The organism is Ruminococcus intestinalis, from assembly GCF_014288065.1.
Lineage (GTDB): Bacteria > Bacillota > Clostridia > Oscillospirales > Acutalibacteraceae > Ruminococcoides > Ruminococcoides intestinale_A.
This window is the reverse complement of sequence record NZ_JACOPS010000005.1, coordinates 1-57,671: the sequence shown is the minus strand read 5'-3', so window position 1 is coordinate 57,671 and position 57,671 is coordinate 1. Positions and strand designations below refer to the sequence as shown.

Here is a 57,671-nt window from a genome sequence, read left to right as displayed (position 1 = left end):
CTGTCATTTTACGGGTGAAATAGAATTTTTTAAGGACGGTAAATATTATGAAACCATATGCAAAGATCGGTTCATTGTTGCTTGCACTGATTATTGCTGTTGCAGCGGTTGGCTGCACTCCAATCAGCCTTAATGCAGAATGGGCTTACAGGACAGATAAAGTAGAATTGCCAATCGGCGTTTACAGCTACTCGCTTAAAACAGCTTACTCACAAGCTCAAAATTATGCGTCGAAACTTGCTTCATATGATGAGGCCTCCGATTCATGGCTTGACCTTGAGATTACAGACGATGACGGCGACAAGGCGATTGCAAGAGATTGGATCAAAAACGAGGCAGAAACAATGTGTCTTAATTACATTGTGACTGATAACCTCGTTGAGGAGCTCGGCATTGATATGAGCGGCGCTACCGCAGATTCGGCTAAAAAAACAGCCGAGGAATATTGGACAGTAGGTCCTTACGCTTCATACGGCTACTATATGCCTTATAAAGACCAGTACGAGCCTTACGGTGTTTCTTTTGAAAGCTTTGAATATTGCACAACACTTTATAACACAAAATACACAGCAGTATTTGAAAAGCTCTACGGTGAGGGCGGTTCAAAAGAGGTAAAGGATGACGAATTTATTTCATACTTTACAGAAAACTATACAGACTATAAGTACATAAAAGCAAATCTTTATGAGTCAACAACCGACGAGTCAAACAACAGCAAAGATGCAGCGCTTTCCGACGAAGACGCAAAGAAGATTACAGACGAGTTTGACGGTTACGCAAAGGAACTTAATAACGGTATTTCTTTTGACGATATTGTAAATAAGTACAAGACAGCTAACTCACTTACAGACGATCCGTCAACATCAGCTGTAGAAAACCTTAAAAGCAGTTCACTCGGCGATGAGCTTAAGACAGCACTCGGCGAAATGAAAGCGAACGAGGCTAAGACAGTTAAGGTAGGTTCAGGCAATACAGCAGTTTATTACCTTATCTATAAGGGTGACATCAACTCAGACATTGACAGCTATGTTTACGATTCAACACAGCGCAACAAATTGCTTGCAGATATGAAAAAAGACGAGTTTGCAAAGTATGTTGATGACCTTGCTCAAAAGACAGATTGCGAAAAGAACCAGTCTGTACTCGACCAGTACAAGCCTGAGCTTTACTTTGTAAAACCTGAAAGCTCATCAGCAAGCTCAAGTTCTTCAAGCTCAAGTTCTTCAAGTTCATCTTCTTCAAAGTAAAAGTTTAAAAATCAAAATGCCACACAGCCTTTGTGTGGCATTTAGTGCAGATATTTACAACCGATTAACAACCTTTTAAATATATGAAAGGAGTCAACAGTATGAAAAGAAAAATAATTGCTTTAATTTCCGTACTTGCACTCAGTTTTTCTGTATTTGCTTTTTCGGTAAGTGCGGTTGAAGGCGAAGAAAGCGGCGGAGAAATTATTGAAACCGAGCCTGCTCCCGAGCCGGAACCGACATATGAGCCGGAACCCGAGCCGGAGCCGACATACGAGCCGGAACCCGAACCGACATATGCTCCCGAGCCCGAACCGACATATGCTCCCGAGCCGGAACCGGAGCCTACAGAACCTTATTATGAAGAGCCTACTTACAGTTATGATGATAAGCCATACTACAGCGACGGCGACGATGTATATGTAGGCGGCGGTCAGTCAACATATACTGTGCCCGAAACCACAGCACCGCCTGCTCAGATGTACTCGGTAAGCAGAGATACTATTGACGATAAAACGCTTTCACAGAGCGATTGGAACGATATTTCCGCAAATCTCAAAAACGCATCTCTTACCGACAGCGACGGCGATGATTTCAACTTTATCAAGAAAAACACAAGTAAATCCGATAACGGACATTGGATGCTTTATGCAGGTATTGTGTGCTTGATTTTAAGTGTTGCAGGTATTGTTTACTTTATTATTGCTACAGTAAAGAGCCGTGGCAGATACAAATTTGCTCCTGCAACAGGTAAAGCAGGCAAAACCAAAAAGAGAAAATTTGACACCGCCGATGTAGAACTTCCAAAGCATGATGTATCAAAAGGCGGTACAAAATTTAAGCATTAATTAAAATTTTATCCCGATAAAGTGCGACTTTATCGGGATTTTTGCTTTAATTTGGGTAAAATAACAGTTGAGAGATAGACTTAAAAATTTAGGTCAAGCCTTTTTAAAGGCTTGCGGCTTTGGGCAACGCCCATAAAATTTTTCAATATAACAATTTCTCGGACGCAAACAGTTTGACTGTTTGCGTGCTGAAACTAAGTTTGTTAAAACAGGCGATAGCCTTTTAGAAAAGAATTTATTTATTAATTGTTTAATGAGTGGCTTTTTCTTATTGCTATCGCATTTAAAGGCTTTCGCCGTTGTGTTCAAGCCGCCAAACAGTGAGCTGTTCGGCTATCGTTAGATTGCATAAACGGAAAGTATTTGTGGGCTTTGCCCACACCAACGACCTTTGAAAAGGTCGACCAAATTTTTATAATTTTTAAATTTAATTTTCATCTCAACATAAAAAATAGAACTGTGAGCATAAAATACAAAAATCCGCAAAAAATATAACCACCCGGAAAGGTGGTTAATTTTATGAATAGAAAAGAAAGCAAACGCAACGAGCGGTATCCTATTGAACTGCCGTCACGCAACAACGGTTTTGAACATTCACCGATTGTAGATGTTACCGATAACGAAATTTATCCGTATGAACTCAATTCAAGGCGAAATGCGGTATATCAGCCCAATGAAAATATTTCAGAGGTTGTGGCTACCGAAATAGAACCTGATTCGGCAGTGCAAACCATTCACGGACGGCAAATGTAGGAATAAAAATGGGGAAAGTGTCGGCATTTACCGAGCCGACACTTCCGCTCAGTCCCTGTTGTTTTGTAATTATCTGCGCCCTCAACTGGTGAAAGCCGTCTGTAACTATAGCTTTGTTTTCGTTAAGTCCGTTTGCTTTAATTATTTCTTCGGAAAATGCAATATTTTCGCCTGTATTTACCGCTTTGTCTTCTATATAAAGCCTGTCCGGAGAAATCCCTGCCTCGACAATGCAGTTGTACATAGCCTGTGCCTCACTCATCGGTTCATTACTGCCCTGTCCGCCTGTAAGTACAGCTTTTGCATCAGGATTTTCCTGTAAATATCTAACGGCGCTGTTTATTCTGCCTGTAAGCATCATACTCGGGCCGTTCTCGGTAACTTGAGCGCCAAGTACGATTGCGGTTGCATTTTGTTTTGGCTGTTGTATGCAGGCAAATGTCATTAGACCCGTAACAATCAAACCGTAGCAAAGAAGTGCGGTAAAGCAAAAATTAATGCCGTACAGAACAATTTTGCCGAATATATTTTTCTTGAGTTTTTCTTTTAATGATTTATATTTATTACGTGTGCCGAATACAAAAATCAGCCACACACACAGCAATCCGCCTACAAGATTGCCGATGTTGACAATTCCCCACAGAGCGCCCGATACAAACAACAATAAAAATACAATGGCAATTAAGGTAATTATAACTCTGAATATTTTAAAAGCTTTGTTTTCTTTTTCCACAGCTTATCAGCTCTTTTCGTAAATAATTATAATTATTTTAGCATATAAAGCACAAAAAGGCAATAACTTTTAACTTTGCTTGCAAAATTTTATTGATACCGCAGTGAAAGCGTGATATAATAACTTATTATGCAAGGCGGTGACAATATGAAGTCTGTATTTGCGGGAAACAAAGCGAAGTTTGCTTATTTTTCCTTTATATTTATAATAATTTCAACGGCTATGTATACATTTTATGCCAAAGAACCGCATTGGTGGTATATTGTATGGAATGATATTCTTGCTGTAATTCCGCTGTTTGCGGCAATGCTGTGCGAACATTATTTCAGTAAGAAAAAAGCTGTTCCTGCTGTAATATTTGGATTTTTGTGGTTATTATTCTTTCCAAATTCGCCGTATATGATGACGGATTTAAAATATACAAGCTATTTTAAAGAGTCCGCTTATCTTGAATATGAAAAAATCGGAACGAATGTGACCGCTTGGCTTATTGTGCTGAACTTGACGGTTACGGTTATACTCGGGTTGCTGTTCGGAATGATGTCAATGCGAATTATTCATAAAATAATAAATAAGCGTTTCGGAAAGGCGACGGGTGTTGCTTTTTGTACAATTACGATTTTACTCAGTTCGTTTGCAATTTATATCGGCAGATATGCAAGAGTAAATTCGTGGGATATTGTTCGCCCGATTTTCTTAATTGAAAAATCGTTAAACTCACTGTCGGAATTTTCACCGATTTTTATAGCTGTATTCAGTATAGCCACGGCGATGCTGTATGTGCTTTATTATGCATTTGATAAATTTGTAATAAAACACGATTGATAAACGGTTTTTTGAGAATTTTTAAAAACTACGGTTAATTATATTTATTAAAATAACCGACAAAAACTGCTGTTTGAGTGACAAACCCAAACAGCAGTTTTTATGTTATGTTCTGAATATTTGATATATTGATAAATTGTGGTTTAGCGGAGTGTCGGTCAGACATTGAAATTTAGCTAACGCTAAATTATCCTCCAAAAAGCAAAAAAGTTTACTCAATTTTTTCAAAAATTGCGGGTTTGGGTAGCGCCCATAATTATCTTCCGATATAACAATTTATCAGGCGCAAACAGCCACGCTGTTTGCGTGCTAAAACTAAGTTTGTTAAAACAGGCGAAAGCCATTATAAACAGAAATGCTAAAAACATAGTCAACGCATTGCGTTGACTATGAAAATGATGTTTATTTCCTTTTGTTGCTCTCGCAAAGGCTTTCGCCTATTTGTTCAAGCCGCCAAACAGCGAGCTGTTTGGCTATCGTTAGATTGCATAAATGGAAAGTATTTGTGGGCTTTGCCCACACCCACGACCTTTGAAAAGGTCGACCAAACTTTTATAATTGCTTGCCTAAACTGTGAGTTAAACCATAATTTACCCAACTTTAAAATCATTCTTTATTTTTATGAGAAAACTCATTGTAGAGGTTTTCAAGTTCGGGCAAAATGTCTACATACGGAGATTCACAGGCGGTTTCAAATGGACTGCTCTTTTTACTCTTCAGATTTTCTGCGGCAGATTTTTCGGGTACATTTATTGTGCCTGCACCTGCCACACAGCCGCCCGGACAAGCCATACCCTCAAGCAAATAGCCGTTATACTTGCCGGCTTTTGCCATTCTTAACAATTTCATACACTCGTCAAGTCCCTGTGCGTTTGCAATTTTTACTTCACGCTCAGGGTTCATTCTGTGTATTGCATTTACAACCGCTTTTGCAACACCGCCGCTTACGGCAAAACCTCTGCCGTCCGCACTTGAGAAAGAAAGCGGTTTTTCATCGGGTTCAAGCGCCGCAAAATCTACCTCTTTGGCGGCAAACATTCCCGCCACTTCTTCAAAAGTGAGCACAAAATCAATGTCACTTCTTATACTTCTGCGGCTTGCCTCAAGTTTTTTAGCCGCACAAGGGCCGATAAATACTACTCTGCAACCCGGATGATCCTGTTTTGTAAGTCTGCCTGTAAGTACCATAGGGGTGAGAGCCATAGAAATGTAAGACGCAATGTCGGGAAATGTCTTTTTAGCCATAACGCTCCATGCGGGACAGCACGAAGTAGCCATAAACGGCTGTTTGGCAGGCACTTCTTCCATAAAGTCTTTTGCCTCTTCAACGGTGCAAAGATCGGCTCCCACGGCAACCTCTACAACATCTTCAAAGCCGAGTGCCTTGAACGCATTTCTTATTTTTGTTGCGGGAAGTCCTGCAAACTGACCAGCAACGGCGGGTGCAACTGCGGCATAAACGGGAGTATCACTCTGTAAAGCCTTTATTGTTTGGAAAATCTGGCTTTTGTCAACAATTGCGCTGAACGGACAGCTTACAAGGCACATTCCGCAGCTTACGCATTTGTTGTAGTCAATATCCGCTCTGCCGTATTCATCACTGTGAATTGCTTTCATACCGCAGGCAGCTGCGCAGGGGCGCTCCTGCTTTATAATTGCATTGTAAGGGCACGCACTTTGGCACTTGCCGCATTTAATGCATTTTTCTTCGTCAATAAAAGATTTGCCGTGCACGATTGAGATAGCGCCTTTCGGGCAAACCTCGGTACAAGGGTGTTCAAGACAACCTTGACAGCCGTTGCTTACGAACACACGCTTTTCGGGACAGCTGTGGCAAGCGAACTTAATAATATTAATCAGCGGCGGTTCATATACCTTTTCGTCAATCATACTTTCTTCAACGCCTGTCGAAATAGGCGCTTGTTCATCTGCCGACAACAGGTTAAGTCCCATGGCAAGGCGCAGTCTTTCACCTACAATGGCACGCTCAAGGAAAACGCTTTCTCTGTAAGTGGAAATCTCGCCCGGGATAATTTTGTAAGGCAGACTTTCAAATTTAGAATAATCACCGCCCTCGTACGCAAAACGAGCAACTTCGGTAAATATCTGCTGACGAATTTTAGTCTTTGAAGAATACAATCCTCTCATAATTAAAACTCCCGTTATTTCATATTTTTTCTGCTTAATGCAAAAATTCAATTATTTTGCAAGTTTATTCGATACATTTCAATAAAATTATACAACAGCGGCTAAAATATTTCAACAACAATTTTGTAAATTTAATAGCAAAATATTCTAAAAATGCATTGACTTTTGTTTATTTTTGATTTATTATAGCAGTGTATAAACATAAATATAGGAGGACTTTATTATGAAATGTCCAAACTGCGGATTTGATTGCGAGGGCAACTTTTGCACAATGTGCGGAGCTTCGCTTAAATCACAATCACCACAAACCGAAAATAAACAGAACCCGTATATAAATATTGAGAACAAACAACCCTTAAACAATTCTGCATCGGCAGTACAAAACCAAAATAATACAAATTATGCCAACACTGCACAGCAGAATAATTATCAAAATGTTCAGGCTCAACCGCAGCAAAGTAATTTTTCGGGTACACAGCCTCAACAGCAGACGAATTTTTCTTATATTCCACAGCAAAGACCAAACGGTTTTGTAAATGTTCCCGTACAGGGGCAGAACGGAGTTGCGCCTATTCCCACACAATCGCCTGTACCTAAAAAGGACAGCGGCAGAACAGGTAAAATTGTTGCCGCCTGCATACTCGGCGGAGTAATTTTGGCAGGTGTGGTAATTGTAATAGTGTCTGCTATAGTAAACAGTCTCGATTTACAACTGTCGGAACCCACAGATGTTGATAAAATTGACTCTACTCAATACAAAGTAGGAGAGAAAGCCGAAACATTGTTTGGCGGCATAACAATGACCGATATTCAAACAGGTTCTTTTTCGTTAGAGTCAATGACATCCTCATATGATGCTCCTAAAGAGTATAAGTTTGATTTTTATGTTGAAAATACCACCGACGATGATTTCACAATATCTTTTGATGATTTTAATGTTACCGTCAAGGACAGCAGTATGAATTATTCGTTTACAAATGTCAGCGTTGACGGAAATCCCGATAAACTCACAATAAAACCGCATACAAGCGACACATTTACCATATATCGCTGTGATTCAAATCGTAAAGAGGACGGCAGTTTGAAGATAAACTATAATTATGAGTGCGGCGATAGTAAAGGCAAGGTTGTTTTTACAAAGAACTGCGATAAAATTTACAGCAGTTTATTTGAAGAGGCAGATACCGATTTCGGTACTGTAAAAGTAACTGATGTAACAAAGCCGAGCACAAAATATATTTATGATACCTATATTAAGGGCAGTAACCTGCAAACGGGCGGCGCTACATTAGATGAAAGCGATTTTGACGACAGCGTTGCTTATGATACGGAAACCTTTGCGATATATGAATTTACCGTTAATGCCGATAATTTCAGTAACAGCGGCAAAAAAGTATATTTAAAGGAAATTTCAGCGTCTGAAGACACAGATGCGGACATAGTTCCTTATGACGGACTGTCTTCCGATTATATTATTCCGATTGCGGTTGTAAGCGACAATTATAAATATTTTATCAGTGATTATGATTCTCAAAGTTTGAATTTAATGATTGACAGTGATAAAACAACTACATTTAAATACATAGCGGCTATCAGAAAAGACAGCGATTATTATTTTAATATGAGCTTTAAGTTTGACAACGGAAACACCGTAATTACAGAAACAAGCGTTGACGAACTTGAAGAAAATATCAATAATTAATGCAAATTGAATAAAAAATAAATGACCGTAAATCCGATAAAGATTGCGGTCATTTTTTAATCGGGCAGAGTTTTTAACATTATATTATAATTATGTTAAAAACTCTGTGCCGAATTAAATGTAACTATATTGTAAAGTATAATTTGTACAATAATTCTTTTTTTAAGACATTGTAAGTATTATGTTTATAATATGCAAATTCTTTAACAGAAAAATTGCAGAAAAGCTCTCAAAATTCGTCACACGAAAAATACACAATACTTGAAATATTGACAGTATAATGATATAATTCAAGATAGGTTATTATGTGTCAGAATGAAATTTTATGATTTGGAAGTGAGTTATTAAAGATGAGCAGATTTTTTAAGGACATCAAAAAATTCTTTAACTACACGGTATTTTCTTCAAAGGCGGAACTTAAGTCCGAAGTAGCGGGCTCTTTCTTGAGTTGGCTGTGGTGGATTCTTGATCCGTTCTTCTTTATGCTTGTGTATTCGTTTATCGCAATCCTTGTATTTAAGAGCGGCGAGCCGTATTTCCCGGTATTCGTATTTATCGGTCTTAACTGTTGGCAGTTCTTCAGCAAGGTTGTTAAAAGCTGCGTAAAAGTCGTGCAGTCAAAAAAGATGATTGTCACGAAAGTTTATATACCTAAGCACATATTTATTCTTGAAAAAATCGGTGTTTACGGTTTTAAGATGCTCGTATCCTATGCTCTTACGGTTCTTTTGATGATTATTTACCAAGTGCCTTTGAGCTGGCGTATGTTCTGGGCACTGCCGATTATGGCCCTTTTGGTGGTAATCACATTTGCTTGCAGTACAATTATGCTCCACTTCGGTGTATTTGTTGAGGACTTGCTCAATGTAATTACCATTGTTTTGCAGCTTGGTTTCTACATTTCAGGTATTTTCTATTCAATCGAAAATAAACTTGACGGTATTTTGGGTGAGCTTTTGATTAAATGTAATCCGATAGCTCTTATTATCTGCGATTTAAGACGAGTGCTTATTTATAATCAGGATCCACACTGGGTGGCATTGCTTGCGTGGTTTGTTGTTGGCATCGTTATCAGTGTTATTGGCATCAGAACGATTTATAAGCACGAAAACAGCTATGTAAAGGTGATTTAATTATGGGAGAATCAGCAATTTCAGTCAGAAATGTTAAAATTAAATACAGATGTTTTAAAAAGGTTTCGCTTTTAAAGTCTATTTTTGCACCGAGAAAGAATAAGAAAATTGAGTATTTTGAGGCTGTAAAGGGTGTTTCTTTTGAGGTTGAAAAGGGTCAGATTTTGGGTATTGTCGGCAAAAACGGCAGCGGTAAATCTACACTTCTTAAGGCAATCGCAGGCATTTTTTCACCTGATGAGGGCGAAATCGACCTTCACGGTCATTCAATTTCCTTGCTTTCAATCGGCGTAGGTTTTCAGAATAAATTAAGCGGCAGGGAAAATATTTTCCTTTCGGGTATGCTTTTAGGCTTTGAAAGACCGCAGATTGAAGAAAAACTCGACGAAATCATTGAATTTTCCGAACTCGGTGACTTTATTGACCGCCCTGTAAAGACATATTCAAGCGGTATGTACTCTAAACTTGCGTTCTCAATTACGGCGATTCTCGAAACCGAGATTATGCTTATTGATGAGGTCTTGAGCGTTGGTGACGCAAAGTTTAAGAAGAAGAGCTACGAAAAAATGCGTAGCCTTATTATGAACAAAGACAGAACCGTTGTTATTGTATCTCATAGCTCAGACACACTCAGAAAGCTTTGCGACAACATTCTTTGGCTGCACGAGGGCAAAGTTAAAATGCAGGGTACTACCGAAGAGGTGCTTCCTTTGTACGAAGAATTTATGTCTTAATGGTGGGTTATGTCAAGATTTTTTGAAAAACTCAAAGATGTAAAGCCTAAGGATATACTTCATATTTTCCTGTTTATTTTTGCACTGCCTATTGCGCTTGTTTACAAGCGTTTCAGAAAAGATTTATGGCTTGTGTGCGATAACGGAGTGGAGGCAACGGACAACGGATTTTGCTTTTTTGAATATGTGTGCAAAAATCACCCCGAGCAGGACTGCGTTTATGCGGTGTATAAAAACAGCGTTGATTACGAAAATGTCAAAAAAACCGGCAAAACCGTAAAGTACGGCAGTTTTGCCCACTGGATTTTATATCTTACCGCAAAGGTAAACATCAGTTCTCAAAAGGGCGGAAAGCCGAACTATGCCGTATGCTATCTGCTTGAGGTTTACGGAATTTTGCGCAACAGCCGAGTTTTTTTACAGCATGGGGTAATTCTTACAAATATTGATTTTCTTTATTATAAAAACACAAAAATGAGTATGTTTGTCACCAGCACATACAGGGAATGGGAGTATGTAAACAATAATTACGGTTATCCCGAGGGCACTGTAAAATTACTTGGACTTCCCCGCTGGGACAAGCTTCACGATTTTAAAACAGTGCCGAATCAGATACTTATTATGCCTACATGGCGTGACTGGATCGGTACAGACGCACTTTCAAAAAGCATTGAAGATGATAAAAAGGCTTTTTGCGAGAGCGATTATTTTAAAAATTGGAGTAAAATAATCAACAGCAAACGACTTGAAGAAATTTGCGAAAAGTACGGCTGTACTGTTATGTTTTACCCGCACAGGGATATGCAGAGATTTATCGACTGCTTTTCAAAGAGTAATCCGTACCTTACAATCTGCAAATATCCCGAATATACCGTGCAGGAGCTTATGAAAAGCTCGGCATTTATGATTACCGATTACTCAAGCGTGCAGATTGACTTTGCTTATATGAAAAAGCCGCTTGCGTATTTTCAGTTTGATTATGAAAGATTTTCGGAGCAGCACTACGGTAAAGGTTATTTTGACTATGCCGAGGACGGATTTGGCCCTGTTTATAACGAAGAACAGGGACTTATGAACTATATAGAGCAGATGGCACAGCGTTCGTTTGCGAACACAGAGCTTTATTTAAACAGACACAAGGAATTTTTTGACTTGTACGATACGGAAAATTCAAAGAGAAATTACGAGGCTGTCAAAGAAAGATGGCCGTGAGGTATGTATGGAAGAGAAAAACACAAACCCGATTGATTTTGTAATAATTTGGGTTGACGGCAACGATAAGCAGTGGCAGGCGGAAAAAGCCAAGTATGACGGCAAAACGGTCACCAATGCCAACAGCGAAGTTCGTTTCAGAGATTGGGACAACTTGCAGTATTGGTTCAGAGGTGTGGAAAAGTTTGCCCCTTGGGTAAATAAAATTCACTTTGTCACATGGGGACATCTGCCGAAGTGGCTTGATACAACAAACCCAAAACTTAACATTGTAAATCATAAAGATTACATTCCGTCAAAGTATCTTCCTACCTTTAATTCACATACTATTGAGCTTAATTTGCACCGTATAAAGGGACTTTCGGAACAGTTTGTGTATTTTAATGACGATATGTTTATTACCGCACCGACTAAACCGGAGGACTTTTTCAAAGGCGGTATGCCTTGCGACACATTTGCGCTTGACTGCATTTGTTTTAATAAGGACAGCGCAGGTTTCTTTAACGGTGCGGATGTTTCTATCATTAACGACCATTTCGATAAGGAAAAAGTCTTTAAGCGTGACTGGAAAAAGTGGTATAGCGGTAAGAACGGAATGAAAAATCAGTTAAAAACGACGCTTTTGTTGCCGTGGCATTGGTTTCCGGGCTTTTACTATCAGCACACTCCGTCGAGTTTTATGAAAGCGACTTTTGAAGAAATTTGGGAAAAAGAATACGATGCGCTGGATTCTACCTGTATGGATAAATTCAGAAAAACAGGCAATGTAAACCAGTGGCTTATGAAGTTCTGGCAGTTGGCGGCAGGCAATTATACAGTCCGCAGGGACAGATTTGCATACTGCTATCATGTCAAGGAGTATAATTATCCCGATTTGTGCAGGGATATTCCTTCACAAAAGCATAATATGATTTGTATTAACGATACAGCCGAAACTACAGATTTTGAGGTGAAAAAGCAGGGCGTCATTGACGCATTTGAAAAACTTTTGCCTGAAAAATCAACTTTTGAGTTGTAATTTCAGTTTATTTAATTTGCATTTTGCGGTTTCGGTAAAATTACCGAGGCATAAACCATATACTAAAGGAGTAATTTGATGGGTAGAAATTTTATATGGCTGTTTGGCGAAAATCTTGCCGCAACCTCAAATAATAACTCATATTATTTTTGGAAACAGGTAGTACGCCGCAGGGACGGTATAGACAAGTACATTGTGCTTGAAAAAAATGCCGCCAATAAAGAAACCTACGCCTCTCTTTCTGACAAAGAAAAGAGTTTTGTTGTTTGGAAAAACACAGTAAAGCATTTTAAGATTTACTTAAATGCCGATATGTACTTTGTTTCTTTGAGTTACAAGGATATTACTCCTACAAAGCTCGGCTTTTTTAAGACAGACTTTTTCATAGAAAAGCCTCTTATTTACTTACAGCACGGCACGCTTGGCATTAAAGCTATTGAATATAAGGGCTATGGCTACAATAATAATATGTTCCGTTTTTTGTATTACAACAAGAACATTAAGCCCACTCTTATGGATTACAATAAATTCAAAGATTATCAGCTTTACTACGGAATTTATCCGCCACGCTACATTGAGCTTGTAAAGCGCCACAAGGCATACCATGCACAGCCGCACAACGGCAAGAATATACTTTGGTTTATGACATGGAGAGAGTACCTTGGCGACAACTATATGACACAGATGCTTATGCATCAGATTAAGGGTGTGCTTTCAAGCCAAAAACTTGCCGATTATCTTGATAAAACAAATTCCGTTTTTACGGTTTGTTTGCACCAATTTTTTGATGAAGAGAAAATCGAAGAATTCAAGGAATGTGCAAAGACAGACAGAATCAAGTTTATTCATTCGCACAAAACAGATGTGCTTGACGAACTTGCGAAAAATGATGTTCTCATTACTGACTATTCTTCGGTAGGCTTTGACTTTACGGTGCTCAATAAGCCTGTAATTTTGTATCAGCCTGATTTGAAGAATTACCTTGCAAAGCGTAACCTTTACTGCGAGGTAGAGGAGCTTGAGCAGTGCTCTTACACAAAAGCAAGACAGCTTGTTGACGCTATTGCCGACGAAACCTATACGATAAATCCGTTCTTTAAGTCAAGACTTCCGGAAGAGATTGACTATGACTTTATTGAGAGCGGCGCTCATATTGACAGAATGTATGAGGAATTTTCTTCAATTCAGAAGAATAAGGTAACATTCCTCGGTTATAACTTCTACGGTGTAGGCGGTACGGTTTTTGCTACCCGTTCGCTTGCGGAGGCTTTGCTTGAGAAAAACTATCTTGTAGAGCTTTTGTCGCTAAAGTGCACCGCAAAGCCAAAGGAAATGCCTTACGGATTGCAGCTTACAGCATTGTATAAGGCAAATTCACGCAGAAAGATTGAACTTTTAAAGCGTGGCTTCTTTAGATGGAAAGGACTTTACGGTCACCTTGACTGCGATTGCAGCAGACAGAATCTTTCTCCGTATGCAGGTATGGCAATGAGAAAGAAACTTGAGAATATAAACAGTAAGACTGTAATTTCAACAAGAGAATCTCTCCACCTTTTCCTTAATGACGCTACATCGGAGAAAATTGAGGAGAAAATCTATTTCTTCCATTGTACAGCCGCACTTGTAAATGAGCTTTTCCCCGACATTGTTAATAAAATGGAGAAAATCGACATCGGCAAGGCTGTATTTGTAAGTGAAGAAAACCGTCAGCTTTACCTTGATAAATTTAATTTTAAAAACTATAAGGATTATATCGTGCTCGGCAATACTCTTGAGTCAAGTCGAAGTGTGGCAAGAGAGGACATAGGAGCGGAAGAAGAGGACGATAATAAAAAGAAAGTTGATGTACCAGAGCGTGATTACTTCCTCGGTATGTATCTGTTGAGAATCAGCCATGAGCGTGAGGCTGACATTAACAATCTTATCGGCTTTGCCAAGTATCTTAAAGAGCAGAATGTTGATGACATTGTAATTGATGTTTACGGTACGGGCGACTATCTTAACGAATTTCTCGATAAGATTTTTGATAACGAGGTTGAAGATTATATTTGCTATTGCGGCGAAACCTCGAACCCTAAAAATCAGATGAAAACTCACGATGCGGTTGTAGATTTCACACTCAACCATTCATTCGGTATGCCGTATATTGAGGCTATCCTCAACGGAAAGATGGTTTATTGTACAGAGAACACAGGTTCAAGGGAAGTTCTTAACGGCATTGACGGCTGTATTTATACTTCGTATGCAGACTTGCTCGATAAGATTCGTAAGTTCCCACAGGTTACAGATGACCAACTCAGAAGTAACTATGATAAAATCAGTAAGGTATATTCAAGAGAGGTTCTCGGCGAGAAATTCGTTGATTTTCTTGAAAAATAATTAATAATTTAACGGCAGCACTTTGAAATTAAATTCACAAGTGCTGCCGTTTTTGATTGAAATAAGGTTCTTTATCAAAAGTTGGGGTAATTTATGGTTTAGCGGAATACTTCACAAGGCAATTATAAGAGTTTGGTCTACCTTTTCAAAGGTCGTGGGTGTGGGCAAAGCCCACAAATACTTTCCGTTTATGCAATCTAACGATAGTCAAACAGCTCGCTGTTTTCGGCTTGAACACAACGGCGAAAGGCTTTGCGATAGCAACTAAAGAAAATATACTTTATTTCATAGTCAGCGCAATGCGTTGACTGTTTTTGTTTATATGGCTGCCGCCTGTTTTGTTAAACTTTGTTTCACGCACACTGACAGCAAGCAGTCAGTGCATAATAATTTGTTATAACATAAGACATTATGGGCTCTGCCCAAACCCGCAAGCCTTTAAAAAGGCTTGACCTAAATTTTAAAATTATTTAGCTTCAACAGTGCGATAAACCATAATTTGAAATATAAAATTAACATAATAAAAAAAAGGAACCTTGTACAAGATTCCTTTTAGTGTATTGTTTATTCTGACGGAGCATCAATGGTTACGGTCATATAATCGTCATCTTCTTTGTATGAAAGATATACATTATAGCCGTCTTTATCATCTGCGGAATAATAGCCCTCATAACTGCTTTCGTCAACGGTAAAGCCGAGTTGCTTGCATTTGTCAACATATTCGTTAAATTGGTCTAAAGATAAACCGTAAGCCTCAAATCCAAAAGAATCTTCATTATCTATGCATTTCTTTACCACCTTTACATCAGGCTTAGGAATTTTTGTGCCGAGTTCCGATGTGGTCCAATAATATGCCTCTTCGGTATTTTCATCTTCTGAATATTTTTTAGTGCTGAAATCATAATATGAAGTGTAGATTTTATTGTCATTAATGTATTTTATGGTAGCAACATCGGGTTCAACCAAATTAAAGTGATTCATGTCTTTTAAATAATAAATACCGCTGTAATAATAGCAGTTTATATTTTTTGCGGATTCTCCGGGTTCAACAATTTTTTCGGTTTCTGCGTGCATAGAAATATCCCTTTGTTTTAATTCGGAAATATCATCATCACTCATTGAAAATTTATCTTTAATCTCGTTGTAGAAATTTTCCTTGTCCTCTTCCGTTACCGAGCCTTTTTCTTTAAATGTCATTTCAAAATCCGTAACTGTATATTTTGAATTGTTTGTATAGTCTAAAAGAACATATTTTTCACCGTCAACAATTCCTTGATCCACATTCCATGCAATATCATCAATTTTAATTGTTTCTCTCTTCTTTGCCGGTTGTTTTGTCTGTGATACAGCAGATGCATCATCGCTTGTTTGACTTGCAACGCCCTCACTGCCTGTCGAAGCCTGCGGTGCTCCATTGTCGGAGCATCCGGCAAAAACTATTGTAGCAGACGCCGCAACAATAACAGCTATAAATGTACATAAATTTTTCTTAACGGTATTTTTCATAATTATGACCATTCCTTTCCGCCTTGCTACAAGGCGCAAAAATAAATGAAAGCAACTTGTAGTAAAGCTATGTAAAAATTGTTAGAATGTACTTGAGAAAGCAAACACACTACAGAGCACGAAGAGGTGAGTAGGTTCAGCGTATACTGAACTGAATATTTATGTGTGTCTGATGCTCTTTCAAGCACAAATAATTAGGGCATTGAACCCTGTAAACTTATCTTTGGAGAGATATACTACTCAATCTTTCAGTGAGCATCCAGTCCCTGTTTGTTTTCTCAAAATATTAATTTTGAGGGATGTGTTATGCTAAAAATTGTTTATCCTGTTTGCTGTGGAATAGATGTCCACAAAACCTTTATCTATTGTTGCATTGCAACTACCGACAACAAGGGTATTACCACCTACAAAAGCAATCGTTTTTCGACTTTTACTAATCAACTGAAACGATGTGCAACTTGGCTCAAAGAGAAAGATTGTAAGGATGTTTGTATGGAATCCACGGGCAAATATTGGATTACTGTTTACAACATTCTTGAATTGTCCTGCAATATTGTTTTGACTCACCCAAAATATGTTAAAGCAATTAAGGGAAAGAAAACTGACAAAAGGGATGCCAAATGGATTGCTGACCTTTTTAAGCATGATTTAATTAACGGTAGCTTTATTCCTCCGGCTGATATTCATCAGTTAAGGGATTTAACCCGTTATCGAAACAAGTTAACCAATTTTATTGTCGGTGAGAAAAACCGTGCGCAAAATTGCCTGACTGTTTCCAATATCAAATTAGATGATGTTTTCATTTTATGGCTTGACTTTTATTTGCAGGACTCCTTAATGTAAATCCGTTGACATTATTATATAAAAATAAAAATAAAAAAGTGTATGCTGTCAGCATACACTAAGAAAATAAAAAAACTTATTTGATTGATAAAACTTAAATCTTTGGATTATGGTTTAGCACACGATTTAAGCCAAATAATTAAAAAATTTAGGTCAAGCCTTTGAAAAGGTTGACCAAACTTTTATAATTGCTTTGTTTAAATATTTTGTTAAACAATAATTTATTACATTTACATTAAATATAAAAATTAACATAATTACAATAAAATGTTTAAAAAGCTGTCGCCAAATCTTTCGGTTTGCGACAGCTTTTGTTTATAAAAATTAATTGGTTGTATCTTTCAATTCTAAAATGTAGTCGGCAGAAACCTTGTACAGCTTTGCAAGAGATATTAAAACCTCCGAGGGAATATCCCTGCTTCCGCTTTCGTATCGGAAATACTGCGGTTGTTTCATTTGCAAATAATCGGCTACATCTTTTTGCGTTAAATCGTGATCTTCCCTTAATTCTCTCAATCTTTTATAGTAATGCATTCTATCACCCTTTTTATTATTTACTATTGACAGAATAACATTAATTGTGATAAAATCTTTATATAATAACCATATGGTTATAAAGCATTGAAATAAACGATATATGAGGAGGCAATAAAATGAAAAAATCATTAAGTATAGTTTCTGTTTTGACAATGGTGCTATTGATGCTTTCTGGCTGCGGACATACTCACAAATTTGCAGATGCAACCTGTATCGAACCAAAGACTTGTATGGTGTGCGGAGAAACCGAGGGCAAGCCACTTGGTCATGATTGGCAGGAAGCAGATTGCGTAAATCCGAAAATCTGTAAAGTGTGCGGAGAAACTGAGGGTGAGTCACTCGGTCATGATTGGCGAGAGGCGGATTGTGTAAATCCGAAAACCTGTAAAGTGTGTGGACAAACTGAGGGCACTTCAAAAGGTCATTTGGTTGATATCGGTAGATGTAGTGAGTGCGGTGAATTAGTGAATGAAGGGGTAGCCAAAGATATTTCAAACGATATAACTACCGGTGCATCGTTCATTACATCAGCCACAGATACAATAACATCGGTAAGCAGTAATGCTATTTCAGCACAGTATCTATATAATGAGTTTACACAGGCACAAAATGATTTGAATGTCGCTAAATCTTATTTTCAGTCGGCAAAAAATTTGTGTAACGCTTACCCAAATGGAACGGAAAATATTTACGAAAAACTTACTGATGTAATAGATAAAATACCGTCAAATGTATATGGAAGCTCATATGATGATCTTATAAACTATGCGAATGATTGTGCAGATATGCTTCGTTCGTGTCAGAATTTATATGATACTATGTCAAGTTTTGCATCATCTATGGCTTAAAGTGAGGGTTACGAATGAACGATAAATATAAAGTAGCAAGAAAAGTTTTAATAGCATTTGCCTGTATTGTAGGAATGTCGGTAGGAGTATATATTATAGCTTATCCGTATGTAACTAATCCTATTTATTGGAACGAATATAGTTATCATTACAACGCAAAATTCGGTGCAGACTTTTATACTTACATATATGAGTTAACAGAATCAATTTTAAAACAAGTCCGTGATATAAACAGTAATATGCTTGACCTTTTAAGAGTAATAACTACATCAATCGGGTTGGCAGATATAGCGTATTTTTTTTATAAATTCATTGTATGTGTTACTGAACCAATCACAAAAGAGCAAGGTGTGATTAAAAATTCAGATACAAGTGATAATAATCTTGATGCCGCTGACAGTTGCAAAATAAATGAACAAAAGACAGATGTCATTTTCAAGGATGAAATAAAATGAAAAGATTGCTAAGTTTAAATTTAATGGTGTTTATGGTGTTGTTGATGCTTTCGGGTTGTGGACATACTCACGAATTTGAAGATGCAACCTGCACAGAGCCAAAGATATGTAAGATTTGCGGAGAAATTGATGGCAAGGCGCTTGGTCACGATTGGCAGGAAGCAAATTGTGAAAATCCGAAAACATGTAAAAGATGTGGGGAAACCGAGGGGGAGGCACTTGGACATTCTATTGATATAGGATTATGCAATAAATGCGGAAAGATTGTAAATAAAAATTCATTAAAAGCAATTTCAGATTTTATAATGGAAGCGGATTCATATATTACATCAGCAACCAATGAAATGAAATCTGCTGACTTAAATTCATCTGTTGACATGTATAATAAATATATAACGGCACAGGAGTATCTGACAAAAGGAAAAGTGTATTTTAAATCGGCAAGTACATTGTGCGATATTTATCCAAACGGTACTAAAAGTTTCTCAAAAAAATTGGAAAATGTTATTGCTAAAATACCGTCAAATGTTTACGGAAGTTCATATAATGACCTTATGAATTATATGAATGATTGCGCCGATATGCTTCGTGCATGTCGTGATTTATATGATGAAATGTCAAGTTTTACATCGTTTATTGCAAAAGGAGAATAGTTTGCTATATCTATTTGCAAAAATCCCCTCAGATTTAATATCTGAGGGGATTTTAACTTCGGTATCAATTATAAAAATTACATACTCTCCGGGCAAGAGATGTTGAACATTGTAAGAACATTCTTGATTACAACCTTTACGCTTTCGCAAAGTGCAAGTCTTGCCTGTGTGAGTGCCTCGTCTTCGCCCTTAACACGGCAGGCATTGTAGAACTTGTGGAAAAGTGTTGCAAGCTGTGTTACATAGCGGGTAATCTTGGTTGGGTCATAGTCCTTAGCCGCACTCTCAATCTCATTTGTATATGATGCGAGGTGGTGGATAAGCTCCTTTTCTTCGGGCGCTGTGAGAAGTGCAAGCTCCGCATCTGTACATTTGCGTGGGTTAATGCCGTCTTTTGCAAGCGCCTTAATGATACTGCAAATTCTTGCGTGCGCATACTGAACATAATATACAGGGTTCTGGTTGTCCTGTGCAACCGCAAGGTCAAGGTCAAAGTCCATCTGTGTATTTGCCTCACGGGTGTTGAATAAGAATCTTGCGCTGTCAACAGGTACTTCCTCAAGGAGGTCGCCAAGCTGAATTGCTTTACCTGTACGCTTGCTCATTCTTACTATTTCGCCGTTCTTAACGAGCTTTACAAGCTGCATAAGCACAACATTGAGTTTGTCGCCGTCATAGCCGATAGCGTCCATTGCGCCTTTCATACGCATTACATGACCGTGGTGGTCTGCGCCCCATATATCAATAAGAGTTGTAAAACCTCTGTCAAATTTATTTTTGTGATAAGCAATGTCGGCTGTAAAGTAGGTAGGGTTGCCGTTCTGACGGATAAGTACATCGTCTTTTAATTCAAGATTGTCAATGTATTTTTGAGTTTTGCCCTGCTTTAAAAGTTTTTCTGTAAGTACCTGCTTGTTCTTGTACCATACAGCGCCGTCCTGCTCATATGTAAGTCCTTTTTCCGTGAGTGTGTCAACAACCGCCTTTACAGCGCCGCTCTTATGAAGTTCACTCTCAAAGAACCACTTGTCATAAGTGATGTTGTACTTTGCCATATCGCTCTGCATTTTGCTTATATTCTTAGGAAGTGCAAAATCTACAAGAGCTTTTTTGCGCTCTTCGGAAGATACATTTACAAGGCTGTCGCCGTGAATGTCGGCATATTCCTGTGCGAGTTCTGTTATGTCAACGCCCTGATAACCGTCCTCGGGGAATACGATTTCGTCACCCTTAAAAATCTGGAGATAACGGGCCTCGAGTGAGCAGCCGAACTTTTCAATCTGATTGCCGGCGTCGTTTACATAAAATTCACGCCATACATTGTAGCCTGCCTTATCAAGAACAGCGGCAAGACAGTCGCCGAGTGCGCCGCCTCTTGCGTTACCCATATGCATAGGGCCTGTAGGGTTTGCGGATACGAACTCTACCATTACCTTTTCGCCCTTGCCAAAATCCGAATTGCCGTAGGTTTCCGGATTTTCAAGTACGCTGTTTACTACTGCAGAATAAAATTTTGAACCGAGGAAAAAGTTGATGAATCCCGGACCTGCGGTTTCAAATCTTTCGCACATTGTACCCTCAAGGTCGAGGTGTGATGTGATAGCCTGTGCAATTTTGAAAGGAGGCATACGGAAAGCCTTTGCGCCGGCCATAGCGGCATTTGTTGCAAAGTCGCCGTGTGATCTGTCGGCAGGTGTTTCTATAATAAAATCGGGTAATTCTGCCTGTGGCAGGTCACCCTCTGAAATTGCCTTTTCAATGGCAGAATTAATTGCAAGTTTAAGCTTGCCGACTGCTTCAGCATAAATGTTCATTGTTTTCTACCTCTTTCTTCTTTTCAATGTCTATTTTAAATCGGTTTTCACTCACAAGGTCCGAGTTGAAGTCAAGAGTGTAGATAACCTCAAGTGAACCACCGTTTTCGTTAAGATTGTTGTTCAGCGTTTTTGTAAACACACCGATTGAAAGCGTGCCCGCAATGGTTTGGTACATACACTGATGTCTTTTGCCTTTTTCAAGTATAAGTTGATAACTTAACGGTCCTTTGCGTGAAATCGTAACGGTTTCGTTTTCAACCTTAACCAGGTTGTTGAGAAACTTATCGGGCAAATCTTCGTCATATTCCTTGTAGTTTATAAGGAAATGACCGTTTTTCATCATATATTTACCCTCGGTAATTACTTCAATGCGGTCGTCTTGTCCTTCAACTTTCTGCTCACCGACAATCGAAATCATATAAGGATTCTTTTCTTTTTCCATAAATTCCTCCGATTATCAGTATTTTTCAATATCTATCTGCGTTACCGTGTGCTCCATATTTTTGCCAAGGAATAACTCCGCAACACTTTCAAAGCCCTCGGGAGTGTCGCTTACAAAGAATGATGAAGCGCCTTGCTCGGTGCTGTTGTTGAGGAGATTATTTTCTCCGAGCACCTTTTTGGTGTATAAAGCGGTTTCGTAGCCGGAGTCAATAAGCTCAATGCTGTTGCCGATTACGCTTGAAATCGCATCTGCAAGCAACGGATAATGAGTACAGCCCAAAATGAGTGTGTCAATATCATTTTCCACAAGCTCCGTAAGGTAATGCTTTATTGTGAGGCGAACAATCTGATCGTCTTTATGTATAAATCCGTTTTCCACAAGCGGAACAAAGAGAGGGCAAGCCTTTTCAAATACCTTAAATTCGGGATTTAACTTTTCAAGACGAGCCTTGTAGTTATGTGTGCTTATTGTAGCGGCTGTGGCTATAACGCCGATTCTGCCTGTTTTTGTCTTTTTTGCAGTAGCAAAGGCAGTCGGATTTATAACGCCTGTGTAAGGAACAGGCAGGTCGCTTTCGAGCTTTTTGCCTGCAACAGAACTTACCGTACCGCAGGCTGCAACAATCATTTTTACATTATTCTCAAGCAAAAAATTTGTATCCTGAAAAGCATATTTTGTAATGATTTCTCGGCTTCGGTTTCCGTAGGGAACTCTGCCCGTATCGCCGAAGTATATTATATTTTCATTTGGAAGAATGTGCAGAAATTCTCTTACCGCACTCAATCCTCCAAGCCCGGAGTCAAACACACCGATGGCATTAGCTGAAGACATATTAAAACCTTCTTTTCGTTATTGCATAAAATTATACCTCTTAATAATAACATATAAAGGCATCGGTTTCAAGTTAAAACAAAAAAATAATGCGTGCCGTTGCCCTTTTCTGTAATTGACAAGTGCACATATTAACTGTATAATATATTGGTGAATACATTTAGAAAGGATGTATGACTTTGGAAATAAAAAATGCTTTTGAATATATTGCAGGTAAGGTTGAGGCTCAGCTTGCTCCTGCCGGATATACAAGACAAAAGGTAGCGGCCGATGACAAGCAGGAAATTGTAGCGCTTTTTACAAGCGAAAATGTTGCTTATTCGGTAGTTTATTACAAAGAAAAAACTCATATGGTACTGCGCACCTGTACTATGACAGAGGAAGGCCCTGACAACGAGTGGAAAACTCTTGCCACATGGATGCTTGACGAAGAAAGCACACAGAAAGATGTCGAGAGTATTTCAAACGACTTTATTGAGGGCGTTTCGGGCGCTGTTGCCGTTAAGCGTGCAAAGCAGATTAAGCAGAAAAAGAAAAAGGACGATGACGGCAATGCGGATCCAAAGTTCCTTGCAAAGCGCTTTGTAGCTGTTTTCCCTGAACTTAAAGAGGAAATCAAGTACGAAGAGGACGGATATTTTCCGTTCAGAGGCGCAACTTTCGCAAAAGAAAAGATTGCTCCGAAGATTGTTGATTATGTAAAATCCGCAACAAAGCCGCAGCTTGAAAAACTCGTTGGTATCTTTAATCTTCAGTACAACAACGGCGATGTTGACACACGCGCAATTATCACCATAGTATTGCTCAATGCACTTGATGATGAGCAGTTCAACACAGTGTTTGAGTATTTAAGCGATGACCTGAAAAAGGCCGCAAAAGCCGCAAGAAAATACAAGGGCAAAAAGGTTAAGCCCGAAAAGCCGAAGAAAAAGAATGTTTCTAAAGCATCGACACTTAATGATTAATCTTATATAAAAGCAGAAATACTGCGATTTTTTGCGAAAAAACACTTGACTTAGTGTTTTGTATATGATAGAATAGTTATACCTCTGAAAGGGGCTTTATTTTTCTGCCCTATTGAGGGAGGCTAAAATATTCCGAAAAAACCGGGAGGTGCCGTTATGAGAGTTAAAATCACATTGGCCTGCACAGAGTGCAAACAGCGTAATTACAACACAATGAAAAACAAGAAAAACAGTCCCGACAGACTTGAAATGAACAAGTACTGCCGTTTCTGTAAGAAACACACTCCGCACAAGGAAACAAAATAATGGAGGTTTAAAATGGCTGACAAAAAGGTTGAAGCTAAAAAGGCTGACGCTAAGAAAGCGGATGCCAAGAAACCTGCTAAGAAAAACAAACAGAATGTTTTTCAAAAGCTTTTTAAGTACCTCAGTGCGTGCAAGGGTGAACTCAAGAAAATTACTTGGCCTTCACCAAAGCAGACTACAAAGAACTTCGGTATTGTTATCGGCGTAATTGTAGTTGTGGGACTGTTCATTTTCGGCCTTGACAGAGGACTTTTCGCTCTGCTCGGCTTAGTTATGAACACTTCAGCTTAATCTCTGTTATTACTAACTTACGAAAGGAAGAAAGTAAATGGCAGATCAAGAAGCAAAATGGTATGTAGTGCATACTTATTCCGGCTACGAAAATAAGGTAGCAGCTGACTTAATGACAACTGCAGAGAACAGAAATCTTCAGGATATGATTGTTGATGTTAAAGTACCTACAGAAATCGTAACCGAAACCGTCGGCGACAAAACAAAAGAGGTTGAAAATAAAATTTATCCTTGCTATGTATTTGTTAAGATGGTTTACACTGATGAAACGTGGTATGTAGTACGAAATATCAGAGGATGCACAGGATTTGTAGGACCGGGATCTAAACCTGTTCCACTTACAGATGCTGAGGTTTACAGAATGGGCGTTGAAACCCGCTCTGTAAAGGTGAACTACTCGGTGGGCGATTCAGTTCGTATTATCGATGGTCCCCTTGATGATTTTGTCGGTGTGGTTGAGGAAATCGACGCTGACAAAAACTATGTCCGTGTCATTGTTTCAATGTTCGGACGAGAAACTCCGGTTGAGCTTGAGTTAGGTCAGGCTGAACTGCTTGAGGATTAATCACAGATAATTTGCCTTACGGCTTATTATTGGGAACAAAATGTTCCCTGTGGGAGGGAACCTACATAGTGGTGTCCCGCAATTTACCACGAATTTTGGAGGTGCAAACACAATGGCTCAGAAGGTAGTTGGCTTAATTAAGTTACAGATACCTGCCGGAAAGGCTACTCCGGCTCCGCCTGTTGGACCTGCTCTTGGTCAGCACGGCGTAAATATCGTTGCGTTCACAAAGGATTTTAACGAGCGCACAAAGAATGACATAGGTCTTATTATCCCTGTTGTTATCACAGTTTATGCAGACCGTTCATTCACTTTCGTTACTAAAACTCCACCGGCAGCAGTTCTTCTTAAGAAGGCTTGCGGCATTGAGAGTGGTTCTGGCGTACCAAACAAGACAAAGGTAGCTCAGATTACTCGTGAGCAGATCACAAAGATTGCAGAGCAGAAAATGCCGGACCTTAACGCAGGTTCTCTTGAAGCTGCAATCAGCATGGTTGCAGGTACTGCAAGAAGCATGGGTATTACAGTAGTTGACTAATTATCCGGGTGGGAGGGAATTCCCGATTGACCACCTATCAATGGAGGAAAACTGATGAAACACGGTAAAAAATATGTTGACGCAGCTAAGCTCGTTGACAAATCAAAATTATACGAACCAGGCGAGGCTCTTGAAACTGTTATCAAGACAAGCACCGCTAAGTTTGATGAAACCGTTGAGCTTCATGTAAAGCTCGGTGTTGACAGCCGTCACGCTGACCAGCAGGTTAGAGGCGCTGTTGTACTCCCTAACGGTACAGGTAAAAATGTTAGAGTTCTTGCAATTTGTAAGGGCGCTAATGAGGAGCTTGCAAAGGAAGCAGGTGCTGACTTTGTAGGTGCTGAGGATATGACTCAGAAGATTCAGCAGGAAAACTGGATGGACTTTGATGTTCTTATCACAACTCCTGACTGCATGGGTCTTGTAGGTCGTTTAGGTAGAATCCTTGGTCCTCGTGGTCTTATGCCAAACCCAAAGGCAGGTACTGTTACTCCTGACATTGCTAAGGCTGTTAAAGAAGCTAAAGCAGGTAAGATTGAGTACCGTCTTGACAAAACAAACATCATTCACTGCCCAATCGGTAAGGTAAGCTTTGGCGCAGAAAAGCTCGGCGAGAACTTCGATACACTTATGGAAGCTATCGTAAAGGCTAAGCCAGCTGCTGCAAAGGGTCAGTACATTCGTTCAGTTGCCATTGTATCAACAATGGGACCAAGCGTTCGTATTTCACCTGCTAAGTTTGGTGTTTGATTATAATTACTTTAATGTTTACACCTTTGGTGTGAATATAAATTCGCTGTTCTAAAGACAGCAGGTGCAATATGCATAAAGGTTATACCGCCTGCCGAGGAAGATGCAATTTTACATTATTTTTGTATTTTTGCGGCAGTCCGAGGTCTAATCGGACTGCCTTGTTTTTTAAGAACTTTAGATACTGCGTTTAAAAAATTTTGGAGGTGAAATAATTGCCAAGTCAAAGTGTTTTAGAGCAGAAGAAAGTCATCGTTGAAGAACTTACAGCAAGACTTAAGAACTCTGTTACAGGTTTAGTTGTTTCATACGAGGGTATCAATACTGAGGACGATACAAAGCTTAGAAAAGAACTTCGTGAAAACAATGTACACTATTCAGTAGTTAAGAACACACTTTTATCTCGTGCTTGTGATGAAGTAGGTCTTGAGGGCATTAAGCCTGTTCTTGAGGGTACAACAGCTCTCGCTACAAGCGACAGCGAATACGCTGCTGCTGCAAGAATCCTCTGCAACTATGCTAAGGATCACGATAACTTTAAGGTTAAGTCAGGTTACCTTGACGGCGCTGTTATTGATATGGATACAATCACAGCTCTTTCAAAACTTCCTACAAGAGATGTACTTCTCGCAAATGTACTTGGTGCATTCCAGGCACCGATTGCTTCTTTCGCAAGAGCTATTCAGGCTGTTGTTGATAAGGGCGGTGTTGAGGCTTGTTTAGCAGCCGCAACAGAAGAGGCTCCTGCTGAGGAACCTGCTGCAGAATAATCTGCAATATTAACTTAAATTTTACAACTTATTATATCGGAGGTAAATTAAAATGGCATCAGAGAAAATTACTGCTATTATTGAAGAATTAAAAGGCCTCACAGTTCTCGAGCTTTCAGAGCTTGTACACGCTGTAGAGGATGAGTTTGGTGTATCAGCTGCTGCTGCAGTTGCTGTTGCAGGTCCTGCAGAGGCTGCTTCTGCTGCTGCTGAGCAGACAGAGTTTGATGTAGTTCTTAAGAGTGCTGGCGGCAACAAGATTGCTGTTATCAAGGCTGTTCGTGAGATCACAGGTCTTGGTCTTAAGGAAGCTAAGGCTCTCGTTGACGGCGCACCTAAGACTCTTAAAGAGGCTGTATCTAAGGACGAGGCTGATGAGATCAAATCTAAGCTCGAAGCAGCTGGCGCTGAAGTTGAAGTTAAGTAATTTAATTTCCAAAGTTTTTTATCCCGACGGATTTGTCCGTCGGGATTTTTTGTTTGGCTTTTTATTAAGATTTCTTTATCAAAAATTGGGTAATTATGGTTTAGCTTAATTTACTGCAATGTTAAAATACATAACTAAAAGGTTTGATCGACCTTTTTAAAGGTCGTGGGTGTGGGCAAAGCCCACAAATATTTTCTGCTTACGCAAACTAACGATAGCCAAACAGCTTGCTGTTTGGCGGTTTGAACACAACGGCGAAAGCCTTTGCGAGAGCAATAAAAGAAAATACACTTCATTTTCATAGTCAACGCAATGCTTTGACTATGCTTTTAGCGTTTCTGCTTATAATGGCTGTCGCCTGTTTTGCCAAACTTAAGTGCAAGCACGCAAACAGCGTGGCTGTTTGCGCCCGATAAATTATAATATCGGAAGATATTATGGGCGCTGCCCAAACCCGCAAGCCTTTAAAAAGGCTTGACCTAAATTTTTAATTATTTCACTTAACTTGCGCGATGAACTACCACACCCACAACCTTTGAAAAGATTGACCAAACTTTTATAATTATTTTGCTAAGCGTTCTATAAAAACCTTATAAAATTAACGATAAAATAAAAGCTCCCCAACAAAGAGGAGCTTTTGATATGCTTATAAAACTATAAATTAATCAAAGAACTTAGCGTGGATAGCTCTAACAGCCTTATCTGCATCGTTCTCATTAATAAGAACAGAAACCTTGATTTCGCTTGTGCTGATCATCTGGATGTTTACCTGTGCATCGTAAAGAGCCTCAAACATCTTTGTTGCAACGCCTGCGTGGCTTTCCATACCTGCGCCGACAATTGAAATCTTAGCTACGCTCTCGTCAACGAGGATTTCTGTACCGTCAAAGTTCTCAATGTAATCTTTGAGAGCCTCGGCAGCTTCGGCACCTCTTGACTTAGGAACTGTAAAGCTGATGTCTTTCTTGCCGTCGTGACCGATTGACTGAAGAATAATATCTACATTGATATCCTTAGCAGAAAGTTTTGAGAAGATTTTAAAAGCAAGACCTGGCTCGTTAGGAATACCTGTTACAGAAATTCTTGCAACATCTGTATCTTTAGCAACGCCGCTGATTAACATTTTTTCCATTTTTGTTTTCTCCTTTACTATTGTACCCGAAGCTCTTGTCATACTTGAGAGGACTTCAAGCTCGATGTTATATTTTTTAGCCATTTCAACTGAACGGTTGTTGAGTACCTGTGCGCCGAGTGTAGCAAGCTCAAGCATTTCGTCATAAGAAATTTCTTTGAGCTTTCTTGCGTTTTCAACTTTTCTTGGGTCGGCTGTATAAACGCCTTCTACATCTGTGTAAATCTGACAAAGGTCAGCGTGCATTGCAGCTGCAATAGCTACGGCGCTTGTATCGGAACCGCCTCTGCCGAGAGTTGTAATATCGTCTGTTTTAGCAAGACCCTGGAAACCGGCAACAACAACAATTCTCTTTTTGTCAAGTTCATGACGGATACGGCTTGGGTCAACCTTTTTGATTCTTGCGCTTGTGTGAATGTTGGTTGTTTCAAAACCTGCCTGCCAACCAAGAAGTGATACAGCAGGGTAACCAAGCTTTTCGATAGCCATTGCAAGAAGTGAAATAGAAATCTGTTCACCTGCTGCAAGAAGCATATCTTTTTCTCTCTTTGAACCATTTGGATTAATTTCTTCGGCTTTTGCGATAAGATCGTCTGTGGTGTCGCCCTGTGCAGAAACAACAACTACAACATCGTTGCCCTTAGCGTATGTTTCTGTTACGATTTTAGCCACATTCATTACACGCTCAGCATTTGCTACGGAGCTACCGCCGAATTTCTGAACTATCAAACTCATGTCCTTTTACTCCTCTTTCAATTATAAATCACCTATGCGGATTTTTGAAATAACCTTTGCACCTCTGCTTTCGAGTGCTGCGATTTTTTCAATAATTTCACCATAGGGTAATTGCGCTGTTACAAAGGCAATCTCGCCCTCGGGGCTGTCAGCCTTTTCAATTTTATCTATACAGCCGAATACTTCCTGAGCAAGCTCGAATGTTGTGTTTGCTCTGATGTACATTGCTGTTACCGACTCCTCATAAGGAAGAATATTGTCGCCGTTGCCGTCTGCCCAGAACAAGAACTTTCTTGTCTTTAAGTGTTTGCAGCAGTCAACTACATCGGCTACAACTGCACTTGCTGTTGGGAGCTTACCTGCGCCCTTGCCGTAGAATACTACATCGCCTGTGCAGTCGCCTCTTACCATAATGCCGTTGAACTCGTAGTCAATGTTTGCGAGCTGGCTCTTGTTTGGTACAAACATAGGAGCAACAATAATATCAATCTTGCCGTCGTCGAGACGCTTAACTCTGCCGATAAGTTTAATAACGCAGTTGTAAGCCTCTGCATATTTTACATCTTCAAGAGTAATCTCGGTGATGCCCTCTGTATGTACAAAGTTCGGATAAACATGCTTACCGAAAGCAAGGGAAGCAAGAATACAGATTTTACGGCAAGCGTCGTGACCTTCAATATCTGCGGCAGGGTTTCTTTCGGCAAAGCCGAGATCCTGTGCAAGTTTGAGGGCAGCGTCAAACTGCATACCGTCCTCAATCATCTTTGTGAGGATGAAGTTTGTTGTGCCGTTTAAAATACCTGCAATTTCATCAACAATATTTGCTACAAGGCACTGACTGATTGGGCGAATAATCGGAATACCGCCGCCAACCGATGCCTCAAATAAGAAGTTTACATTTTCGTCTTTTGCAATCTGTAAAAGCTCTGCACCGTGAGCCGCAACTAACTCTTTGTTTGATGTTACTACGCTCTTGCCGGACTTAAGGCACTTCTTTACAAAGTCATATGCAGGGTTAAGACCGCCCATAACCTCAACAACAACTCTTACTTCTCTGTCGTTTAAGATGTCGTTAAAGTCCTTTGTAAATCTGTCGGCCAAAGGGCTGTCGGGAAATTCACGCAGGTCAAGAATGTGCTTTACATAAATTTCTTCTCCGATGCTTGCAAAAAGCTTCTGTTTGTGTGTTGTAAGAATTTCGGCTACGCCTGAGCCTACAACGCCGTGGCCCATTATTGCTACTGAAATCATATTCTAAATCCTTTCCTTTCAGTTTGGAATTTATAACTTCCTTATGTATTTAATGAAGAACTGCCTGTAAGCAGACAGTTCTTCAAGATAAACTGACTTAAGCTCCCGGAGCAGATACATTTCCTCCGCTTTCTTCAGGCTTAGGCTCTTCGCCGCCCTGGCTTTCGGCAGATGAGGTATCTCCGCCGCTTTCTTCAGGCTTAGGCTCTTCACCGCCTTGGCTTTCGGCAGAAGAAGTATCTCCGTCGCCACCGCCTGAGTGACTTTCGTCACCGGAATAAGAGCTGTCTGAATAATTAGATGATGAATCGTAATTATAATCATCGTAATTATCGGAATCGCTTGAGTCGTAGTAACCGTCCCAACCGCCGTTTGAAGGCATATTGTCTTCTGTGTAATAACCGACATATTTGCCAGAAACATTTTCGGTTGACACAATAAGACCCGAATAAGGGTTGTACTGTGCTTCAATAAGGTTAGACGGGAATTTGAAGTCCTTGTGCTCCATACCGCTTAAGTACGAGCTCATAACCTTGTTAAAGGTGTTTGTTGCAACATTTGTATTTGAAATTGTGTGTGGGTAGTCAAAACCTGTCCAAATAGCAAGTGTAGCGTATGGTGACATACCGCAGAACCATGAGTCCTTGTCGGCATCGGTTGTACCTGTTTTACCGATAATATCCCAACCGCTGATTCTTGCAGAGCCTGCGGCGGTATTCACTGAGTTTGTTACATTGTAGTGGAGAAGTCTGTTCATAATAGCGGCTGTTGTTGGTGAGTAAGCCTGCTTTGGAACAGCGTTTCTGTTATCAATAATAATGTTGTCCTCTGAGTCTGTAATGTAGTAGTAGGTGTAAGGATTGTAGTAAAGACCGCCGTTGCCCATATAGTTGTAAGCAGCAGCCATTTCACGAACTGTTACACCGCCTGTAAGACCACCGATTGAAAGTCCGCCCGAGTTGTAAGCGTCCTGCTCGTCAAGGTGAGAAAATCCCATTTTTGTTACTACCTGCTCGTAAGCCACGCTCGGACCGCCAATCATTTTCATAGCCTGAGCGGCTGTACCGTTTGAAGAAATTTCGATAGCGTCAGGCAAAAGCATTGTGCCCTTGTAGCCTTCGTACCAGTTCTTAGGGCCTGAAACAAGCTCGCCGTACTCGTTAGTTTCGTACTTTTCGAGCGGTGCGTCCTCAATCTGAGATGAGAAGTAGAGCATTTTGTTGTCGATTGCGTATGGATAAACAACAACAGGCTTGATTGAAGAACCCGGCTGGAGAGATGACTCTGTCGCTCTGTCCCAGCTTAAAGCCCCTGTCTTTTTGTCTGAGCTGCCGACAGTAGCAATTACTCTGCCGTCAAACCCCATAAGCGTCATAGCTATCTGTAATTCGGGGTCGCTGCTTTTGTCAATGTTCTGAGCGGCATTTTCTATCATTTCCTGCGCTCTTACATCCATTGCGCAGTAGATTTTAAGACCCTCTGTGTAAAGTTTATCAGATGCTGCGTCCTCGCTGATGTTGTAGTACTGAGCAAGGTCTTTCTGAGCGTCATAGAAAAGCTCGTCAATGTACCAGTTCTGAACATAACCGTCATCGTTGTCATCTTCATCGTCACGATCGCTTGTGTAGCCTACAAAAGTCATATTTGCAGACTCTTTCATAGCGGCATCATATTCGTCCTTGGTGATTTTGCCCTGGTCATACATTTCGTTTATGATGATTTCTCGTCTGATTTTATTGTTTTCCGGATAAGCAAGAGGATTCCATTTTGACGGGTTTTGAGTAATGCCTGCGATAGCCGCACATTCTGCGATAGAGCAGTTTTCAATGCTCTTGTCAAAATAAAGCTGTGCTGCCGACTCAACGCCCTGACAGTTGTTGCCGAAGTTTACAACATTTAGGTAAGCCTCAAGAATTTCGTCCTTTGTATATTCGTTCTCAAGCTTGAGCGCTTTGCAGATTTCACGCATTTTTCTTGTGAGAGAAACTTCGTTGTCATCTGTTATATTCTTGATAAGCTGTTGGGTAATTGTAGAACCGCCGTAAGAATCTGTGCCCGAGGCAAGACTTACTACGGCAGAGAGGGTTCTTGTCCAGTCAACTCCGTGGTGGTCGAAGAAACGCTTGTCCTCAATGGAAACAACGGCGTCTTTCATAGCCTGCGGAATCTTTTGGTTGTCAACCCAAATTCTGTTTTCTGTGCTGTAAAGAGTTTGATACTGTTCAAACTTGCCGTCTGAATTTTGTACCATAATAAAACTTGTCTGGTTAAGCGATTTTGCTCTGAGGTCAATGCCTGTCGGTTCGGACGCAAGGCTCGCAATGTAAATTCCGAGCGAAATAGTTGCGATAAGACCCGCAACAACGCATACCGAGAAAATCGTAAAAATAAATTTACCGAGCGCCTTGAAAAATCTTTTTATCGGATTTACCTTGCGAACGGCAGGGTTAATCTCCGGCTGAATATCTTTATATTGACTGATGTCTGTTTCACGCTTGTTACGCATAATTTCTCCTTCTTTGACAAAAACAAAGTTAATCTCTTAAATTTTATCCAAAAACAAAAAATATCAGTTAATGATTATTATACCACTTGAGAATAAAAAAATAAATATAAAAAGCCAAATTTTTCTTAAAAAATAAGCCTTTTACAAAGAAAAATTTTATATAATATAATGTAATATATGTATAATAATACAAATAAGCGGAAATATATAGTTAAAACAGTTAAAAATAAAGCTGAATTTATTGCCGAGAAAGTATTGAATTTAGCAAATTACAGGGAGTTTTTGATGTGAAAAAGCTTATTTGCGCAACAGGAATCATATTAATAGCTTGTGCGGTAACAGGAAATTTATTTACCGCAGGTACAGATGCGTCGGCTCAAACCGTACAGCAGAGTAATACCGAGGATAAGTGTGAGGAAGATGTTTTTATCCTGAAAATAGAGGACGGCTATCTGAATGTTTATTATAAAGAAAGCGGTAATATTTACCTGAAAACGGGAACTATGTCCTCAAATTTGCCGAAAAGCGATGTAATGCAACTTGAAAAAGGTGTTGAAATTACAGGGAAGGAAGCGCTTAGAAGAGCAGTGGAGGACTATTGCAGTTAAAGATTTTTAAAAGTTATTAATAAACTATGTGGATTGCCAATAAAAATAGAAAAGATTAAAATTGCTTGTTGATGTAAACTACACTATTTTGCATTATGTGTATTGACAATTTATGTAATTTGCGGTAGTATTTAAACAATAGTGTAAAACTGCAATTATGAACAAATGTTGTTTTGCGTTATGCTCAAAAACACAAAGCAGACGCAGAAATACAAAAAAGGAGAATGTACATATGATTTCTACCGTTATTGATAAATCACTCGGTCTTGAATTTCCTATTTTTCAGGGCGGTATGGCTTGGGTAGCAGACGCTTATCTTGCAGCCGGTGTTTCAAACGCAGGCGGTCTCGGCCTTATTGCCGCAATGAATTCAAACGGAGAACAGCTCCGTGCCGAAATTAAAAAGTGTAAAGAACTTACAGACAAGCCTTTTGGTGTAAATATTATGCTTATGAGTCCGTTTGTCGAAGAGGCGGTTCAGGTTGTTATCGAAGAGGGCATAAAGGTTATTACAACAGGCGCAGGCAACCCCGGTAAGTATATGCAGAGGTGGCTTGATGCAGGTATTAAAGTTATCCCTGTAGTTCCGAGCGTTGCTCTTGCAAGAAAGATGGAAAAGTTAGGTGCATTCGCAGTTATTGCAGAGGGCGGTGAGTCAGGCGGCCATGTAGGCGACCTTACCACAATGGCTCTTGTTCCGCAGGTAGTTGACGCTGTAAACATTCCTGTAATTGCAGCAGGCGGTATTGCAGACGGCAGACAGATTGCTGCGGCATTTATGCTCGGCGCTGTAGGTGTACAAGTAGGTACAAGATTTTTGGTTGCCACAGAATGTACAATCGCACAGGAGTACAAGGACAAAATCATAAAGGCAAAGGATATTGATACAGTTGTAACAGGTAAAAGACTCGGTCATCCTGTTCGTGCTATCCGTAATTCCTTTACCCGTGAATATACAAAGGCAGAATACAACTCATCGGAAGTAAGTGACGAAGAACTTGAAAAGATGGGTGTCGGCAGATTAAGACTTGCTGTAAGAGAGGGCGATGTTTCGCACGGTACGGTTCTTGCAGGTCAGGTTGCCGCAATGGTAAAAAAAGAACAGCCTGCAAGAGAAATCATTACAGAAATGTTTGCTCAGGCTGAAGAAGTATTGAATGGAGCTACAAAATGGGTAAAATAGCATTTGTTTTTTCAGGCCAGGGCGCACAGTACAGCGGAATGGGAAAGGAACTTTACAATTCCTCTGCCGCAGCCAAAAGCGTATATGATATGGCAGACGGTATCCGCAAAGGTACATCTGCACAGTGTTTTGAGGGTACAACAGAAGAACTCTGCAAAACAGTAAACACACAGCCTTGTGTATTTACGGCAGACCTTGCTGCTGCGAGATTCCTTGAAGAAAAGGGTGTTAAGGCTGACTGCGTTGCAGGCTTTTCACTCGGCGAAATTGCGGCTCTTGCTTTTTCGGGTATTCTTTCGGACGAAGAAGCTTTCAAACTCGTTTGCAAGAGAGGCGAGCTTATGGATAAGGCGGCGACCGAAAATCCGGGTGCGATGGCTGCCGTAATGAAAATTACTCCCGAAAAAGTTGAAGAAGTTTGCAAGGACTTTGACAAGACATATCCTGTAAACTATAACTCGCCTGCACAGACAGTTGTTGCTACAACAAGCGAAAATGCAGAGGCTTTCTGCGAGGCTGTCAAAGCAGCGGGCGGCAGAGCAAAATTGCTTGCGGTAAGCGGTGCTTTCCATTCACCGTTTATGGCAGATGCGGCAAAGGGCCTTGCGGAGTATATGCAGGACATTGAGTTTGCACATCCTAAAGTAACAATTTACTCAGACTATACAGCAAAGCCGTACGAGGGTGACTACAAGGAACTTGTAAGAGCACAAGTAGAAAATCCCGTAAGATGGCAGACAATTGTTGAAAATATGATTAAAGACGGTGTTGACACATTTATTGAAATCGGTGTCGGCAAGACTTTAACAGGACTTATCAAGAGAATTGACAACAGCGTTAAGGCTTTCAAGGTGGAAACACCTGCTGATTTTGAAGCACTTGACCTTTGATTTTGGAGGATATTATGAAATTTGAAAACAAGACAGCCGTTATTACAGGCGGTTCAAGAGGTATCGGTCTTGCAATAGCTAAAAAACTTGCAAGTCAGGGCGCAAACATTGCTATTCTTTATGTTGGCGATGAGAGCGAGGGCATTGCCGCAAAAGAGGCTCTTGCAGAGTACAACACAAAGGTTGAGCAGTATTTCTGCGATGTTTCCGATTTTAACGCATCAAAAGAGGTTGTTGACAAGGTAATCGAGGAATTCGGCGGAATTGATATTCTTGTAAATAACGCAGGTATCACCCGTGACAAGCTCGTTCTCAATATGGACGAAAAAGACTTTGACGCAGTAATCGGCGTAAACCTCAAGGGTACATTCAATATGATTAAGCATACCTACAAGCACTTTATGAAAAAACGCTACGGCAGAATTGTAAGCACATCTTCTGTTGTAGGTATTATGGGTAATGCGGGTCAGGCTAACTATTCGGCATCTAAGGCAGGCATTATCGGTATGACAAAGTCTGTTGCCAAAGAGCTTGCAGGCAGAGGCGTTACTGTTAATGCCGTTGCTCCGGGTTACATTGGCACAGATATGACAAACGCACTTTCAGACAAGGTAAAAGACGCTATGAAAGCACAGATTCCTGCAAAGCGTATCGGTACACCTGAAGATGTTGCAAATGTAGTTGCGTTCCTCTGCTCTGATGATGCCGCCTATGTAACAGGCGAAGTTATCAAAGTTGACGGCGGACTTGCAATGTAATCGGAGGTGCTTTAATGAGAAGAGTAGTAGTAACAGGTATGGGTGCAATAACCCCTGTAGGTAACGATATAGATACAATGTGGGCAAATATGCTCGCAGGTGTAAACGGTGTTGAAAAAATCACATCATTTGATACTTCTGACCTCAAGGTTCACCTTGCAGGTACTGTAAAGAACTTTGAGCCGGAAAAATATATTGAAAAAAGAGAGTTAAGAAAGCTCGATATTTACTGTCAGTACGCTATTGCGGCAGCACAGCAGGCTGTAGACGACAGCGGAATCCTCGGTAATATTAACGAGGAGCGTTTCGGTGTGTATATCGGCGCAGGTATCGGCGGACTTCACTCATTTGTAAACAATGTAACTGCACTCAACGAGGGCGGCCCGAGAAAGGTATCTCCTTTCTTTATTCCGATGATGATCGGTAACATTGCCACAGGTAATGTAGCTATCCGCTTTAAAGCAAAGGGTGTTTCACTTTCGGTTATGAGCGCTTGTGCAACAGGTACACACTCAATCGGCGAGGCTTTCCACGCAATTAAGGACGGTTATGCAGACGCAATCATTGCAGGCGGTACAGAGGCGGTTATCGCTCCTCTTACAATTGCAGGCTTCCAGAATATGAAGGCTCTTTCCACAAACGAAGATCCCGAAACAGCATCACGCCCGTTTGATAAAAATCGTGACGGTTTCGTAATGGGCGAGGGCGCAGGTATGCTCGTACTTGAAGAATATGAGCACGCAAAGGCAAGAGGCGCTAAGATTTATGCTGAATTTGCAGGTTACGGCAATACTTGTGACGCTCACCATGTTACAGCTCCCGACCCTGAGGGTGCAGGACTTGCAAGAGCAATCAAAATTGCTATGGCAGAGGCCGGCACAACCGATGACGATCAGCTTTATATCAATGCTCACGGTACTTCAACCCACTTAAACGACCTTACCGAAACAATGGCGTTCAAGTCGGCTCTCGGCGAAAAGGCTTACGATGCAAATATCAGCTCAACAAAGTCAATGACAGGTCATATGCTCGGCGCAACAGGCGCAATCGAAGCTATTGTTTCTGTTCTTGCTCTCCGTGACGGTATGATTCCGCCGACAATTCACTTAAATGAGCAGGACGAAGAACTTGACCTTAACTACACACCGAACAAGGCAGTTAAGCGTGATGTAACAGTTGCCGCATCTACAAACCTCGGTTTTGGCGGTCATGACGCTTGCGTAGTATTTAAGAAAATCTGATTCGGAGGGCTGTATTTATGTATTCTAAAAACGATGTTAAAGAATTTATCGAAATGCTTGAAGGCTCATCGCTTTCGGTACTTGAAATAAAAAACGGTGACGGTTCGGCTATCCGTCTTGAAAAGGCAATTTCTGCCGCTCCTGCCGTTGTAATGCAGGCAAATGCTCCTGCATCGGTTAACGAATCGGCTCCTGTGGCTGCTCCTGCAGCACCTGCCGCTCCGTCGGCTCCTGTTGCCGAGGGCAAAACAATCAATTCTCCTATTGTCGGCGTATTTTATGCCGCTCCGTCACCTGACAGCAATCCTTATGTTTCTGTGGGACAGAAAATTTCAAAGGGTGACACAATCTGCATAGTTGAAGCTATGAAGTGTATGAATGAAATCCAGTCAGAGCTTGACGGCGAGGTTACAGAAGTTCTTGTTAAGGACGGCGACCTTGTTGAGTACGGTCAGCCTCTGTTCAGAGTTAAATAAGGAGTTACAATGAATCAGGAAGAAATCAAAAAGATATTACCGCATCGTGACAATATGCTGCTTGTTGAAGAGGCAGAAAAAATCGACGATGTTACCTCAAAGGGAAGATATACAATCAAGGGCGACGAGTTCTTTTTACAGGGACATTTTCCGGGCAATCCTGTTGTTCCGGGTGTTATTCTCTGTGAAATGATGGGACAGTCGGCTTGCTGCCTGCTTGCGGGCAAGGTTGAGGGATGCACACCTTTCTTTACAAAAATGAACAATGTAAAGTTTAAAAATCAGGTAAAACCCGGCGATACACTTGAAAGTGTATGTACTCTTACAAAGAGCAAGGGTGTGTTCTATTTTATTGATGCAAAAGGTTATGTTGACGGCAAGCTTTGCGTAAGTGCCGAGCTTTCTTTTGCTCTTATTCCAAATAATAAGTAACTTATTGCAAATTTTCTTTTGGAAGTGATAAAATGTTTTCAAAAATACTTATAGCCAACCGAGGAGAAATTGCAGTAAGAATTATTCGTGCTTGCCGAGAAATGGGTATCAGTACAGTTGCAATATATTCTGAGGCGGACAAAAACGCAATGCATGTTCAGCTTGCTGACGAAAGCTATTGTGTTGGCGGCAGCAGAGTTGCCGACAGCTATCTTAATATGCCTGCTATACTTACCGTTGCCATTGAAAGCGGCGCACAAGCCATTCACCCCGGCTATGGTTTGCTCTCGGAGAATGCAAAATTCGTTTCTCTTTGTGAGCAATGTAACATAAACTTTATCGGCCCTACATCAGAGATGATAAAATTACTCGGCGATAAGGACAATGCAAGAAAAACAATGCGTGCGGCAGGTGTTCCCGTAACACCCGGCTGCGATATTATAGAAGACCCCGTAAAAGCAAGGGAAGAAGCCGAAAAAATTGGTTTTCCGCTGCTTATAAAGGCTCGTTCGGGCGGCGGCGGAAAGGGTATCCGCAGAGTAGACTGCATTGAGCAGTTTGACGAGGCTTTTGCGGCGGCGTCTTCGGAGGCACAATCTGCTTTTGGTGACGGCGCATGTTATATGGAAAAGTTCATTCACCCCGTAAAGCATATAGAGATGCAGCTTTTGAGCGACAAATACGGTAATACTATCTGTCTGGGTGAAAGAGAATGTTCAGTCCAGCGTAAAAATCAGAAGATGATTGAGGAAAGCCCAAGTCCTGCACTTGATGACAGAACCCGTAAGGAAATGATGAAAGCGGCTGTAAAGGCGGCAAAGGCTGTAAATTATGTCAATGCAGGTACGGTGGAGTTTTTGCTCGATATGGACAATAACTTCTACTTTATGGAGATGAATACCCGTCTTCAGGTTGAACACGGTGTTACCGAGATGGTAACAGGTCTTGATATTGTACAGTGGCAGATAAGAATTGCGGCAGGCGGAAAACTTACAAGAACCCAGGACAGCATTTTTACACACGGTAATGTTATTGAGTGCCGTATTAATGCAGAAGACCCGGAGCACGGTTTCAGACCGAGCTGCGGAAGAATTAAGCGTTTGCATATACCGGGCGGTTCTTTTGTCCGTTTTGATACAGCTGTATTTCAGGATTATTTTATTCCGCCTTACTATGATTCTATGATAGGCAAGCTCATTGTTCAGGCAAGAAGCCGTGAGCTTGCGATAAGAAAGATGAAAATGGCTCTTTCGGAGCTTACCATTGACGGAATTGACATCAACCGTGACTTGCTTGCCGAGATTTTGTCGGACGAGCAGTTTGTCAGCGGAGAATATACTACTGACTTTATGCTTGATTTTGAAAAAAAGCATAAGGACGGAAAGAAGTAATAGGCTATGGATTTATTTGCTTTTGTAAAACCGAAAAATGAGCTTGAAAGCAGACCCGAGGAGCAGACCAATGTACCGTTTGTTCCCGAGGAAATGTGGACAAAATGCCCTAAGTGCGGCACTATGCTCCTTACAACAGATATGGAAGAAAATTTCCGTGTCTGCACAAAGTGCGGTCATCATTTCAGAATGAATGCAAAACAGCGTGTGGCACTTCTTGCCGATGACGGCAGTTTTTGCGAGCATGACGCCAATATGGCAAGCAAAAATATTCTCGATTTTCCAGGCTATGACCAAAAGCTTGAAAAAGCAAGAGCCACAGGTTCAAAAGAATCCGTAATGTGCGGTGAATGTAAAATCGGCGGTATTGACGCAGTGCTTTGCGCAATGGATTCCGATTTTATGATGGGCAGTATGGGTACGGTAACAGGTGAAAAAATCACCCGTGCTTTTGAATATGCTACCGAAAACGCACTTCCGGTTATAGTTTGCACTGTATCGGGCGGCGCTCGTATGCAGGAGGGTATTCTTTCCCTTATGCAGATGGCGAAAACTTCCGGTGCGGTTAAGCGCCACAGCGACAGCGGACTTTTATACATAACAGTTCTTACCGACCCTACAACAGGTGGTGTTACTGCGTCTTTTGCTATGGAGGGCGATATTATCCTTGCCGAGCCCGATACTCTTGTAGCTTTTGCGGGCCCGAGAGTAATTGAGCAGACTCTCCGTCAGAAACTCCCAAAGGATTTCCAGACATCGGAGTTTGTAATGCAGAAAGGTTTTGTTGACGCTGTTGTAAGCAGAAACAACCTGAAAGCTACACTTGTAAAATTGCTTAAGATGCACGGATACGGGGAGGTGTCGGAATAATGTCTGCTTATGATAAAGTTATGGCGGCGAGAGATGCCAATAAAATTACAACTGTTGATTACATAAATCATATGTTCGGCGACAGCTTTTTTGAACTGCACGGCGACAGGAGATATTCCGACGATAAGGCAGTTGTGGCAGGCCTTGCTATGTTGCACGATATGCCTGTAACCGTAATCGGAATTGAAAAGGGCAGAAATACAAAAGAGCGTATGGAGCGCAATTTCGGACAGGCTCATCCGGAGGGCTACAGAAAAGCTCTAAGACTTATGAAACAGGCTGAAAAGTTCCACCGCCCTGTTCTTTGCTTTGTAGATACCAGCGGTGCTTACCCGGGAATCGGAGCGGAAGAAAGAGGTCAGGGACAGGCTATTGCCGAAAACCTTATGGAGATGATGACTTTAAAAACACCCGTGCTTACAATTGTTGTAGGTGAGGGCGGCAGCGGCGGTGCGCTTGCACTTGCTGTTGCAGATGAAGTATGGATGATGGAAAATTCTGTTTATTCCGCAATTTCTCCGGAGGGTTGTGCGTCTATCCTTTGGAAAGACAGTTCCAAAGCTCCGCAGGCCGCAGAGGCACTCAAACTTACTGCGCAGGATTTATTTGACTTGCATGTAATTGAGCGTATTATCAGAGAGCCGAGGGCAGAGGATGCCGCTATGTTTGAGAGTCTAAAACTCTTGATTCAGAGAACTTTTGAAAAAAATCTTGCACTTACCGACGAAGAACTTACTAATGCCCGTTATGAAAGATTCAGAAGAATAGGTGCCGATTTATAATTCTAAGTATAACCGTCTGCTTTGCAGGCGGTTTTTTTGTGGAAATTTTGAGAAGTTGTTTGAATGTAGGGGTGTGGATTAACTTATTTTCGGTCGGGTAACAGAGGCAGAAAAGAGCAATGTTTCTGTCACGAATATAAAAGTTTGGTCAACCTTTTCAAAGGTTGTGGGTGTGGGCAACGCCCATAAAACTTTAATCTATTGCAAATTTTAATAGCCAAACGGCAAGCCTTTTGGCGGCTTGAACATAATGGAGAAAGCCTTTTAATTGCGTAAGCAAAAATATGGCAGAAAGATTATTTTATAAGTTTGTTGCCTGTAAACTACTTATGCACTATAATAAAATGCCTACCATTCCGCTTTTCTTTTGCGTGAAAAGAAAAGCTCCAAAAGAAAGCACGCTTAAAGGGAAAGGGATTTCGAGTCCCTTTCCCCTTAAGTATCCCTTTTCCTTAGACGACCAAGGTCAGTGACCTTGGAACCTCTAACTTTTATTTTCCTAATAAAATTTGTACTTGGCAAAATAAGTCTTTTAATTATTTCCCTTTCAAAATTATCACTTTTTTTAAACTAAACTTTATAACCTACAATGTACATTAATGGCTTATATACCGACAATTTTTTGCTTGTACCAATTTTATACGATTTTATTCGTCAATTATTTTTATAATTACTTTATCGAAAAAAGAAAAAATGCTTTTGTGGTATTATTAAAATAATATGATTTTTACGGGAGGACGAGCTTCTATGTCAGGCGTAATCAGAATTTTTGTAGAAAAAAGAGATGGCTTTAATGTTCTTGCAAAGCAGACTTTGTGGGACATTCGCCACAACCTTGGTATGAGAAATGTTACCGACCTTCGATACATTATGAGATATGATATTGAGGGACTTTCACTCGACGAGTACAACGCAGCAAAAGGTACTATTCTTTCAGAGCCTAATGCGGATGTTATTTATGAGGAAACACTTCCTGTTGAGGACGGCTGGAAGGTATTTGCAATGGAATATCTCCCGGGTCAGTATGACCAGCGTGGCGACTCTGCCGAGCAGTGCGTACAGCTTCTTACACAGGGCGAGCGCTGTAAGGTGCTTACAGCAAGAGTTGTTGCCGTAACAGGTGATATTTCGGATGATGACCTTAAAAAGATTGAGGATTACCTCATCAACCCTGTAGAGAGCCGTCTTGCCTCTCTTGAAAAGCCGCAGACACTTGACATTGCAACTCCTGTTCCTGCCGATGTTAAGCGTGTAGAAGGCTTTATAAAATTTAACGACGAAGAAATGGAAAAGTATTACGGCTCAATGGGCTTTGCTATGACATTGTCAGACCTTAAGTTCTGCCGTGACTATTTCAGAGATACAGAAAAGCGTGACCCGAGTGTAACAGAGCTTCGTGTTATTGACACATATTGGTCTGACCACTGCCGTCACACAACTTTCCTTACAAAACTTGAGAAAATCGAAGTTGAAAAGGCAGCTCTCGGTTCGGTAATCGAGGACGCTCTCAATGAGTATTATGCTACCCGTGACGAGGTTTACGGAAAAGATACAAAGAGAATCGTATCTCTTATGGATATGGCTCTTATCGGTATGAAGTCACTTAAGAAAAAAGGTCTTATTCCTGACCTTGACGAGAGCGAAGAGATTAACGCTTGCTCAATCGAAGTTCCCGTAACTATTGACGGTAAAACAGAGCAGTGGCTCGTTCAGTTTAAGAATGAAACCCATAACCACCCGACAGAAATCGAGCCTTTCGGCGGCGCAGCTACTTGTCTTGGCGGTGCTATCCGTGACCCGCTTTCAGGTCGTTCATATGTATATCAGGCAATGCGTGTTACAGGTTCGGGAGATCCGACTATTCCTGTAAAGGACACAATGCCCGGTAAGCTCCCATCAAGAAAAATTACAACAGGTGCGGCTAACGGTTACAGCTCATACGGCAACCAGATCGGTCTTGCAACAGGTCAGGTTACAGAGCTTTATGACAGCGGCTATGTAGCAAAAAGACTTGAAATCGGTGCAGTTATCGGCGCATCACCAAAGGAAAATGTAATTCGTGAAGTTCCGCTCCCTGATGATATTATCGTACTCTTAGGCGGCAGAACAGGTCGTGACGGATGCGGCGGTGCAACAGGTTCTTCAAAGGCTCATACAGAAAGCTCTATTGAAACCTGCGGTGCGGAAGTTCAGAAGGGTAACCCGCCTACAGAGCGTAAGATTCAGCGTTTGTTCCGTAACCCTAAGGTTGCTAAACTTATTAAGAGATGCAACGACTTCGGTGCAGGCGGTGTATGCGTAGCTATCGGTGAGCTTGCCGACGGTCTTGCAGTTGACCTTGACAAGGTAACTAAGAAGTATGACGGTCTTGACGGTACAGAGCTTGCTATTTCAGAGAGCCAGGAGAGAATGGCTGTTGTGCTCGACAAAAAGGATGTAGAAACCTTTATTGCAGAGGCAGAGAAAGAGAACCTTGAGGCTACAGCAGTCGCAATTGTTACAGAAAGCCCAAGACTTACAATGACATGGAGAGGCGACAAGATTGTTGATCTCAGCAGAGAATTTTTGAATACAAACGGTGTTACACAGCTTTCATCAGCTTATATCACAGCACCAAAGGCAGAGGATTGCTACCGTAAGGCGTGTCCTGCTGTATTAAAGGATATGCCTGCCGACAAGGCACTTGAAGAAAATATGGCTCGTCTTGAGGTTTGCTCACAGATCGGTCTTTCAGAGCGTTTTGACGCATCTATCGGTGCCGCAACAGTAATTATGCCGTTCGGCGGTAAGAACCAGCTTACTCCGCAGGAGGCTATGGCTGCCAAGATTCCGCTTGAAAAAGGCGAAACAGATGACGCCACAGCAATGAGCTACGGCTTTATTCCGGGTGTTTCACGCTGGAGTCCGTTCCATGGCTCAGCATATGCGGTAGTTGAGTCACTTTCAAAGCTCCTTGCTATCGGTGCAAATCCACTTACAGCCCGCCTTACATTCCAGGAATATTTTGAAAGATTAAAAGATGTACCGGAGCGTTGGGGTAAACCTGCCGCTGCACTTCTCGGTGCAATGGAAGCACAGCTTAAACTCGGTATTCCGTCAATCGGCGGTAAGGACAGTATGTCGGGTACATTTGAAACTATTGATGTTCCGCCTACACTCGTAAGTTTTGCGGTTGCTATGACAAAGGCAAGCAAGACAGTATCAGCCGAGTTCAAAAATGTAGGTTCAAAGGTTATTTATGTACCTGTTCCTGAAAATAAAGAAACTCTTATGCCTGATTGGGACAAGCTTATCGCTATGTACAAGGCTGTTTACAAACTCTTTGACGAGGGCAAGGTGCTTTCTGCATCTGTTGTTAAAGAGGGCGGTGCTGCCGCAAGCGTATGTAAGGCTTGTTTCGGTAATGGCTATGGATTTAAATTTACAAATAAACTCACAAATGACGAGCTTTTTGCTCCGCTTTCAGGTTCACTTGTTATTGAGCTTGCAGACGGTGCGGAACTTGACAACAGTGTAGTAAGCTATGACCTCGGTACAGTTACAGACGACGGCAAGGTTACAGTAAACGGTGTTGCTGTTGATGTAAATACACTTATCGAAAAGTGGACTGCTCCGCTTGAAAAGGTATTCCCGACAAAGGCAGAGTGCCCTGAAATTGCGGTTGATATTCCGCTCTTTACACAGAGAAACACAAGCTCACCTGCAATTAAGACAGCAAAGCCAACAGTATTTATCCCTGTATTCCCGGGTACAAACTGCGAGGTTGACTCTGCAAGAGCTTTTGAAAAAGCGGGCGCAAATGTTGAACTTCTTATCGTAAAGAACCTTACATCCGCTCATATCGAAGAAACAATCAAGGCTATGGAGAAAATCATTTCTAAGTCACAGATGATTATGTTCCCGGGCGGTTTCTCAGGCGGTGACGAGCCTGACGGTTCGGGTAAGTTTATTGCTACTACTTTCCGTAATCCAAGAATTGCGAACGCTGTAAATGAGATGCTCAAGAACCGTGACGGTCTTATGCTCGGTATTTGCAACGGTTTCCAGGCACTTATCAAACTCGGTCTTGTACCTTACGGCGAAATCAGAGAACTTAAGCCGACAGACCCGACACTTACATTCAACACAATCGGCAGACATATCTCTCATATGGCTTACACAAGAGTTACTTCCGTTAAGTCACCTTGGTTTGCAAGTGTAAATGCAGGCGATGTATTTGCTATTCCTGTGTCGCACGGTGAGGGCAGATTTATGGCTGACGAGGCAACAGTTAAGATGCTTGCCGAAAACGGTCAGATTGCTACACAGTATGTTGACCTTAACGGCAACCCAAGTGCAGACATTACATATAATGTAAACGGTTCCGTATGCGCTATCGAGGGTATTACTTCACCTGACGGCAGAATCTTAGGAAAAATGGGCCACAGCGAAAGAAAGGGCGACAGCCTTTACAAGAATGTTCCGTTTGCTAAGGACCAGCTTATCTTTGAAAGCGGCGTTAAGTATTTTAAGTAATTAATGCTTATTCTTAAAGCAATATAGATAAAATGGCGGCTAAACACATATTTATGTTTAGTTGCCATTTTTAATATTTGCTTGACATATTTTGCGATATATTATATCATAGATAATGTTAATTTTAATAATTAATGAGGTATTTAAAGAAAAAGGAGTAAAAACAATGGCTTTTTGTAAAAATTGCGGCAATAACATTCCGGACGGAGCAACATTCTGCTCACATTGCGGAACACCCGTTTATGACACAACTTCGCAGGCGCAGACTCAACAGCACCAGTACGGCACACAGCAGAATAACTTTTTGAACAGTGATGATGTTACAGCAGAGTTTGATCCTATGGATATCAAAGAAAACAAGGTTATGGCAGTGCTTGCTTATATCGGTTTGCTTGTACTTGTACCTATTTTTGCGGCAAAGGATTCAAAGTACGCAAGATTTCATGCAACACAGGGTTTGAATATTACTGTTTTATCTGTTGCACAGGCTATTATTTACTATATTTTAGCCACAATTATAAGCATCATATTCCGTGGAAGTATTATTTTTGGAGTAGGCGGAGTTTTGCTTACAATACTCGGTTTTATAAACACAATTTTGTCAATTGCTTTTATTGTTCTTGCAATTTACGGTATTGTAAACGCAGTACAGGGTAAATGCAAAAAGCTCCCTATTATCGGAAAATTCGATATTCTCGGTAAATTTGTGAAATAATAACAGAATTTATTAAATGCCTGACTATGGTTATACGCCATAGTCGGGTATTTTGTTTTGTTATCAAAAATCGGGGTGAATTATTGTCTGCCAAACTTTTATAATTACCTGACGAAGTATTCCGCTAAACAGTAATGTATTATTGTTGCTACAATATATTAAGACAGAACCTTTTTAATTAATTTAACATAGCTTTGTATTATAATTGATATTATAAATTAAATTTTGCTGATATTAAGAACTTGTTTGTGAAAATGAACAAAAAATAACGGTTAAATTTTATTCCTCTTAAGATAAACATTCGTATTTACCATTATATAAGGGGAAAAATAATTATTATAATAAATAGTAAACATTGTTATTATGCCTTGTTTTTGGAGGTGATTTTTGTTAAGCAGGCAATTATTTAGAAACTTTTTGTAATTTTATGGTTTTTAGGTTTTGAAATTAACATTTTACGGGAGGAAAAAGCGTGAAAAAGAATAAAAGAATAATCAGTGCGGCTCTTGCGGCAAGTATGTTGTTGCCTTGTTTTGCAACAGCTGCGGTGTCGGCAAATGCGGCAGTTGTATCAGATGAAAATTCGGTTTCTGTCGGCGATTACGATTTAATGGACAACATTCAGGACGGTGTAATTTTGCACTGCTTTAACTGGAAGTACAATGATATTAAGGCAGAATTAAATAATATTGCCGAGGCAGGTTTTACAACAATTCAAACTTCACCTGCACAGCCCGGCAGCGGAACCGGTACATGGTGGTGGTTGTATCAGCCGTTGGGATTTTATATAGGTACTAGCGAACTCGGTACAAAGGCAGAGTTGGAATCACTATGTAAAGAAGCCGAGAATTATGGTATCAAGGTAATAGTTGATGTTGTAGCAAATCATCTTGCAGGCGACCATTCAAGAATAGAAGATGATTTAAAGCCATCAAAGTATTGGCATACTTTTGGAGGCGGTATTGACTGGAAAAACAGATGGCAGGTAACACACGGAGAAATCGGTATGCCTGATATCGCAACTGAAAATTCATATGTTCAGCAAAAAGTAGGAAAATATATGCAGGAATTAAAGTCAGTCGGTGTTGACGGTATTCGCTGGGACGCAGCAAAACATATTGGCGTTCCGAGCGAGGGCGATAATTTCTGGAGTTCGGTAACAAAGTATGGTTTATATAACTATGGCGAAATTCTTACCGGTCCTGATGACAGAGAAACCGGAAATGAAGATATAATGAAAGAATATACAGACTATATTACGGTAACCGACAGCAATTACGGTAAAACTCTGCGTGATTCATTTAATTCCGGTGATGCACCTGATTCGTCTGGAAACTGGTGTGATCGTGGTATTTCCTGCGATAAACTCATTTATTGGGCCGAAAGCCATGACACATGGTCAAATAACAAAGATTGGGGCTATTCAAATGATATGAGCCAAAATGTTATTGACCGTGCATATGCTGTTGCGGCAAGCCAAAATGAAGTAACTGCTCTTTATTTTTCTCGTCCGTCATCAAAAATTAAAGATAATATAAAAATCGGTGAAAAAGGCAGCACTCACTTTATAAGCAGTGAGGTTGCGGAAGTTAATAAATTCCACAATGCCATGAACGGAAAAGCCGATTGTTATAAAAAATCAAACGACTGCAGCGTAATTACCCGTAAAGACGGCGGTGCTGTTATTGTAAAAGGCAGCGGCAGCGGTAATGTTTCTGTTGAAAACGGCGGAGGCTATGCAAAACCGGGTACATATGTTGACAAAATTTCCGGCAACACATTTACGGTTACTTCATCGTCAATCAGCGGTAAGGTCGGCTCAAGCGGTATTGCCGTTATTTATGAAGAAGAAAATCCTAAGCCAAAGGTAAGTGTAACTCCGGGTTCTTCTACATACGAAACAGAAACTTACACACTTACATTAAATACCAAGAACGCTGAAAACTCGCAGTATTCCGTTGACGGCGGTAAATATCAGTCATTCACTGACGGTACGAAAATTACAATCGGCGCAGGTCTTGCGTACGGTACAAAGACAACAATCAATGTAAAGGCAAGCAACGCCAACGGTTCAGCCGATAAAACCTACATTTACACAAAGGTTGACCCGACATTAACGCAAAAAATTTACTTTGACAATTCATCTTATAACTGGTCAAATATATATGCTTATATTTATTCAGATGCAGTTTCTAATGCAAAATGGCCTGGCGAAAAAATGACTTTGGATTCTTCTACAGGTTATTATGTAATTGAAGTTTCAGATTCACTTGCAAACGGTGCGGTTATTTTCAGTGACGGCACAAACTCTGCAAGCAAGCGTTATCCTGCAGATGCAAAGCCGGGATTAAATCTCAACGGCGCTACAAAGATATTCAAAGCAAATCACACTTTTGAAGATTATAATACGCCTGTACCAACCCAGAGTACAACAGCACAACCTACTACGGCAAAGCCTACAACAGCACAACCTACTACGGCAAAGCCTACAACAGCACAACCTACTACGGCAAAGCCTACAACAGCACAGCCTACTACATCTCCTGCTGAAAAAGTACTTATCGGTGATACAAATCAGGACGGTAAAATTACAATCAGCGATGTAACTGAAATTCAGCTTTACATCAATGAAATGATTACATTTAATCAGAAACAAAAGATTGCAGCCGATGTTGACGAAGACGGTTCTGTTGATATCAGAGATGCTACATACATTATGCTGTACATTGTAAATCAGCCAAGCAGTGAGGCCAAGGTAGGTCAATACAAAGGCGGAATCGCTCCGACACAGCCGACAACGGTTAAACCTACAACACAGCCTACTACAGCGCCGACACCGACAACCCAACCTACAACTTCATCTGTATCTGACAAATATACTATGACATTTACAGATAACTACAACTGGGGTAATGTGAATTGCTACTATTGGTCTGACAGCAATACAAAAATGACATCATGGCCGGGAAAATCAATGACAAAGTCAACAACAAATGAATTAGGTCAGAGTGTTTATACCATTGATATTCCAAGCGATGCTACATATGTAATATTCAACAATGGCAGCAGTCAGACTGTTGATATTCCTGTTACAGGCAGTGCCAAGTTTTATATTTCGGGCAGTTCAAACGGAAAATATACCGTTAATAACTGATGATTTTAAAAATTGCGTTGAAATAAAAAATAAGAGTGATATAATAAAGCTGTCAGGTTTTATCAATCTGACAGCTTAAGTATATATTTTGTAATCAGGAGTATTGTTTATATTTATGGAGAATCAAATCGAAAAAAATATCGAGCATTTAAGAAATTCTCAACTTTTTCGTGGATTTACCGATGATGAAATAGAGAAATTTCTATATAATACTAAATTTAAGATTTTTGAACTTAATCGTGGCGCAATACTTAATGTTGAACTTGATAAATCAATTTTTGTTTTATACGGTTCAATAGCTTCTTATGAAACAAATATAGACGGTGTGAAAACATTTATAAATCATTTTGAACCCGACGGAAACGAATTGATAGCTATAAGCCTGGATACTCCGTATCCGACGGTATCGGTAGAGGCAAGGAAAAAATCGGTTGTTTTGTCACTTGAAACAAATTCGTTTTTAATAACCGATCCGTCAATTATTTTTTTACAAAACAGAGTTCAGCAAAATATTATCAGTATTTTTTACAGAATGACAGAAAATGTTATGCAGCGCATAATTGCTAATGCGGAATCTCTTTCGAAAAATAAAATTATTAAGTATTTGCGACAATTAAAAAGCGAGCAAAAAAGTGACAAATTACAAATTCCTTTTACAAGACAGGAGCTCGCAGACCATTTACAAATGGATATAAGCACATTGATGAGAGAATTAAAGAGTTTGCAAGAAAGCAATGTGCTTACATATGAAGGAAAAATAATTACGATTTTGAATATCTGACACTACTATACTTCTCAAAAGGGCAGTCCAAATAATGGACTGTCCTTTAAATATGGATTATAATTTATTTTATTGCAGAGAAATTTAATTAAGCGGGGAAAAATGCACCGGCTGTAATGTCAAGGTAGTTAAGTCCGGAGTAATTCGGATATTCTGACTTTACTTTTTCCTTAAATTCTTCGGCATTGGCTGACTTGTTTGCAATAGACTTAATATTCTTTACATAGTCAATCTTAGTCTTTACATCGTTTGTATCTTCCGGGTCATAGTGCGATGTGAGGATAAGGTCATAATTTTTGTTAATATAGCCCTCGAGTTCGGCAATCATTGCGTCGGCATGTGCTACACCGCCGATAATGGAGTGACAATCGTGACCGAGCATATGAGTGTAAATAACATTGATTTCAGGGAAAACAATATCAAAAGCATCAGCAGTTTCTACAATGTTAAGTTTTGTATCTGCGATTTTTAATGTTTCGCCTGGAATAATATTTGTAACCGAGTGAATTGATGAATCAAAGATATTGCCGAAAGCCTTTGTGAAATTTTCTACTAAAGCTTTACCGCCACCGACAGTGCCGTAAGTATTTGCCTTTTTAGTAGCATATTTCTTTACATTCGGCAAGAATGTGCCGCCGCCCATATGATAAGCGAGTACAACACCCTCAACTTGAGTACCTGTATCTTTAATAAACTGCTCAAGCTCTGCAATGTTGTCATTAAAGCAAGGCGATTCGATAACAACTGTTTTGTTGTTTTTTACAAGCATAATTGCTTCATCGTCAATAAAGTCATTTGTACGGTAAACCAATAACTTTACTTCACCGAATGAATATTCAAAGATAGTACCTTTTTCTAATTTGATTTCTTTGTAATCTGTCTTTTTCATAATAAAACCTCCGTAAAAATATTTATGTGTTGAATTTGTTGTAACCTTAATTATTACAACGATATATTATCACAAACTTGTTGTAATGTCAACGGTTACAACGATAAAAATAAAAAAAGATTTTAAGAATTTTCAAAAAGGAGAAAAATACTTAAAATCTTATTATTAATCAAATTATTTTATTGTTGTGATTTTATTATATTTTGCGTATCGTCCAAAACATCTTTTAATGTAACAGACGCAAGCTCTTTTTCCATTGCCTGCTGTACTTTTATGAGCCTGTCGTCAAGAACGGCGTGAATGTTTCGTCCGACGGGGCAGAGCGGGTTAGGATTTTCGTGGAAATGGAAAAGCTCGCCGTCACCCACGCAATCTACCGCTTTATAAATATCAAGAAATGTTATGTCATTTTCAGGCTTTGCCAGAACAGCACCGCCCGAACCCCGTGCTACTTCCACTATACCCGCTTTTTTTAACTGCCCGAGAATTTTACGGACAATTACAGGATTAACATTGGTGCTTGCAGCCAAAAACTCGCTCGTAATCTTGTTACTGTCACCGAAAGTTTTTATGCAGGTAAGGATATGAACGGCAAGAGTAAATCTGCTTGAAATCTGCATATATGTTCACCTCATTATAAAAAAGGATTACAGTAAGAAAAAACACGCTGACCGAGCGGTTAGCGTGTAATGGTCGGGATGACAAGATTTGAACTTGCGACACCACGCCCCCCAGACGTGTGCGCTACCAAGCTGCGCTACATCCCGTTGCAACATAATCTATTGTACCAAATGAATGTAAAAAAGTCAAGAGATAAGAGTTAATCTTCTAAGTATTCGTGCAAAACAGGCTTATAATTTTTAAATTTGTATTTATCGGCTAAGTTTAAATCAGCCTTATTTTGTATGTTAAGCAAATTTTTCAAAACTTTGCAATCGTCATATAAATAGGTATCATATTTGCTCCATACTAATTCTTCCGTTTGCCCATTCTTCTGACAATTGTTTTGCAATTTCAGATAAATGGACACCTTTAATTTTCAATAAATTTTCTAAGTTTATCAAGGTGTTTTCTTAAATCTGACTCACCTTGTTTGTATATTTTTTCTATTATTTCGGGGTTGCTTTCAGTTCTGCCTATGCCAAGACTTTGATTTGGCGCAATTACATAAATAAGTCCCTGTTCTTCAAGCATTTTTATATCTTCAAGCTGTTTGTTATACATTTGCGGTCTGTTTAAAAGTGCCTTTGCAAATTCAGGTTTCTTTCTGTAGCGCTTTGCGGAAAATTCGAGCGTTTTGTCGGCTTTTTTGCGGTAATCCCTTGCCTGCGTAAGTATAACTATGCATTTGTCACAGCCGTCATCAAAAGCGTGTTTAAACGGAATGCTGTCGGTAATTCCGCCATCAAGATATTCGTTTCCGTTTATTATAATCGGCTGAAAAAGCAGCGGTAATGCGCAGGTCGCTCTTAGTATTTCAAATTTTCTGTCATAGCGTGAAACAGGCACATACTCGGTTTTGCCTGTGTTTATATTTGTAAGAGTTGCGATTACATCACCTTTAAATTTTGCAAAAGTATCGTAGTCAAAGGGAACAAGTTTATTTGGAATTTCGTCCATAATAAAATCAAGGTTAAAGTAGCAGCGCTTTTTAGGATTGAGCAAATACTTTGTTCCCATATATCTTTTATCGTTTAAATATTTTGTTCCTATTATATAGTTTCTGCCGATTTGTTTTGAAACATAGGACACAGCATTGGAAATACCTGCCGAAGTTCCTATTACATAATCGGCGTAAATATTTTCTTTCAACATTTCGTCCATAACGCCGCAGGAGTAGTAGGTGCGTGCTGCACCGCCCTCAACTATAAGACCTATTTTCATATTATCACATCCTATAAAGATATTTTACTACAAAATCGGTAAATTTCAATACACATATATTGACAAAATAAAATTAATGTTTTTATAAATCTGTAAATACTTGCTCAACAAAACAAACAAATAATTTGCGTAAATATTTGCTTATTTTAAGATTAAATATATAAAATATTAGCAAAAGCAAACTGCAAGCAGCTTTAATTTAGCAAAATAATCAAAAACATTTTGCGCTTATTGTGCAATAATCAGGTTGCCAATTTAATACATTTTTGTCATGATAAAAGCGCTAAAATGTATTTTATACGCAAATAAGAGGTTTTTGCTTATTTTGTCGTATGTGTAATTTTATTACGGTGTTATTCTCCATTGCTTTGACTGGAAATACACCGACATTAAAGCAGAACTTAAGAATATTGCGGAGGCAGGATTTACTTCAATCCAGACTTCTCCTGTTCAGGGAAACAATAACCACGATTCATGGTCTGCATACAGTGCATAATCGCATTATAGTTTTATAGACAAACAGAATTTAACCCCCTCGCAATTGAGGGGGTTATTTTTATACTTAATTTTTAGCAGCCGCAGCCACAACCGTTAGAAGACTCGTTACCGCCACAACAAGCAAGGATAACTATAAGAAGAATAATCCATGAGCAGCAGTTGTTGCCATTACCGAAAAAGTTACACATAAGCGTTTGCCTCCTTTCTGTTTACACTACATAATATTGCAAAATACAGAAAGTGTGACTGTATAAATAAAGATGTTAAAAGACTAATTGCAATAGTTGCGAAAGTTAATGCGACAGCAACAAAGGAAAAGCCACGCTAATAAAACTACTAATTTGCCACTTTTTAAGGGCAAATCAGCCACACACGCAAACCTCTTTGTGTTCTTTAGAATATCGTTTCTCTAAGATTGCTAAAGTGCGACTTTCTTACTTTCTGCCACTCATTAGTCTTAACTTTTATTTTATCTTAAAATCTTTAATAATCTAAAGTTTAGTTATTATATTGTGCAATTACAGCTTAATATTTTATATTTAAAATCAGTGCATTTTTATTGTTTTATGGGCGCTGCCCAAACCCGCAACCCTTTAAAAAGGGTTGACCTGAATTTTGAATTTGTAAAACTAAACTTTTGGTGGTGAACCATATTTTTACATTAAACCAACAAACTAAAATCCGCTCAAATTATAATAAAATTGAGCGGATTAATAATTATATTGATATTATACTGTTAATTTTATATTTTTACATTTCAGCTCTGTTAATTGCATTAAGTACACCGAGTACAGATGCAACATTGACATTGGAATCAATACCGATACCAAAGATGTTCTTTCCGTCAGGCTTTTTGAGCTCAATGTAAGAAACAGCTTTTGAATCTGAACCCTGTGAAATAGCGTGCTGGCTGTAAGAGATAAATTCGTATTTGTCGAGTCCGAATTTCTTAATAGCATTAAAGAATGCGTCAATCGGGCCGTTGCCTACGCCGCTTAATGTAACTTCATCGGCACCGTTAATAGTCATCTTGCCCTTGAAGTGCACATAATCTTTACCGTTTTCGCTTTCTTCGTAAATCTTACGCTTTGTAAGAGCGTATTTCTGATGAACTTCAAGATAGTTTTCGCTGAATACTTCAAAAAGTTCTTTCGGAATAAGCTCTCTGCCGAGTTCTTCACACTTTTTCTGAACAAGTTTAGAAAATTCAGGGTGCATCTTCTTTGGAAGGTCATATCCGAAGTTATGGCTCATTACAAATGCGGCGCCGCCCTTACCTGATTGAGAGTTGATTCTGATAATAGGTTCATACTCTCTTCCGACATCGGCAGGGTCGATAGGGAGGTATGGAATTTCCCAATATTCTGTGCCGCTGTCTTTCATATACTGCATACCTTTATTGATAGCATCCTGATGAGAACCCGAAAAAGCAGTAAATACAAGTTCACCGATATACGGCTGACGAGGATTGATTTTCATATCTGTGCATCTTTCGTAAATCTCTCTGAGCTTTGGAAGATTAGAGAAGTCGAGTTTAGGGTCAACTCCCTGTGTAAACATATTAAGTCCCATTGTAACAATGTCAAGGTTACCGGTTCTCTCGCCGTTGCCGAAGAGTGTGCCCTCTACACGCTCTGCACCTGCAAGAAGTGCAAGCTCGCCCGACGCAACGCCTGTGCCTCTGTCATTGTGCGGATGCAAGCTGATTATGCAAGCCTCTCTGTTCTTTATATGTTTAATAAAATATTCAACCTGATCTGCGTATGTGTTTGGTGTGCACATTTCAACAGTGTTAGGAAGATTGAGGATAACAGGGTTTTCTTTTGTAGAACCGAGAGCTTCCATAACTTTATCGCAGATGTAAACAGCGTTCTCAACTTCTGTACCGCTGAAACTTTCGGGAGAATACTCAAATCTAAAGTTTGTATCGCCTGTATATTCGTCTGTAAGCTGCTTAATAAGTTTTGCGCCTTCAATAGCAATTTTTGTAACGCCTTCCATATCTGTTTTAAATACAACTTTTCTCTGTAAAGTAGATGTTGAATTGTAGAAATGAATGATTACATTTTTAGCGCCCTTAACTGCCTCGAAAGTTTTGCGGATGAGGTGCTCTCTTGCCTGAACAAGTACTTGAATTGTAACATCATCGGGAATATGGTTGCCCTCAATCAATTCACGGCAGATTTCGTACTCTGTTTCGGATGCGCTCGGAAATCCTATTTCAATTTCCTTAAAGCCCATATCAACAAGCGTGTGGAAAAATTCAATCTTTTCTTCCATATTCATAGGGTCAACAAGCGCCTGATTGCCGTCACGCAAGTCAACACTGCACCATATCGGTGCTTTTGTAATTACATTGTTTGGCCATTCTCTGTTTTCAAGCTTAATCTGCTGAAAAGGAATATACTTTTCAAATCCTGGTTTCATATAAAGTGCCTCCTAATTAATTGCACAAAAAATCGCCCCTAAAAAGGGACGAATAAAACATCCGTGGTACCACCCGGTTTTAGGTGCACATCACTGTACACCCCTTACAGACTTCCAACAAAGTCCTGACCGATAACGCAGTCTTGCGTTCTGCACTACATAACCTCGCACAGAAAACTCGGGGATGAGCTATACATATAAAGGTAATCACAGCTTTTCACCAAACAGCTGCTCTCTGAAGAAATACCAAAATATCTTGTTCCCGTCATCGCTTTTAGAGGGATTTACTTGTTGTTACTATTATATAGAGAATAAAAACTTTTGTCAAGATTTTTTCTCCTATAAAATACACTTTTCTTATATAATGTATATGGGAAGTAATAAGTATATGTGAAGTAATAAGTATAAAGTACAGATATACATTTGAAATAAAGAGTTGATAAAATAATTTTAAGTGTATTGAATAATCGACTAAATAATGGGTATAGTTAAAAGCGTTGAAAGTTTTATTATGCATGAATATGAAAATGCGTCAAATATGCGGCTTTTAAATTGTTTTTTAAGAAAAAATAAAAAAATTGAAAAAAGGGGTTGCAATTTGTAAAAAGGAGTGATATAATAACGAAGTCGCTTGAGGAAAGCACAAACAACAGAAAAGTTTAAAAGCACAGAAAAAGGATTTTAAAAAGTAATGAAAGAGATTTCAAAAAACTTTTTAAAAACTTTGAAAAAAGTGTTGACAAACGAAAACGAATGTGATATAATAATTCACGCACTGTTGAGAGAGGTTCGGTAAGAACCGACAAAAAACTTTCCAAAAAGTGCGTAGGACCTTGAAAATTAAACAACGAGAAAGATAAAGGAACCCGTAATACTTTGAGGATACTCAAAGATTTACAGTGAGATGCACACAACAAAGCATCAGAAATTACGGATACGTTAGTATTCGGAATGAGCGATTAAAGCTCTGAAATTGATAGTAAGCGAAAGCTTAATATACAAATTTTAGAGAGTTTGATCCTGGCTCAGGACGAACGCTGGCGGCGTGCCTAACACATGCAAGTCGAACGGAACTTCTTTAAAGGATTTCTTCGGAATGAATTTGATTAAGTTTAGTGGCGGACGGGTGAGTAACGCGTGAGTAACCTGCCTCTGAGAGGGGAATAACATTCTGAAAAGAATGCTAATACCGCATAATATATATTTATCGCATGGTAGATATATCAAAGATTTATCGCTCAGAGATGGACTCGCGTCCGATTAGTTAGTTGGTG

Annotated in this window: 50 protein-coding genes, 1 tRNA gene, 1 rRNA gene, 1 pseudogene and 2 other annotated features; of the genes and pseudogenes, 37 read left to right on the top strand and 16 right to left on the bottom strand. The window is 39.9% G+C overall.

Annotated elements, in window-relative coordinates; all coding sequences use genetic code 11:
- The first annotated feature begins 47 nt into the window (after positions 1-47).
- The 3 genes from H8R91_RS10290 to H8R91_RS10280 all read left to right on the top strand — a co-directional run bounded on the left by H8R91_RS10290 (position 48) and on the right by H8R91_RS10280 (position 2,848).
- A complete protein-coding gene (locus tag H8R91_RS10290; RefSeq protein ID WP_186936037.1) occupies positions 48-1,247 on the top strand; it encodes a hypothetical protein in 1,200 nt (399 codons plus the stop codon).
- A 101-nt stretch (positions 1,248-1,348) separates the two neighbouring features.
- Positions 1,349-2,095 carry a hypothetical protein gene (locus H8R91_RS10285; RefSeq protein WP_186936036.1) on the top strand — a complete coding sequence of 249 codons (747 nt, stop codon included), beginning with the start codon at positions 1,349-1,351 and terminating at the stop codon, positions 2,093-2,095.
- Between the two features lie 519 nt (positions 2,096-2,614).
- Positions 2,615-2,848: a hypothetical protein gene (locus tag H8R91_RS10280; protein WP_022235588.1), complete on the top strand. Its 234-nt coding sequence runs from the start codon at positions 2,615-2,617 to the stop codon at positions 2,846-2,848.
- Here H8R91_RS10280 and H8R91_RS12450 read toward each other — a convergent pair.
- Positions 2,793-3,581, bottom strand: coding sequence for a YdcF family protein (locus tag H8R91_RS12450; RefSeq protein WP_186936033.1), 789 nt, complete (start codon positions 3,579-3,581; stop codon positions 2,793-2,795). The genes H8R91_RS10280 and H8R91_RS12450 overlap by 56 nt on opposite strands.
- A gap of 147 nt (positions 3,582-3,728) precedes the next feature.
- Between H8R91_RS12450 and H8R91_RS10270 the strand changes: the two genes are divergently transcribed.
- Positions 3,729-4,406 carry a DUF1361 domain-containing protein gene (locus tag H8R91_RS10270; protein ID WP_186936031.1) on the top strand — a complete coding sequence of 226 codons (678 nt, stop codon included), beginning with the start codon at positions 3,729-3,731 and terminating at the stop codon, positions 4,404-4,406.
- Positions 4,407-5,012: 606 nt separating this feature from the next.
- Here H8R91_RS10270 and H8R91_RS10265 read toward each other — a convergent pair.
- Positions 5,013-6,554, bottom strand: a complete 1,542-nt coding sequence (locus tag H8R91_RS10265) for a 4Fe-4S dicluster domain-containing protein (RefSeq protein ID WP_022235573.1) — start codon at positions 6,552-6,554, stop codon at positions 5,013-5,015.
- A gap of 223 nt (positions 6,555-6,777) precedes the next feature.
- Here H8R91_RS10265 and H8R91_RS10260 point away from each other — a divergent pair, with 223 nt between their 5' ends.
- The 6 genes from H8R91_RS10260 to H8R91_RS12315 all read left to right on the top strand — a co-directional run bounded on the left by H8R91_RS10260 (position 6,778) and on the right by H8R91_RS12315 (position 14,732).
- Positions 6,778-8,256 carry a DUF1720 domain-containing protein gene (locus tag H8R91_RS10260; protein ID WP_186936029.1) on the top strand — a complete coding sequence of 493 codons (1,479 nt, stop codon included), beginning with the start codon at positions 6,778-6,780 and terminating at the stop codon, positions 8,254-8,256.
- 350 nt (positions 8,257-8,606) lie between these two features.
- A complete protein-coding gene (locus H8R91_RS10255; RefSeq protein ID WP_186936027.1) occupies positions 8,607-9,389 on the top strand; it encodes an ABC transporter permease in 783 nt (260 codons plus the stop codon).
- 2 nt (positions 9,390-9,391) lie between these two features.
- On the top strand, positions 9,392-10,123 hold the full coding sequence (locus H8R91_RS10250; protein ID WP_186936026.1) for an ABC transporter ATP-binding protein: 732 nt from the start codon (positions 9,392-9,394) through the stop codon (positions 10,121-10,123).
- Positions 10,124-10,132: 9 nt separating this feature from the next.
- Positions 10,133-11,335 carry a CDP-glycerol glycerophosphotransferase family protein gene (locus tag H8R91_RS10245; RefSeq protein WP_186936024.1) on the top strand — a complete coding sequence of 401 codons (1,203 nt, stop codon included), beginning with the start codon at positions 10,133-10,135 and terminating at the stop codon, positions 11,333-11,335.
- A 7-nt stretch (positions 11,336-11,342) separates the two neighbouring features.
- Positions 11,343-12,353, top strand: a complete 1,011-nt coding sequence (locus tag H8R91_RS10240; RefSeq protein WP_186936021.1) for a stealth family protein — start codon at positions 11,343-11,345, stop codon at positions 12,351-12,353.
- 78 nt (positions 12,354-12,431) lie between these two features.
- The gene (locus H8R91_RS12315; protein ID WP_186936020.1) at positions 12,432-14,732 is read left to right on the top strand and encodes a CDP-glycerol glycerophosphotransferase family protein; all 2,301 of its coding nucleotides are present in this window, start codon (positions 12,432-12,434) and stop codon (positions 14,730-14,732) included.
- 564 nt (positions 14,733-15,296) lie between these two features.
- Here H8R91_RS12315 and H8R91_RS10230 read toward each other — a convergent pair.
- Entirely contained in the window at positions 15,297-16,250 is a 954-nt protein-coding gene (locus H8R91_RS10230; RefSeq protein WP_186936019.1) for a DUF6591 domain-containing protein, read from the bottom strand.
- A 294-nt stretch (positions 16,251-16,544) separates the two neighbouring features.
- Here H8R91_RS10230 and H8R91_RS10225 point away from each other — a divergent pair.
- Positions 16,545-17,036, top strand: a pseudogene (locus H8R91_RS10225) (IS110 family transposase); the annotation flags it as partial.
- A gap of 369 nt (positions 17,037-17,405) precedes the next feature.
- Here the strand turns inward: H8R91_RS10225 and H8R91_RS10220 are convergent.
- On the bottom strand, positions 17,406-17,615 hold the full coding sequence (locus H8R91_RS10220; protein WP_186936017.1) for a helix-turn-helix domain-containing protein: 210 nt from the start codon (positions 17,613-17,615) through the stop codon (positions 17,406-17,408).
- Between the two features lie 119 nt (positions 17,616-17,734).
- Between H8R91_RS10220 and H8R91_RS10215 the strand changes: the two genes are divergently transcribed.
- From H8R91_RS10215 to H8R91_RS10205, 3 genes are read left to right on the top strand one after another with little or no spacing between them, the layout of a single operon-like run.
- Positions 17,735-18,466 (top strand): hypothetical protein, encoded by a 732-nt coding sequence (locus tag H8R91_RS10215; protein WP_186936015.1) that lies wholly within the window; start codon positions 17,735-17,737, stop codon positions 18,464-18,466.
- Between the two features lie 14 nt (positions 18,467-18,480).
- The gene (locus tag H8R91_RS10210) at positions 18,481-18,921 is read left to right on the top strand and encodes a hypothetical protein (RefSeq protein WP_186936013.1); all 441 of its coding nucleotides are present in this window, start codon (positions 18,481-18,483) and stop codon (positions 18,919-18,921) included.
- Positions 18,918-19,574, top strand: a complete 657-nt coding sequence (locus tag H8R91_RS10205) for a hypothetical protein (protein WP_186936011.1) — start codon at positions 18,918-18,920, stop codon at positions 19,572-19,574. The genes H8R91_RS10210 and H8R91_RS10205 overlap by 4 nt, the downstream gene beginning before the upstream one ends.
- 77 nt (positions 19,575-19,651) lie before the next feature.
- On the opposite strand, the gene argS is transcribed toward H8R91_RS10205, so the two are convergent.
- The 3 genes from argS to murI are packed head-to-tail and all read right to left on the bottom strand — an operon-like array spanning position 19,652 to position 22,667.
- A complete protein-coding gene (gene argS, locus H8R91_RS10200) occupies positions 19,652-21,388 on the bottom strand; it encodes an arginine--tRNA ligase (protein WP_186936009.1) in 1,737 nt (578 codons plus the stop codon).
- Positions 21,372-21,833, bottom strand: a complete 462-nt coding sequence (locus tag H8R91_RS10195; protein WP_186936007.1) for a YwiB family protein — start codon at positions 21,831-21,833, stop codon at positions 21,372-21,374. Before H8R91_RS10195 ends, argS begins: the two co-directional genes overlap by 17 nt.
- Before the next feature lie 15 nt (positions 21,834-21,848).
- Entirely contained in the window at positions 21,849-22,667 is an 819-nt protein-coding gene (murI, locus tag H8R91_RS10190) for a glutamate racemase (RefSeq protein ID WP_022235559.1), read from the bottom strand.
- A gap of 179 nt (positions 22,668-22,846) precedes the next feature.
- Here murI and H8R91_RS10185 point away from each other — a divergent pair, with 179 nt between their 5' ends.
- The 8 genes from H8R91_RS10185 (at position 22,847) to rplL (ending at position 27,279) form a co-directional block, all read left to right on the top strand.
- Positions 22,847-23,632 carry a DUF7674 family protein gene (locus tag H8R91_RS10185; RefSeq protein WP_186936005.1) on the top strand — a complete coding sequence of 262 codons (786 nt, stop codon included), beginning with the start codon at positions 22,847-22,849 and terminating at the stop codon, positions 23,630-23,632.
- A gap of 156 nt (positions 23,633-23,788) precedes the next feature.
- Positions 23,789-23,938, top strand: coding sequence for a 50S ribosomal protein L33 (gene rpmG, locus H8R91_RS10180; RefSeq protein WP_022235557.1), 150 nt, complete (start codon positions 23,789-23,791; stop codon positions 23,936-23,938).
- A gap of 12 nt (positions 23,939-23,950) precedes the next feature.
- The gene (secE, locus tag H8R91_RS10175) at positions 23,951-24,229 is read left to right on the top strand and encodes a preprotein translocase subunit SecE (RefSeq protein ID WP_022235556.1); all 279 of its coding nucleotides are present in this window, start codon (positions 23,951-23,953) and stop codon (positions 24,227-24,229) included.
- A 37-nt stretch (positions 24,230-24,266) separates the two neighbouring features.
- On the top strand, positions 24,267-24,794 hold the full coding sequence (nusG, locus tag H8R91_RS10170) for a transcription termination/antitermination protein NusG (RefSeq protein ID WP_022235555.1): 528 nt from the start codon (positions 24,267-24,269) through the stop codon (positions 24,792-24,794).
- Between the two features lie 112 nt (positions 24,795-24,906).
- Complete coding sequence (gene rplK / locus H8R91_RS10165) at positions 24,907-25,332, top strand: 50S ribosomal protein L11 (RefSeq protein ID WP_022235554.1); 426 nt, start codon at positions 24,907-24,909, stop codon at positions 25,330-25,332.
- Positions 25,333-25,386: 54 nt separating this feature from the next.
- Positions 25,387-26,082 carry a 50S ribosomal protein L1 gene (gene rplA, locus H8R91_RS10160; protein ID WP_022235553.1) on the top strand — a complete coding sequence of 232 codons (696 nt, stop codon included), beginning with the start codon at positions 25,387-25,389 and terminating at the stop codon, positions 26,080-26,082.
- 33 nt (positions 26,083-26,115) lie between these two features.
- Positions 26,116-26,257 (top strand) — a sequence feature (ribosomal protein L10 leader region).
- A gap of 40 nt (positions 26,258-26,297) precedes the next feature.
- The gene (gene rplJ, locus H8R91_RS10155) at positions 26,298-26,852 is read left to right on the top strand and encodes a 50S ribosomal protein L10 (RefSeq protein ID WP_022235552.1); all 555 of its coding nucleotides are present in this window, start codon (positions 26,298-26,300) and stop codon (positions 26,850-26,852) included.
- Positions 26,853-26,904: 52 nt separating this feature from the next.
- Positions 26,905-27,279, top strand: a complete 375-nt coding sequence (gene rplL / locus H8R91_RS10150; RefSeq protein ID WP_186936003.1) for a 50S ribosomal protein L7/L12 — start codon at positions 26,905-26,907, stop codon at positions 27,277-27,279.
- Positions 27,280-27,608: 329 nt separating this feature from the next.
- Here the strand turns inward: rplL and H8R91_RS12310 are convergent, their stop codons facing one another.
- From H8R91_RS12310 to H8R91_RS10135, 4 genes are all read right to left on the bottom strand, one after another.
- Entirely contained in the window at positions 27,609-27,731 is a 123-nt protein-coding gene (locus tag H8R91_RS12310) for a hypothetical protein (RefSeq protein ID WP_279287608.1), read from the bottom strand.
- 209 nt (positions 27,732-27,940) lie between these two features.
- Positions 27,941-29,146 carry an aspartate kinase gene (locus H8R91_RS10145; protein WP_186936001.1) on the bottom strand — a complete coding sequence of 402 codons (1,206 nt, stop codon included), beginning with the start codon at positions 29,144-29,146 and terminating at the stop codon, positions 27,941-27,943.
- 21 nt (positions 29,147-29,167) lie between these two features.
- A complete protein-coding gene (locus tag H8R91_RS10140) occupies positions 29,168-30,397 on the bottom strand; it encodes a homoserine dehydrogenase (RefSeq protein WP_186936000.1) in 1,230 nt (409 codons plus the stop codon).
- A gap of 97 nt (positions 30,398-30,494) precedes the next feature.
- Positions 30,495-32,903: a transglycosylase domain-containing protein gene (locus H8R91_RS10135; RefSeq protein WP_186935998.1), complete on the bottom strand. Its 2,409-nt coding sequence runs from the start codon at positions 32,901-32,903 to the stop codon at positions 30,495-30,497.
- Between the two features lie 287 nt (positions 32,904-33,190).
- On the opposite strand from H8R91_RS10135, the gene H8R91_RS10130 reads away from it, so the two are divergent.
- The 14 genes from H8R91_RS10130 (at position 33,191) to H8R91_RS10065 (ending at position 50,699) form a co-directional block, all read left to right on the top strand.
- Complete coding sequence (locus H8R91_RS10130; protein ID WP_186935997.1) at positions 33,191-33,511, top strand: hypothetical protein; 321 nt, start codon at positions 33,191-33,193, stop codon at positions 33,509-33,511.
- A 232-nt stretch (positions 33,512-33,743) separates the two neighbouring features.
- Positions 33,744-34,694: an enoyl-[acyl-carrier-protein] reductase FabK gene (fabK, locus tag H8R91_RS10125; RefSeq protein WP_022235546.1), complete on the top strand. Its 951-nt coding sequence runs from the start codon at positions 33,744-33,746 to the stop codon at positions 34,692-34,694.
- A complete protein-coding gene (gene fabD, locus H8R91_RS10120; protein WP_186935995.1) occupies positions 34,682-35,584 on the top strand; it encodes an ACP S-malonyltransferase in 903 nt (300 codons plus the stop codon). Before fabK ends, fabD begins: the two co-directional genes overlap by 13 nt.
- Positions 35,585-35,598: 14 nt before the next feature.
- Positions 35,599-36,342, top strand: a complete 744-nt coding sequence (fabG, locus tag H8R91_RS10115) for a 3-oxoacyl-[acyl-carrier-protein] reductase (RefSeq protein WP_178585916.1) — start codon at positions 35,599-35,601, stop codon at positions 36,340-36,342.
- 14 nt (positions 36,343-36,356) lie between these two features.
- Positions 36,357-37,583: a beta-ketoacyl-ACP synthase II gene (gene fabF, locus H8R91_RS10110; protein WP_186935993.1), complete on the top strand. Its 1,227-nt coding sequence runs from the start codon at positions 36,357-36,359 to the stop codon at positions 37,581-37,583.
- A 17-nt stretch (positions 37,584-37,600) separates the two neighbouring features.
- Positions 37,601-38,059 (top strand): acetyl-CoA carboxylase biotin carboxyl carrier protein, encoded by a 459-nt coding sequence (gene accB, locus H8R91_RS10105; RefSeq protein WP_186935991.1) that lies wholly within the window; start codon positions 37,601-37,603, stop codon positions 38,057-38,059.
- A 9-nt stretch (positions 38,060-38,068) separates the two neighbouring features.
- Positions 38,069-38,491, top strand: a complete 423-nt coding sequence (locus H8R91_RS10100) for a 3-hydroxyacyl-ACP dehydratase FabZ family protein (RefSeq protein WP_022234170.1) — start codon at positions 38,069-38,071, stop codon at positions 38,489-38,491.
- A gap of 32 nt (positions 38,492-38,523) precedes the next feature.
- A complete protein-coding gene (gene accC, locus H8R91_RS10095; RefSeq protein WP_178587003.1) occupies positions 38,524-39,882 on the top strand; it encodes an acetyl-CoA carboxylase biotin carboxylase subunit in 1,359 nt (452 codons plus the stop codon).
- Positions 39,883-39,888: 6 nt separating this feature from the next.
- A complete protein-coding gene (gene accD / locus H8R91_RS10090; RefSeq protein ID WP_022234172.1) occupies positions 39,889-40,752 on the top strand; it encodes an acetyl-CoA carboxylase, carboxyltransferase subunit beta in 864 nt (287 codons plus the stop codon).
- Complete coding sequence (locus H8R91_RS10085; protein ID WP_022234173.1) at positions 40,752-41,534, top strand: acetyl-CoA carboxylase carboxyltransferase subunit alpha; 783 nt, start codon at positions 40,752-40,754, stop codon at positions 41,532-41,534. The genes accD and H8R91_RS10085 overlap by 1 nt, the downstream gene beginning before the upstream one ends.
- 747 nt (positions 41,535-42,281) lie before the next feature.
- Positions 42,282-46,049, top strand: coding sequence for a phosphoribosylformylglycinamidine synthase (locus H8R91_RS10080; RefSeq protein WP_186935989.1), 3,768 nt, complete (start codon positions 42,282-42,284; stop codon positions 46,047-46,049).
- A 166-nt stretch (positions 46,050-46,215) separates the two neighbouring features.
- The gene (locus H8R91_RS10075; protein ID WP_186935987.1) at positions 46,216-46,764 is read left to right on the top strand and encodes a magnetosome magnetite crystal formation protein family; all 549 of its coding nucleotides are present in this window, start codon (positions 46,216-46,218) and stop codon (positions 46,762-46,764) included.
- Positions 46,765-47,236: 472 nt separating this feature from the next.
- Positions 47,237-49,918 carry a starch-binding protein gene (locus H8R91_RS10070; RefSeq protein ID WP_186935985.1) on the top strand — a complete coding sequence of 894 codons (2,682 nt, stop codon included), beginning with the start codon at positions 47,237-47,239 and terminating at the stop codon, positions 49,916-49,918.
- Between the two features lie 115 nt (positions 49,919-50,033).
- Complete coding sequence (locus tag H8R91_RS10065; protein WP_186935983.1) at positions 50,034-50,699, top strand: Crp/Fnr family transcriptional regulator; 666 nt, start codon at positions 50,034-50,036, stop codon at positions 50,697-50,699.
- A gap of 88 nt (positions 50,700-50,787) precedes the next feature.
- Here the strand turns inward: H8R91_RS10065 and H8R91_RS10060 are convergent, their stop codons facing one another.
- From H8R91_RS10060 to leuA, 5 genes are all read right to left on the bottom strand, one after another.
- Positions 50,788-51,588, bottom strand: a complete 801-nt coding sequence (locus H8R91_RS10060) for an MBL fold metallo-hydrolase (protein ID WP_186935981.1) — start codon at positions 51,586-51,588, stop codon at positions 50,788-50,790.
- A gap of 179 nt (positions 51,589-51,767) precedes the next feature.
- Positions 51,768-52,208 carry an Rrf2 family transcriptional regulator gene (locus H8R91_RS10055; protein ID WP_022234179.1) on the bottom strand — a complete coding sequence of 147 codons (441 nt, stop codon included), beginning with the start codon at positions 52,206-52,208 and terminating at the stop codon, positions 51,768-51,770.
- A gap of 70 nt (positions 52,209-52,278) precedes the next feature.
- Positions 52,279-52,355, bottom strand: a tRNA-Pro gene (locus H8R91_RS10050).
- Positions 52,356-52,620: 265 nt separating this feature from the next.
- On the bottom strand, positions 52,621-53,472 hold the full coding sequence (locus tag H8R91_RS10045; protein ID WP_186935980.1) for a patatin-like phospholipase family protein: 852 nt from the start codon (positions 53,470-53,472) through the stop codon (positions 52,621-52,623).
- Between the two features lie 1,248 nt (positions 53,473-54,720).
- Positions 54,721-56,397 carry a 2-isopropylmalate synthase gene (gene leuA, locus H8R91_RS10040; protein WP_186935978.1) on the bottom strand — a complete coding sequence of 559 codons (1,677 nt, stop codon included), beginning with the start codon at positions 56,395-56,397 and terminating at the stop codon, positions 54,721-54,723.
- 41 nt (positions 56,398-56,438) lie between these two features.
- Positions 56,439-56,675: a binding site (T-box leader), on the bottom strand.
- 724 nt (positions 56,676-57,399) lie between these two features.
- On the opposite strand from leuA, the gene H8R91_RS10035 reads away from it, so the two are divergent.
- Positions 57,400-57,671 (top strand): 16S ribosomal RNA (locus tag H8R91_RS10035); the annotation flags it as partial.

Excerpts from the sequence above, each read along its gene's own strand:
- H8R91_RS10290 (WP_186936037.1), top strand. The coding sequence starts at position 48 with ATGAAACCATATGCAAAGATCGGTTCATTGTTGCTTGCACTGATTATT.
- H8R91_RS10285 (WP_186936036.1), top strand. The coding sequence starts at position 1,349 with ATGAAAAGAAAAATAATTGCTTTAATTTCCGTACTTGCACTCAGTTTT.
- H8R91_RS10280 (WP_022235588.1), top strand. The coding sequence starts at position 2,615 with ATGAATAGAAAAGAAAGCAAACGCAACGAGCGGTATCCTATTGAACTG.
- H8R91_RS10270 (WP_186936031.1), top strand. The coding sequence starts at position 3,729 with ATGAAGTCTGTATTTGCGGGAAACAAAGCGAAGTTTGCTTATTTTTCC.
- H8R91_RS10265 (WP_022235573.1), bottom strand. The coding sequence starts at position 6,554 with ATGAGAGGATTGTATTCTTCAAAGACTAAAATTCGTCAGCAGATATTT.
- H8R91_RS10260 (WP_186936029.1), top strand. The coding sequence starts at position 6,778 with ATGAAATGTCCAAACTGCGGATTTGATTGCGAGGGCAACTTTTGCACA.
- H8R91_RS10255 (WP_186936027.1), top strand. The coding sequence starts at position 8,607 with ATGAGCAGATTTTTTAAGGACATCAAAAAATTCTTTAACTACACGGTA.
- H8R91_RS10250 (WP_186936026.1), top strand. The coding sequence starts at position 9,392 with ATGGGAGAATCAGCAATTTCAGTCAGAAATGTTAAAATTAAATACAGA.
- H8R91_RS10245 (WP_186936024.1), top strand. The coding sequence starts at position 10,133 with ATGTCAAGATTTTTTGAAAAACTCAAAGATGTAAAGCCTAAGGATATA.
- H8R91_RS10240 (WP_186936021.1), top strand. The coding sequence starts at position 11,343 with ATGGAAGAGAAAAACACAAACCCGATTGATTTTGTAATAATTTGGGTT.
- H8R91_RS12315 (WP_186936020.1), top strand. The coding sequence starts at position 12,432 with ATGGGTAGAAATTTTATATGGCTGTTTGGCGAAAATCTTGCCGCAACC.
- H8R91_RS10230 (WP_186936019.1), bottom strand. The coding sequence starts at position 16,250 with ATGGTCATAATTATGAAAAATACCGTTAAGAAAAATTTATGTACATTT.
- H8R91_RS10220 (WP_186936017.1), bottom strand. The coding sequence starts at position 17,615 with ATGCATTACTATAAAAGATTGAGAGAATTAAGGGAAGATCACGATTTA.
- H8R91_RS10215 (WP_186936015.1), top strand. The coding sequence starts at position 17,735 with ATGAAAAAATCATTAAGTATAGTTTCTGTTTTGACAATGGTGCTATTG.
- H8R91_RS10210 (WP_186936013.1), top strand. The coding sequence starts at position 18,481 with ATGAACGATAAATATAAAGTAGCAAGAAAAGTTTTAATAGCATTTGCC.
- H8R91_RS10205 (WP_186936011.1), top strand. The coding sequence starts at position 18,918 with ATGAAAAGATTGCTAAGTTTAAATTTAATGGTGTTTATGGTGTTGTTG.
- argS (WP_186936009.1), bottom strand. The coding sequence starts at position 21,388 with ATGAACATTTATGCTGAAGCAGTCGGCAAGCTTAAACTTGCAATTAAT.
- H8R91_RS10195 (WP_186936007.1), bottom strand. The coding sequence starts at position 21,833 with ATGGAAAAAGAAAAGAATCCTTATATGATTTCGATTGTCGGTGAGCAG.
- murI (WP_022235559.1), bottom strand. The coding sequence starts at position 22,667 with ATGTCTTCAGCTAATGCCATCGGTGTGTTTGACTCCGGGCTTGGAGGA.
- rpmG (WP_022235557.1), top strand. The coding sequence starts at position 23,789 with ATGAGAGTTAAAATCACATTGGCCTGCACAGAGTGCAAACAGCGTAAT.
- secE (WP_022235556.1), top strand. The coding sequence starts at position 23,951 with ATGGCTGACAAAAAGGTTGAAGCTAAAAAGGCTGACGCTAAGAAAGCG.
- nusG (WP_022235555.1), top strand. The coding sequence starts at position 24,267 with ATGGCAGATCAAGAAGCAAAATGGTATGTAGTGCATACTTATTCCGGC.
- rplK (WP_022235554.1), top strand. The coding sequence starts at position 24,907 with ATGGCTCAGAAGGTAGTTGGCTTAATTAAGTTACAGATACCTGCCGGA.
- rplA (WP_022235553.1), top strand. The coding sequence starts at position 25,387 with ATGAAACACGGTAAAAAATATGTTGACGCAGCTAAGCTCGTTGACAAA.
- rplL (WP_186936003.1), top strand. The coding sequence starts at position 26,905 with ATGGCATCAGAGAAAATTACTGCTATTATTGAAGAATTAAAAGGCCTC.
- H8R91_RS10145 (WP_186936001.1), bottom strand. The coding sequence starts at position 29,146 with ATGAGTTTGATAGTTCAGAAATTCGGCGGTAGCTCCGTAGCAAATGCT.
- H8R91_RS10140 (WP_186936000.1), bottom strand. The coding sequence starts at position 30,397 with ATGATTTCAGTAGCAATAATGGGCCACGGCGTTGTAGGCTCAGGCGTA.
- H8R91_RS10135 (WP_186935998.1), bottom strand. The coding sequence starts at position 32,903 with ATGCGTAACAAGCGTGAAACAGACATCAGTCAATATAAAGATATTCAG.
- fabK (WP_022235546.1), top strand. The coding sequence starts at position 33,744 with ATGATTTCTACCGTTATTGATAAATCACTCGGTCTTGAATTTCCTATT.
- fabD (WP_186935995.1), top strand. The coding sequence starts at position 34,682 with ATGGGTAAAATAGCATTTGTTTTTTCAGGCCAGGGCGCACAGTACAGC.
- fabG (WP_178585916.1), top strand. The coding sequence starts at position 35,599 with ATGAAATTTGAAAACAAGACAGCCGTTATTACAGGCGGTTCAAGAGGT.
- fabF (WP_186935993.1), top strand. The coding sequence starts at position 36,357 with ATGAGAAGAGTAGTAGTAACAGGTATGGGTGCAATAACCCCTGTAGGT.
- accB (WP_186935991.1), top strand. The coding sequence starts at position 37,601 with ATGTATTCTAAAAACGATGTTAAAGAATTTATCGAAATGCTTGAAGGC.
- H8R91_RS10100 (WP_022234170.1), top strand. The coding sequence starts at position 38,069 with ATGAATCAGGAAGAAATCAAAAAGATATTACCGCATCGTGACAATATG.
- accC (WP_178587003.1), top strand. The coding sequence starts at position 38,524 with ATGTTTTCAAAAATACTTATAGCCAACCGAGGAGAAATTGCAGTAAGA.
- accD (WP_022234172.1), top strand. The coding sequence starts at position 39,889 with ATGGATTTATTTGCTTTTGTAAAACCGAAAAATGAGCTTGAAAGCAGA.
- H8R91_RS10085 (WP_022234173.1), top strand. The coding sequence starts at position 40,752 with ATGTCTGCTTATGATAAAGTTATGGCGGCGAGAGATGCCAATAAAATT.
- H8R91_RS10080 (WP_186935989.1), top strand. The coding sequence starts at position 42,282 with ATGTCAGGCGTAATCAGAATTTTTGTAGAAAAAAGAGATGGCTTTAAT.
- H8R91_RS10075 (WP_186935987.1), top strand. The coding sequence starts at position 46,216 with ATGGCTTTTTGTAAAAATTGCGGCAATAACATTCCGGACGGAGCAACA.
- H8R91_RS10065 (WP_186935983.1), top strand. The coding sequence starts at position 50,034 with ATGGAGAATCAAATCGAAAAAAATATCGAGCATTTAAGAAATTCTCAA.
- H8R91_RS10060 (WP_186935981.1), bottom strand. The coding sequence starts at position 51,588 with ATGAAAAAGACAGATTACAAAGAAATCAAATTAGAAAAAGGTACTATC.
- H8R91_RS10055 (WP_022234179.1), bottom strand. The coding sequence starts at position 52,208 with ATGCAGATTTCAAGCAGATTTACTCTTGCCGTTCATATCCTTACCTGC.
- H8R91_RS10045 (WP_186935980.1), bottom strand. The coding sequence starts at position 53,472 with ATGAAAATAGGTCTTATAGTTGAGGGCGGTGCAGCACGCACCTACTAC.
- leuA (WP_186935978.1), bottom strand. The coding sequence starts at position 56,397 with ATGAAACCAGGATTTGAAAAGTATATTCCTTTTCAGCAGATTAAGCTT.